Origin of the sequence: Ferdinandcohnia salidurans (assembly GCF_042680725.1) — a bacterium.
GTDB classification, from domain to species: domain Bacteria; phylum Bacillota; class Bacilli; order Bacillales; family Bacillaceae_L; genus Ferdinandcohnia; species Ferdinandcohnia salidurans.
This window is the reverse complement of record NZ_JBHUEK010000017.1, coordinates 56,195-112,369: the sequence shown is the minus strand read 5'-3', so window position 1 is coordinate 112,369 and position 56,175 is coordinate 56,195. Positions and strand designations below refer to the sequence as shown.

At 34.9% G+C, this 56,175-nt stretch carries 70 protein-coding genes, 2 pseudogenes and 1 other annotated feature (2 of these 73 only partly in view); of the genes and pseudogenes, 54 read left to right on the top strand and 18 right to left on the bottom strand.

Translation table 11 applies throughout. The features are described 5' to 3' along the window. Positions 1-857, bottom strand: the 5' portion of a protein-coding gene (locus ACFSFW_RS11080; protein WP_304216956.1) for a DUF3231 family protein. The gene continues 133 nt to the left of window position 1, outside the view; 857 of the gene's 990 nt are visible here — the first part of the coding sequence; it begins with the start codon at positions 855-857; its stop codon lies beyond the left edge, outside the window. 205 nt (positions 858-1,062) lie between these two features. Next, a complete protein-coding gene (locus ACFSFW_RS11075; RefSeq protein WP_142354043.1) occupies positions 1,063-1,236 on the bottom strand; it encodes an aspartyl-phosphate phosphatase Spo0E family protein in 174 nt (57 codons plus the stop codon). 350 nt (positions 1,237-1,586) lie between these two features. On the opposite strand from ACFSFW_RS11075, the gene ACFSFW_RS11070 reads away from it, so the two are divergent. The 4 genes and pseudogenes from ACFSFW_RS11070 to ACFSFW_RS11055 all read left to right on the top strand — a co-directional run bounded on the left by ACFSFW_RS11070 (position 1,587) and on the right by ACFSFW_RS11055 (position 3,879). Beyond that, entirely contained in the window at positions 1,587-2,402 is an 816-nt protein-coding gene (locus tag ACFSFW_RS11070) for an undecaprenyl-diphosphate phosphatase (RefSeq protein WP_388038120.1), read from the top strand. Between the two features lie 203 nt (positions 2,403-2,605). Further along, positions 2,606-2,860: pseudogene (locus ACFSFW_RS11065) on the top strand (MerR family transcriptional regulator); the annotation flags it as partial. Then, positions 2,858-3,331: a TipAS antibiotic-recognition domain-containing protein gene (locus tag ACFSFW_RS11060; protein ID WP_388038186.1), complete on the top strand. Its 474-nt coding sequence runs from the start codon at positions 2,858-2,860 to the stop codon at positions 3,329-3,331. The pseudogene ACFSFW_RS11065 and the gene ACFSFW_RS11060, both read left to right, overlap by 3 nt. Positions 3,332-3,504: 173 nt before the next feature. Beyond that, positions 3,505-3,879 (top strand): hypothetical protein, encoded by a 375-nt coding sequence (locus ACFSFW_RS11055; protein ID WP_304216962.1) that lies wholly within the window; start codon positions 3,505-3,507, stop codon positions 3,877-3,879. 22 nt (positions 3,880-3,901) lie between these two features. Here ACFSFW_RS11055 and ACFSFW_RS11050 read toward each other — a convergent pair whose 3' ends face one another. Further along, entirely contained in the window at positions 3,902-4,906 is a 1,005-nt protein-coding gene (locus ACFSFW_RS11050; protein ID WP_388038117.1) for a DUF3231 family protein, read from the bottom strand. 73 nt (positions 4,907-4,979) lie between these two features. Then, a complete protein-coding gene (locus ACFSFW_RS11045; RefSeq protein WP_304216965.1) occupies positions 4,980-5,396 on the bottom strand; it encodes a hypothetical protein in 417 nt (138 codons plus the stop codon). Positions 5,397-5,563: 167 nt separating this feature from the next. On the opposite strand from ACFSFW_RS11045, the gene ACFSFW_RS11040 reads away from it, so the two are divergent. From ACFSFW_RS11040 to csaA, 11 genes are all read left to right on the top strand, one after another. After that, positions 5,564-6,133, top strand: coding sequence for a dihydrofolate reductase family protein (locus ACFSFW_RS11040; protein WP_304216966.1), 570 nt, complete (start codon positions 5,564-5,566; stop codon positions 6,131-6,133). Between the two features lie 607 nt (positions 6,134-6,740). Further along, positions 6,741-7,259, top strand: a complete 519-nt coding sequence (paiA, locus tag ACFSFW_RS11035) for a spermidine/spermine N(1)-acetyltransferase (protein ID WP_388038114.1) — start codon at positions 6,741-6,743, stop codon at positions 7,257-7,259. 58 nt (positions 7,260-7,317) lie between these two features. Beyond that, complete coding sequence (locus tag ACFSFW_RS11030) at positions 7,318-7,923, top strand: FMN-binding negative transcriptional regulator (protein ID WP_388038112.1); 606 nt, start codon at positions 7,318-7,320, stop codon at positions 7,921-7,923. Positions 7,924-7,973: 50 nt separating this feature from the next. Continuing rightward, a complete protein-coding gene (locus tag ACFSFW_RS11025; RefSeq protein ID WP_388038109.1) occupies positions 7,974-8,591 on the top strand; it encodes an alpha/beta fold hydrolase in 618 nt (205 codons plus the stop codon). Between the two features lie 28 nt (positions 8,592-8,619). Further along, positions 8,620-8,775, top strand: coding sequence for a hypothetical protein (locus tag ACFSFW_RS11020; RefSeq protein ID WP_388038106.1), 156 nt, complete (start codon positions 8,620-8,622; stop codon positions 8,773-8,775). Further along, the gene (locus ACFSFW_RS11015; RefSeq protein ID WP_388038104.1) at positions 8,772-10,382 is read left to right on the top strand and encodes a M3 family oligoendopeptidase; all 1,611 of its coding nucleotides are present in this window, start codon (positions 8,772-8,774) and stop codon (positions 10,380-10,382) included. The genes ACFSFW_RS11020 and ACFSFW_RS11015 overlap by 4 nt, the downstream gene beginning before the upstream one ends. 161 nt (positions 10,383-10,543) lie before the next feature. Continuing rightward, positions 10,544-11,164: an NAD(P)-dependent oxidoreductase gene (locus ACFSFW_RS11010; protein ID WP_388038102.1), complete on the top strand. Its 621-nt coding sequence runs from the start codon at positions 10,544-10,546 to the stop codon at positions 11,162-11,164. Positions 11,165-11,370: 206 nt separating this feature from the next. Next, positions 11,371-11,769: a VOC family protein gene (locus ACFSFW_RS11005; protein WP_388038099.1), complete on the top strand. Its 399-nt coding sequence runs from the start codon at positions 11,371-11,373 to the stop codon at positions 11,767-11,769. 174 nt (positions 11,770-11,943) lie between these two features. After that, positions 11,944-12,354 (top strand): GNAT family N-acetyltransferase, encoded by a 411-nt coding sequence (locus ACFSFW_RS11000; protein WP_388038097.1) that lies wholly within the window; start codon positions 11,944-11,946, stop codon positions 12,352-12,354. 645 nt (positions 12,355-12,999) lie between these two features. Then, complete coding sequence (locus ACFSFW_RS10995; protein ID WP_304216978.1) at positions 13,000-13,281, top strand: toxin-antitoxin system YwqK family antitoxin; 282 nt, start codon at positions 13,000-13,002, stop codon at positions 13,279-13,281. 24 nt (positions 13,282-13,305) lie between these two features. Beyond that, entirely contained in the window at positions 13,306-13,635 is a 330-nt protein-coding gene (gene csaA, locus ACFSFW_RS10990) for a chaperone CsaA (protein WP_388038094.1), read from the top strand. Between the two features lie 177 nt (positions 13,636-13,812). Here csaA and ACFSFW_RS10985 read toward each other — a convergent pair whose 3' ends face one another. From ACFSFW_RS10985 to ACFSFW_RS10965, 5 genes are all read right to left on the bottom strand, one after another. Further along, positions 13,813-14,766, bottom strand: coding sequence for a hypothetical protein (locus ACFSFW_RS10985; protein ID WP_388038091.1), 954 nt, complete (start codon positions 14,764-14,766; stop codon positions 13,813-13,815). A gap of 252 nt (positions 14,767-15,018) precedes the next feature. Then, positions 15,019-16,755, bottom strand: coding sequence for a multicopper oxidase family protein (locus tag ACFSFW_RS10980; protein WP_388038089.1), 1,737 nt, complete (start codon positions 16,753-16,755; stop codon positions 15,019-15,021). Between the two features lie 373 nt (positions 16,756-17,128). Continuing rightward, positions 17,129-17,614, bottom strand: a complete 486-nt coding sequence (locus tag ACFSFW_RS10975; RefSeq protein WP_388038086.1) for a hypothetical protein — start codon at positions 17,612-17,614, stop codon at positions 17,129-17,131. Positions 17,615-17,682: 68 nt separating this feature from the next. Further along, positions 17,683-18,438 (bottom strand): YybI family spore inner coat protein, encoded by a 756-nt coding sequence (locus ACFSFW_RS10970; protein WP_388038183.1) that lies wholly within the window; start codon positions 18,436-18,438, stop codon positions 17,683-17,685. Positions 18,439-18,663: 225 nt separating this feature from the next. Further along, complete coding sequence (locus tag ACFSFW_RS10965) at positions 18,664-18,948, bottom strand: transporter (RefSeq protein ID WP_388038084.1); 285 nt, start codon at positions 18,946-18,948, stop codon at positions 18,664-18,666. A 435-nt stretch (positions 18,949-19,383) separates the two neighbouring features. On the opposite strand from ACFSFW_RS10965, the gene ACFSFW_RS10960 reads away from it, so the two are divergent. The 3 genes from ACFSFW_RS10960 (at position 19,384) to ACFSFW_RS10950 (ending at position 21,708) form a co-directional block, all read left to right on the top strand. Beyond that, positions 19,384-19,797, top strand: a complete 414-nt coding sequence (locus tag ACFSFW_RS10960) for an HIT family protein (protein WP_388038081.1) — start codon at positions 19,384-19,386, stop codon at positions 19,795-19,797. A 71-nt stretch (positions 19,798-19,868) separates the two neighbouring features. Continuing rightward, entirely contained in the window at positions 19,869-20,396 is a 528-nt protein-coding gene (locus ACFSFW_RS10955) for a GNAT family N-acetyltransferase (RefSeq protein WP_388038078.1), read from the top strand. A gap of 199 nt (positions 20,397-20,595) precedes the next feature. Continuing rightward, positions 20,596-21,708 carry a diguanylate cyclase domain-containing protein gene (locus ACFSFW_RS10950; protein ID WP_388038076.1) on the top strand — a complete coding sequence of 371 codons (1,113 nt, stop codon included), beginning with the start codon at positions 20,596-20,598 and terminating at the stop codon, positions 21,706-21,708. Positions 21,709-21,781: 73 nt separating this feature from the next. Here the strand turns inward: ACFSFW_RS10950 and ACFSFW_RS10945 are convergent, their stop codons facing one another. From ACFSFW_RS10945 to ACFSFW_RS10935, 3 genes are all read right to left on the bottom strand, one after another. Continuing rightward, positions 21,782-22,297 (bottom strand): DUF3189 family protein, encoded by a 516-nt coding sequence (locus ACFSFW_RS10945; RefSeq protein ID WP_388038073.1) that lies wholly within the window; start codon positions 22,295-22,297, stop codon positions 21,782-21,784. A gap of 10 nt (positions 22,298-22,307) precedes the next feature. Beyond that, positions 22,308-22,589 (bottom strand): hypothetical protein, encoded by a 282-nt coding sequence (locus ACFSFW_RS10940; RefSeq protein WP_388038070.1) that lies wholly within the window; start codon positions 22,587-22,589, stop codon positions 22,308-22,310. 81 nt (positions 22,590-22,670) lie between these two features. Beyond that, the gene (locus ACFSFW_RS10935) at positions 22,671-22,856 is read right to left on the bottom strand and encodes a hypothetical protein (protein ID WP_304216995.1); all 186 of its coding nucleotides are present in this window, start codon (positions 22,854-22,856) and stop codon (positions 22,671-22,673) included. Between the two features lie 598 nt (positions 22,857-23,454). Here ACFSFW_RS10935 and ACFSFW_RS10930 point away from each other — a divergent pair. Both ACFSFW_RS10930 and ACFSFW_RS10925 read left to right on the top strand, forming a co-directional pair. Further along, entirely contained in the window at positions 23,455-25,140 is a 1,686-nt protein-coding gene (locus ACFSFW_RS10930; RefSeq protein WP_388038068.1) for a hypothetical protein, read from the top strand. A 149-nt stretch (positions 25,141-25,289) separates the two neighbouring features. Then, a complete protein-coding gene (locus tag ACFSFW_RS10925; RefSeq protein WP_388038065.1) occupies positions 25,290-25,910 on the top strand; it encodes a hypothetical protein in 621 nt (206 codons plus the stop codon). A gap of 154 nt (positions 25,911-26,064) precedes the next feature. On the opposite strand, the gene ACFSFW_RS10920 is transcribed toward ACFSFW_RS10925, so the two are convergent. Further along, positions 26,065-26,616: a helix-turn-helix domain-containing protein gene (locus ACFSFW_RS10920; RefSeq protein ID WP_304217001.1), complete on the bottom strand. Its 552-nt coding sequence runs from the start codon at positions 26,614-26,616 to the stop codon at positions 26,065-26,067. A gap of 98 nt (positions 26,617-26,714) precedes the next feature. Between ACFSFW_RS10920 and ACFSFW_RS10915 the strand changes: the two genes are divergently transcribed. From ACFSFW_RS10915 to ACFSFW_RS10825, 19 genes and pseudogenes are all read left to right on the top strand, one after another. Beyond that, positions 26,715-27,440, top strand: coding sequence for an AzlC family ABC transporter permease (locus tag ACFSFW_RS10915; RefSeq protein ID WP_304217003.1), 726 nt, complete (start codon positions 26,715-26,717; stop codon positions 27,438-27,440). Beyond that, entirely contained in the window at positions 27,437-27,760 is a 324-nt protein-coding gene (locus ACFSFW_RS10910; RefSeq protein ID WP_388038061.1) for an AzlD domain-containing protein, read from the top strand. The genes ACFSFW_RS10915 and ACFSFW_RS10910 overlap by 4 nt, the downstream gene beginning before the upstream one ends. 110 nt (positions 27,761-27,870) lie before the next feature. Then, positions 27,871-28,053 (top strand): DUF2187 family protein, encoded by a 183-nt coding sequence (locus ACFSFW_RS10905; protein WP_304217007.1) that lies wholly within the window; start codon positions 27,871-27,873, stop codon positions 28,051-28,053. 165 nt (positions 28,054-28,218) lie between these two features. Beyond that, complete coding sequence (locus ACFSFW_RS10900) at positions 28,219-29,001, top strand: alpha/beta fold hydrolase (protein ID WP_388038057.1); 783 nt, start codon at positions 28,219-28,221, stop codon at positions 28,999-29,001. A 137-nt stretch (positions 29,002-29,138) separates the two neighbouring features. Then, entirely contained in the window at positions 29,139-29,480 is a 342-nt protein-coding gene (locus ACFSFW_RS10895; protein ID WP_388038054.1) for an ASCH domain-containing protein, read from the top strand. Positions 29,481-29,622: 142 nt separating this feature from the next. Then, positions 29,623-30,249 carry an NUDIX hydrolase gene (locus ACFSFW_RS10890; protein ID WP_388038052.1) on the top strand — a complete coding sequence of 209 codons (627 nt, stop codon included), beginning with the start codon at positions 29,623-29,625 and terminating at the stop codon, positions 30,247-30,249. A 97-nt stretch (positions 30,250-30,346) separates the two neighbouring features. Beyond that, positions 30,347-30,621, top strand: a binding site (T-box leader). 60 nt (positions 30,622-30,681) lie between these two features. Further along, positions 30,682-30,966 (top strand): annotated as a pseudogene (locus ACFSFW_RS10885) (class I tRNA ligase family protein); the annotation flags it as partial. 88 nt (positions 30,967-31,054) lie between these two features. Further along, positions 31,055-31,765: a class I SAM-dependent methyltransferase gene (locus ACFSFW_RS10880; RefSeq protein ID WP_388038049.1), complete on the top strand. Its 711-nt coding sequence runs from the start codon at positions 31,055-31,057 to the stop codon at positions 31,763-31,765. A gap of 12 nt (positions 31,766-31,777) precedes the next feature. Further along, entirely contained in the window at positions 31,778-32,233 is a 456-nt protein-coding gene (locus tag ACFSFW_RS10875; protein WP_388038046.1) for a GNAT family N-acetyltransferase, read from the top strand. A 142-nt stretch (positions 32,234-32,375) separates the two neighbouring features. Next, the gene (locus ACFSFW_RS10870; RefSeq protein ID WP_388038043.1) at positions 32,376-32,738 is read left to right on the top strand and encodes a VOC family protein; all 363 of its coding nucleotides are present in this window, start codon (positions 32,376-32,378) and stop codon (positions 32,736-32,738) included. A 64-nt stretch (positions 32,739-32,802) separates the two neighbouring features. Further along, entirely contained in the window at positions 32,803-33,159 is a 357-nt protein-coding gene (locus ACFSFW_RS10865; protein WP_388038040.1) for a cupin domain-containing protein, read from the top strand. A 274-nt stretch (positions 33,160-33,433) separates the two neighbouring features. Beyond that, positions 33,434-33,910 (top strand): CarD family transcriptional regulator, encoded by a 477-nt coding sequence (locus tag ACFSFW_RS10860; RefSeq protein ID WP_388038037.1) that lies wholly within the window; start codon positions 33,434-33,436, stop codon positions 33,908-33,910. A gap of 642 nt (positions 33,911-34,552) precedes the next feature. Continuing rightward, positions 34,553-34,978 carry an RND transporter gene (locus ACFSFW_RS10855; RefSeq protein ID WP_388038034.1) on the top strand — a complete coding sequence of 142 codons (426 nt, stop codon included), beginning with the start codon at positions 34,553-34,555 and terminating at the stop codon, positions 34,976-34,978. A 147-nt stretch (positions 34,979-35,125) separates the two neighbouring features. After that, entirely contained in the window at positions 35,126-35,170 is a 45-nt protein-coding gene (locus ACFSFW_RS10850; RefSeq protein ID WP_388038180.1) for an erythromycin resistance leader peptide, read from the top strand. A 346-nt stretch (positions 35,171-35,516) separates the two neighbouring features. Further along, positions 35,517-36,425, top strand: coding sequence for a putative RNA methyltransferase (locus ACFSFW_RS10845; RefSeq protein WP_388038032.1), 909 nt, complete (start codon positions 35,517-35,519; stop codon positions 36,423-36,425). Positions 36,426-36,566: 141 nt separating this feature from the next. Continuing rightward, positions 36,567-37,178 (top strand): class I SAM-dependent methyltransferase, encoded by a 612-nt coding sequence (locus ACFSFW_RS10840; protein WP_388038030.1) that lies wholly within the window; start codon positions 36,567-36,569, stop codon positions 37,176-37,178. A 32-nt stretch (positions 37,179-37,210) separates the two neighbouring features. Then, positions 37,211-38,599: an aminotransferase-like domain-containing protein gene (locus ACFSFW_RS10835; RefSeq protein WP_388038027.1), complete on the top strand. Its 1,389-nt coding sequence runs from the start codon at positions 37,211-37,213 to the stop codon at positions 38,597-38,599. 117 nt (positions 38,600-38,716) lie between these two features. Beyond that, positions 38,717-40,042 carry an MFS transporter gene (locus tag ACFSFW_RS10830; protein WP_388038024.1) on the top strand — a complete coding sequence of 442 codons (1,326 nt, stop codon included), beginning with the start codon at positions 38,717-38,719 and terminating at the stop codon, positions 40,040-40,042. A 260-nt stretch (positions 40,043-40,302) separates the two neighbouring features. After that, positions 40,303-40,902 (top strand): CBO0543 family protein, encoded by a 600-nt coding sequence (locus ACFSFW_RS10825; protein ID WP_388038022.1) that lies wholly within the window; start codon positions 40,303-40,305, stop codon positions 40,900-40,902. A gap of 55 nt (positions 40,903-40,957) precedes the next feature. Here the strand turns inward: ACFSFW_RS10825 and ACFSFW_RS10820 are convergent, their stop codons facing one another. After that, on the bottom strand, positions 40,958-41,737 hold the full coding sequence (locus ACFSFW_RS10820; RefSeq protein ID WP_388038019.1) for an SDR family NAD(P)-dependent oxidoreductase: 780 nt from the start codon (positions 41,735-41,737) through the stop codon (positions 40,958-40,960). Between the two features lie 176 nt (positions 41,738-41,913). On the opposite strand from ACFSFW_RS10820, the gene ACFSFW_RS10815 reads away from it, so the two are divergent. Both ACFSFW_RS10815 and ACFSFW_RS10810 read left to right on the top strand, forming a co-directional pair. Continuing rightward, a complete protein-coding gene (locus ACFSFW_RS10815; RefSeq protein WP_388038016.1) occupies positions 41,914-42,399 on the top strand; it encodes a GNAT family N-acetyltransferase in 486 nt (161 codons plus the stop codon). Positions 42,400-42,555: 156 nt separating this feature from the next. Continuing rightward, on the top strand, positions 42,556-43,530 hold the full coding sequence (locus ACFSFW_RS10810) for an NAD(P)H-dependent flavin oxidoreductase (protein ID WP_388038013.1): 975 nt from the start codon (positions 42,556-42,558) through the stop codon (positions 43,528-43,530). A 183-nt stretch (positions 43,531-43,713) separates the two neighbouring features. On the opposite strand, the gene ACFSFW_RS10805 is transcribed toward ACFSFW_RS10810, so the two are convergent. Next, the gene (locus ACFSFW_RS10805; protein WP_388038010.1) at positions 43,714-44,016 is read right to left on the bottom strand and encodes an EthD family reductase; all 303 of its coding nucleotides are present in this window, start codon (positions 44,014-44,016) and stop codon (positions 43,714-43,716) included. 206 nt (positions 44,017-44,222) lie between these two features. Here ACFSFW_RS10805 and ACFSFW_RS10800 point away from each other — a divergent pair, with 206 nt between their 5' ends. Continuing rightward, a complete protein-coding gene (locus ACFSFW_RS10800) occupies positions 44,223-44,687 on the top strand; it encodes a hypothetical protein (protein ID WP_388038007.1) in 465 nt (154 codons plus the stop codon). 133 nt (positions 44,688-44,820) lie between these two features. On the opposite strand, the gene ACFSFW_RS10795 is transcribed toward ACFSFW_RS10800, so the two are convergent. Further along, positions 44,821-45,348, bottom strand: coding sequence for a hypothetical protein (locus ACFSFW_RS10795; RefSeq protein WP_388038005.1), 528 nt, complete (start codon positions 45,346-45,348; stop codon positions 44,821-44,823). After that, the gene (locus ACFSFW_RS10790; protein WP_388038002.1) at positions 45,345-45,818 is read right to left on the bottom strand and encodes a hypothetical protein; all 474 of its coding nucleotides are present in this window, start codon (positions 45,816-45,818) and stop codon (positions 45,345-45,347) included. Before ACFSFW_RS10790 ends, ACFSFW_RS10795 begins: the two co-directional genes overlap by 4 nt. Before the next feature lie 275 nt (positions 45,819-46,093). Here ACFSFW_RS10790 and ACFSFW_RS10785 point away from each other — a divergent pair, with 275 nt between their 5' ends. The 10 genes from ACFSFW_RS10785 to ACFSFW_RS10740 all read left to right on the top strand — a co-directional run bounded on the left by ACFSFW_RS10785 (position 46,094) and on the right by ACFSFW_RS10740 (position 52,993). Further along, on the top strand, positions 46,094-46,636 hold the full coding sequence (locus ACFSFW_RS10785) for a CBO0543 family protein (RefSeq protein WP_388037999.1): 543 nt from the start codon (positions 46,094-46,096) through the stop codon (positions 46,634-46,636). Between the two features lie 102 nt (positions 46,637-46,738). Further along, a complete protein-coding gene (locus ACFSFW_RS10780) occupies positions 46,739-47,761 on the top strand; it encodes a DUF3231 family protein (protein ID WP_388037996.1) in 1,023 nt (340 codons plus the stop codon). A 102-nt stretch (positions 47,762-47,863) separates the two neighbouring features. Beyond that, on the top strand, positions 47,864-48,247 hold the full coding sequence (locus tag ACFSFW_RS10775) for a DUF302 domain-containing protein (protein WP_388037993.1): 384 nt from the start codon (positions 47,864-47,866) through the stop codon (positions 48,245-48,247). Between the two features lie 225 nt (positions 48,248-48,472). Beyond that, complete coding sequence (locus ACFSFW_RS10770) at positions 48,473-48,700, top strand: sulfurtransferase TusA family protein (protein WP_388037990.1); 228 nt, start codon at positions 48,473-48,475, stop codon at positions 48,698-48,700. Positions 48,701-48,730: 30 nt separating this feature from the next. Further along, positions 48,731-49,210, top strand: coding sequence for a DsrE/DsrF/DrsH-like family protein (locus ACFSFW_RS10765; RefSeq protein WP_388037987.1), 480 nt, complete (start codon positions 48,731-48,733; stop codon positions 49,208-49,210). 193 nt (positions 49,211-49,403) lie between these two features. Beyond that, entirely contained in the window at positions 49,404-49,979 is a 576-nt protein-coding gene (locus tag ACFSFW_RS10760) for a sulfurtransferase TusA family protein (protein WP_388037985.1), read from the top strand. A 51-nt stretch (positions 49,980-50,030) separates the two neighbouring features. Further along, on the top strand, positions 50,031-51,158 hold the full coding sequence (locus ACFSFW_RS10755) for an MBL fold metallo-hydrolase (RefSeq protein ID WP_388037982.1): 1,128 nt from the start codon (positions 50,031-50,033) through the stop codon (positions 51,156-51,158). A gap of 61 nt (positions 51,159-51,219) precedes the next feature. Next, the gene (locus tag ACFSFW_RS10750; RefSeq protein WP_388037979.1) at positions 51,220-51,996 is read left to right on the top strand and encodes a sulfite exporter TauE/SafE family protein; all 777 of its coding nucleotides are present in this window, start codon (positions 51,220-51,222) and stop codon (positions 51,994-51,996) included. Between the two features lie 339 nt (positions 51,997-52,335). Continuing rightward, the gene (locus tag ACFSFW_RS10745) at positions 52,336-52,689 is read left to right on the top strand and encodes a rhodanese-like domain-containing protein (RefSeq protein ID WP_388037976.1); all 354 of its coding nucleotides are present in this window, start codon (positions 52,336-52,338) and stop codon (positions 52,687-52,689) included. 43 nt (positions 52,690-52,732) lie between these two features. Further along, complete coding sequence (locus tag ACFSFW_RS10740; protein ID WP_388037974.1) at positions 52,733-52,993, top strand: metal-sensitive transcriptional regulator; 261 nt, start codon at positions 52,733-52,735, stop codon at positions 52,991-52,993. A gap of 121 nt (positions 52,994-53,114) precedes the next feature. Here ACFSFW_RS10740 and ACFSFW_RS10735 read toward each other — a convergent pair whose 3' ends face one another. After that, a complete protein-coding gene (locus tag ACFSFW_RS10735) occupies positions 53,115-54,023 on the bottom strand; it encodes an AraC family transcriptional regulator (RefSeq protein WP_388037971.1) in 909 nt (302 codons plus the stop codon). 299 nt (positions 54,024-54,322) lie between these two features. Between ACFSFW_RS10735 and ACFSFW_RS10730 the strand changes: the two genes are divergently transcribed. Both ACFSFW_RS10730 and ACFSFW_RS10725 read left to right on the top strand, forming a co-directional pair. Then, on the top strand, positions 54,323-55,921 hold the full coding sequence (locus ACFSFW_RS10730) for a glucose PTS transporter subunit IIA (RefSeq protein WP_388037968.1): 1,599 nt from the start codon (positions 54,323-54,325) through the stop codon (positions 55,919-55,921). Positions 55,922-55,969: 48 nt separating this feature from the next. Further along, positions 55,970-56,175 carry the beginning of a glycoside hydrolase family 3 protein gene (locus tag ACFSFW_RS10725; protein ID WP_388037965.1) on the top strand. The gene runs 1,909 nt beyond the window's last position, so the window shows 206 of its 2,115 coding nt (coding positions 1-206); its start codon is at positions 55,970-55,972; its stop codon lies beyond the right edge, outside the window.

Here is a 56,175-nt window from a genome sequence, read left to right as displayed (position 1 = left end):
AATGATGCACCATAATACGACAGGCCAGCATCTACTAAAAAACCTGCATGAAACATGATTAATTTGTCAGAGAATGGACTAACTGTAGAATTGGTGATCTCTGCATCCCATTTCTCCGGTATCGCCAAATGATCTTGTTTTAATATCGCATCAAAGCTATCAGCATCTTTCCCCGCTAATTGAACGTTTTTTAACATAAATTCCCGAACATCTTCCCGTACCGCTACCTGGCTAAAAGCCAAACTTAATGACCGTATAAAGCCAGTTTTCGTCGAATTAAAGAAAAGGGTGCTAATTTCTGAACTAAATAATGGTCTTTTGTCTCCGATTAAATTAGATATGAATCCTGGTGTTTTTATAAAATCCGTTCCAACAGGTGAAGGAATGGATGGGACACTTTTAAATTTTGGCTGGTTTTTAGCGAGTTTCACAATTTGTTGAAACAAATCTTTAGCTGAGCTACTACAATCGAAAAAATAATCTTGGATGTCTTGTCGTTCAGTATTTGTAACGGCTAAGGTATATGCAGTCATCCCATGTATCGTCATAATATAGGAGTAAAAAAGTAAAAATTCGTCAGAAAATAGACGAGGGGCATTCACATTTACGTCGCTCTCTGTAAATCCAATTGGGATTTGGAAATCGGCACTATTCAAAAATTCAGTGATTTTACTAATATGTGTCTCAGATAACTGTAATGAGGTTACTAAAATCGATTCAATCTCTTTATCTTCAACAATGTTAAGAAAATACTTATACACACAAATAGCCATACTATCACCTAAATACTGAAGCCAAAGGGCAGAAACTTCAGCAGCTGTTAAGGGTTTTTTCTTGCCTTTCTTAAAAAAATCCAAAGGAGATACCTCCAATTTTCAATAATTGCGCATGAATTTATTTTATGGCATTAGCATGGAAGTATACTATTTCCTTTATTTTATTTCGAAATGGAAGTTTTTGATGAAGTAAAATAAGATCCTTGGTTATATTCTAGTTGAGGAAAAGAAGTGGTGTCACAATTGAATGACATTTGTTAGCAGAAGTAGGACACCTTCGTGGATATTAATTTTTATAATTATTAAAAGCATTTAATAGTTTATCGAGTTCTTGACTACATTTAATTGTCTCTCTATTTAACAGGCCATTCGAGCTAGCAAGACGAATCATTTCATCCCTTTTTCGAACGATTGATATAATAATAGATTCCCGATTAAACTGTGTATTTTCCTGTAACAATTTTTACACCTCTTTATTCATTTAACGCTTCAAAAAACAAATACAAACACTATTATGCAAATTTTTTTACATAAAGAAAAGACCTTCGACAAAATAAGTCAAAAGAAGATAAAAAAGTATGTGACAAAAATGTGAAAAATATAACTATCACTTTACATAAAGAAATATATTCAATTAGTTGATAGAGAAATGGAGGGGGCTAATTTCAATTCAATAACTAACGTGACAAAAATGTTAGATTAGTCCGCCAAATTGTAAGATTAGTCGATGGTTTTTCTCATTTAAGTATACTATATTTAAGGATAGGTCCAATTGCGTTGACCTATTAATCGTTTTATAAGGAGGTAACAATGGGGGAACTGGATATTATATTAATAATCAAAATGATTATTGTTGGGCTCGTTCAAGGTTTTACAGAACCAATTCCGGTGTCATCTAGTGGGCACGTCATGATTGCTAGTGAAATCTTGGGGCTTGGTGAACAAGGATTTACTTTTGCTATCTTAACAAATACAGCGTCACTGTTTGCAATTCTTTTTATTTATCGAAAAGATATTGCAAGACTTGCAGTACATTCATTTCGTTATTTGAAGACGAAGGAACTTCGTTATAAGAGTGACTTTCGTTTTGTTTTCTTTATCGTCATAGGCACAATTCCAGCAGGTGTTCTTGGGATATTATTAAGTGACTTTATTGCAGAAAATGTGAGCATGACAACGATTGCGTTGATGCTTTTCGTCACAGGAATTGCCTTGTGGTTAATTCGCAATATGAAAGGTAATAAAGGCGAAAGTGATCTTACAATCAAGGATGCTTTCATTGTGGGATTGGGGCAGGCTGTCGCATTAACACCAGGTATCAGTCGTTCAGGTGCAACCATTATTTCAGCAGTTGCTGTTGGAATGAAACCAGATACGGCACTTCGATTTTCATTTATGTTGTATATTCCCGTGAGCCTCGGCGGAGTGATTCTAGGTCTTTCTGATTTTCTAAGCGAACCCAATAAAGCAGACTTAGCCATACCGTATTTAGCTGCATTTATAGCAACACTTTTCATGACCTATATTGCCTTGAAGTGGTTTATGGGAATAATGAAAAGTGGGAAGCTATCTTATTTTACATATTATTGTTTCACAGTGGGAGCATTACTTCTCATTTTCTTCTAATGTAAGTACTTTTTAAACGAACGGTGCGATAATCCATCAAGGGTTATCGCTTTTTTTGTTGAAGATATCTATTTAAGCTGTTCCTAGGATGAAAAGTACAAGTAATAAAAAAATTTTAAAAAAGGTCTTGAACCTGACGTAATGTTAGGTTCTATACTTAACTTGTCGACAATAATAGTTCGTACGAATTGGAGGGGATGAGGATGGACAAAAGCACTTGGAAAATAGGTGAGTTAGCAAAACTAACTGGACTTACAGTTCGAACATTACACCATTATGACCAAATTGGATTATTGCCTGTATCAAAAGTTTCAGATTCTGGACACAGAATCTATTCCGAAAGTGATATACAGAAATTACAACAAATTATTTCATTAAAACAATTGGGATTTTCTTTAGAAGAAATCAAAGAAATTATGGAAAAACAAAGCTTAAATCGTGTTCAAGTTATTGGTATGCAATTACAAAAAGTGAAGAAACAAATAGAAATACATGAGGAACTTTACGCAAGATTAGAAAACATTTATACGTTAATGAACTCCCAACAAGATGTAAGCGCAAACCAACTAATTAAATTTATTGAGGTGAACAATATGGTAGAAAACTATTTCTCCAAAGATCAACTAGATAAAATGAGAAGTCAAACGGATAAAATTAGTGGCGAAGATATGGAACTAATTGAAAATCAATGGTCTAAACTAATCGCAGATATAAGGGGAGAATTAGAAAATAATACTCCACCTGAAAACCCAAGAGTCGTGGAATTAGTTGAAAAATGGAAGTCGTTAATTGACAAGTTTACTGCTGGTGACCAAGGAATTGTAGAGTCGGCGGAACGCTTCCACTCTGAGAACCCAAATAATCCTTTGCAATATGGGATGGATAGGGACCTATACAAGTATATTCAAGAAGCAATGTCTAAGATTTAAATAAATATTTTTACCAAGGAAACTGTTTGTAATAATGCAGACAGTTTTCTTTTTCATCTATAATTAAATAAAGGGAAATTCGTAAAAAAGTAGAAGCTGTAAATCAAAATCATTGAGGACTAATAGGGAAATTTCCAAGTTGCAATACAAGAGAAATGGGGGTTTCACATAACATGGATTATACAAGTTTAATTATGATGGCTATTGTATGGGGAGGTTTGTTGTTTTACTTTTTAACTCCTATAAAGAGAAATCCGGAAACTGTAGCTCATGGAAAAATAAATTTTCTTGATGCGTTAAAGTACAGTTTTGTTAACGTAACCTTTCATAAAAAAGCAATTTTAGCATTAACTTTAATAGTGGTTACCATATTTGTAACATCGTGGTCTCAACAGCAAACTGAATTATATAACGAAATGCATGGAATTAATTCGCAAACACAACCCATAAATTATACGCTCGGGATAGTTATGTATTCAATACTGATCTATTTGTTACATATTATTGGAAAATCCTTAAAGTTCTTAGCAATGATAGATAAAAGATAAGATGTCCCAGCACAGGGACATCTTACTTATTTTTTGCAATATCTTTTCTATTTGGAGCAAGTGGCGGTTGTTCTAACCATTTATTTTTAGACATTATATTAAACCATTCTTTGGTTATCATTAGATTTTTTAATATGATTTTCTCATAAGTTGCTACGAGGTCAAATCTCATGGCAGAAGCTAGACCTGCACCGTGATAAGATTGTGCGGATTGTAGTAAGAAACCAATATGAAACATAATCAATTTATCGGAGAAAGGCGAATCTTGAGAGTTAGTTACCTCTGTTTCCCACGACATGGGAACAGGCAAATTATCCGCTTTAAGTAATTTACTCAGTGCTTGAATTTGTTGATCTGATGCTCTTTCTGCTTTCTCTAAAAATTTTCTAACTTCATGTGATTGAGTTACTTGGCTAAATCCTATAGAAAGTGACTTTTCTAATATTTTCTTTTTTATATTAAGTGATAATGCGATAATTTCTGTTGCAGCTAACGGCCGTTGATCTCCAAAAAAATCACCTAAAAATTGTTGGCCTGATACATATTCAGGACCTTTTGCCGGATAAAAGTAGGGATCTCTTTGAAAATGTCCCTTTTCCAATAGTAATTCAATTGTTCTATTGTACATATTCATTCCGTCATTACAACATGATTGATAAAAGTGTCTTAGGTCTTTTCTTACGGAAGAACTAAGGGCTGTAGAATGTCCTAATATACCATGAAGGGTCATGATATGTAGATAGTGCAAACAGAAGATGTCAGTGAACAACCTTTTTGTCGTCTTATTCAGATCAGACTCGCTAAATCCGGTTGGAATTGGGAATTCCTGACTTTCAATGAATGTTTTTACCTGCTTTTTTTGAGAAGCAAAAATTGTAATGGCATCTTCGAATAGCTTTTTAATTTTCTCATCTTCTATAATGGACAACATATATCTATTTACAGTATCTACAGCAGTTCCGTTTACATATTCTCCCCATAGCGTTCCTATTTCAGCTGATGTGAGTTTTACTTCTTCTTTATCCATCCCAATCACCTCTTGCTAATCTTTCCCTGAGTAAGTTGTTTTTATAATTTACAAGATTAAAGCGGAACTACTGTTATGGTTTAAAGTCCAATAAATCCAAGAGTTTTTCTGTGTTACCTTCGAAGGTTAGGAAAAATGGTTTGTTTTCGTCGTCAAACAGCATTAGATATGGATCCTCTTGACTAGGCAGAATAATGGTTACTTCATCTACAAGGTCATCAAACCATTTATTTCTTATCATAATATTAGGTTCTAATGGAATTCTTACCATAAATCCTTTAGTGGGAATAGGATTGTATTTTGCATATACGCCTGTTATTCCCTTAAGAATATTCTCTACTTCTTGTTGCACATCCGCGTTTGATTGTACATATTTTATAACTTTGTCTTGATCTATATCGAATATTTGTATTTGCTGATTCGTTTGAGCAATACCACTTGTCGATAGTAATAGAAAAATAAATAGAAATACGAATACCTTTTTTTCCATTTGGACCACCTCAAGTGTATTGTTCCCCAGAAAAGAAGGTAGTTATTAGATTTTGCATTTGGCTGGGGAGTCGTTCTATTTTGGTGTTAAGATGCATGTATGGTAAAACTTACGATATGTAGATAATTAGGGAAAATGTCTATTTGAAAATGAAAGGACCGTGAGTAATGACAAATCACATTAAACAGAGAAGAATCATTTTAGATTTAGCAGTTACATTAGATGGATTTATTGAAGGGAAAAACGGAGAAGTGGATTGGTGCATTATGGACCCTGATATGAATTTCACAGATTTCTTAAACCAAATTGATGCTATTTTATATGGTAGAAAAAGCTACGATTTATGGGGGCAATATACTCCGAAAAATGAAGATTCAGATTCTGAAAAGGAAATCTGGAAATTGGTACATAGTAAAGAAAAATATGTATTTTCCCGAACAAAGAAGACGGATCATCAAGCGATTTTTATAAATGAAAAGATTATTGAAGAAATAAATAAATTAAAGAAAAAGCCTGGTAAAGACATCTGGCTATATGGTGGAGCAAGTCTCATTACAACTTTTATAAATTTAGGGCTTGTTGATGAATTTAGATTATCTATTCACCCTGTTGTTTTGGGAGAAGGAAAACCTTTGTTTTCTGATATAAAACAGAGGATAAATTTAAAAATGGTTCAAACAAGAACGTTCTCGTCTGGAGTTGTGCAGATTATTTATCATTGGAATGGAAATTCATAATATCAATCATTGGAGGATGATTAGAAACTAAAAATAAATATTAATACGAAAGTAATTTGATTTATGATAGTATCTTGCCGACCCGCAAAAACGATAACTGCTATACCGCAAATGGCGTAACGGTATATCACAAGAACGAGAAACGATAAATGCTATACCGCAAAGAGCCTAAACGGTATATCACCAGATCGAAAAACGATAAACGCTATCCGTCAAAGAGCCTAAACGGTATATCACAAGAACGAGAAACGATAAATGATATACCGCAAAGAGCCTAATCGGTATATCACAAAATTGAGAAACGATAAATGCTATACTGCAAACGGCCTAAACGGTATATCAGAAGCCCGAGAAACGATAAAAGCTATCCCGCAAAGAGCCTAAACGGTATATCAGAAGATCGAGAAACGATAAATGGTATCCCTCAAAACAGCATAAATGTAGTAACACAAACCCTTGTGTAAAAAGAATCAATTAAATAGTGAAATAAGTAAGCAAGACGATCAATCCGGTCGTCTTTTCAAGTGATAATTTTCGGGTAGTATTGTTGGAATATTATGTTAGTATGGAAGAGTGATTGAGATTATTTAAGGGGCGAAATATTGTAATGACAATAAATTTTAAACAATGCAACCTAGAGGATTTACACATACTTCAAGAAATTAGTTTTGAAACCTTTAATGAGACGTTTAAGGAGCAAAATTCACCCGAAAATATGAGTGCTTATTTGGAAAAGGCATTTAACTTAAAACAATTGGAACAAGAATTATCCAACATTTCATCGCAATTCTTTTTTGTTTATTTCCAAAATGAACTCGCTGGATATTTGAAGGTCAATACCAATGGTGCTCAGACGGAAGAAATGGGGAATGACTCACTTGAAATCGAGAGGATTTATATAAAGAACAAATTTCAAAAGCATGGGCTAGGTAAATATCTATTTAATAAAGCGATTGAAATAGCGCAGGAATTGAATAAAAAGAAAATCTGGCTAGGCGTATGGGAAAAGAATGATAATGCCATTGCTTTTTATAAGAAATTGGGGTTTGTTCAAACCGGTGCTCACTCTTTTTATATGGGTGATGAGGAACAAACGGACTATATTATGATGAAAACATTTATATAGTAGATAGTGTTCCTTGGCTTAAATTAATGGGTGGGACATATTTGAAAGGTGGATTTTCATGTATATACCTAAGTATTTTAGGATTGATGATGAAGAAGTGATCTATGATTTTATTGAGGAATATAGCTTTGCAACCTTAGTTTCCCAACATAATGGGGAGCCCTATGCTACCCATCTTCCATTGATGTTTTATAAATCTGAACATGCTTTATATGGTCATTTTGCACGTCCGAACGAACAATGGATGGATGTTGAGAATCAACAAGTACTTGCGATTTTCCAAGGTCCTCATTGCTATATATCACCTTCTTGTTACGAAACAACGAAGGCAGTGCCTACCTGGAACTATGTATCTATCCACGTATATGGAAAGCTTGAGATTATTGAGGATAAGAAATTAATAATCGACTCGTTAAATGACTTGGTCAATAAATATGAAAGCCCTGACAGTACATACAATCTAAGTGGTGTAGATCCCAGTTATATAGAAGGAATGAGTAAAGGAATTGTAGCGTTCAGGATTAACATTGCAAGTATTGAAGGAAAAGCGAAATTGAGTCAAAATCATCCTACAGAACGACAAGAGTTAGTAATAAAGCATTTAGAAAACAGTTCACAGCACGATCAAATACAAATAGCATCTCTTATGAAGAAAAATCTCTAAAACTAATATTGTAAGAATAGATAATGAAAACCTTAGGGAGTGTGACAACGGTGACTGCTAATAAAATGGTTGATTCTAAAAATATTCCTTATAGATTAATAGAACAAAATGATGAAACAAATAGTTTAGTAATTATCTTACCAGGGGCTGGTTACACAACACAAGCTCCATTATTGCACTTTACAACAGGGGTATTTTATTCGAAAGGTTTTGACGTATTACATATTAACTATAAGTTTAGTAGAGAAGAAATGTCAGCTCTAAATGAAAGGGATTTTGCAAGAGATGTACAACTAGCGATTGACAACGCTACTAAGAACAAGAAATACAGTAATTATTATCTATTGGCGAAATCAGTAGGAACCATCGCTTTGAGTTATTTGCTTGATCATTCAATGCCCAAAGACGCAAAGGCGGTATGGTTGACTCCTTTACTACAAAGGGATGACGTATTTAATGCAATGGTTAACAGTGAAAATAAAGGACTTTGTATGATTGGTGATAAAGATAGTTGTTTCATTGAGGAACGCTTTGAAAAATTGAAAAATAATCAAAATCTTAGACTTAAAGTAGTTGAGGGTGGTAATCACGCTTTAGAACTTGATAAAGAACCAATTCAATCGATTGAAATTTTAAAAAGTGTTATTTCTGCTATTAATGAGTTCTAGTGACTAGCTTAAATCTTGGGGGTAAATAATGCCGAAAACAAGGTATTCAAAAGTATGGAATCTAGATAAATTGTTCCTAGATGGTAGTAATTCTTCACAACTACATAATCATATAAAACAACTAGAGTTTAAGGTCAAAACCTATCCGATGTTAGTGAATCGCCGAGAGTCGAATCTGTTATGAAACGGATCACTGATATTCGGATACACCTGTCTGAAGCGAATTCTTTTATAACATGTCTTCTTGCACAAAACCCAAAAGATCAAATTGCTATGACACTAAGAGGGCAGACATCATTTATAAATGCTGACTTTGAATCAACAATCAAAAAATTTCAATATACCATTTTAAACACAAGCGAACTTGTATGGGAGGACTTACTAGAAACGAAGGATCTACATAAATATAAGTTTGTACTTACCGAGCTGCGTGAAAAAGCAGCAATGTTTCTTTCTGAGGAGGAAGAAAAGTTAGTTTCAGACCTGATGGTTGATGGTTACCACGCTTGGGGTCAGTTTTATCAATCACTAATAGGAAGTATAAAGGTTAAGTTGCAAATCGAAGAAGTACCCAAAGAACTGTCTGTGGGACAAACCATTAATTTACGTTCTCACCCAGACGAACACATTCGTAAAATGGCTCATTTTGCATTAGAAGATATTTGGAAAGATAAAGAAGAACAATTCGCACAAATAATAAATCATATTGCTGGTTTTCGATTACAGGTTTATAAAAACAGAGGCATAGATAATGTTTTAGTTGAACCGCTAATGGAGAATCGTTTGAAACAGGAAACCCTAAACGCATTGTGGTCAGCGGTAAGTAAATATAAAAAAACTTTCATTACTTATTTAAAAGAAAAAGCAAAAATGAACGGCGATAATAAAATGCAGTCTTATAACTTTTGGGCACCTATTGGAAAGGGAAATCGAAAGATAGATTACGAAGAAGCCGTAGATTTTATATTGGAGCATTTTAGTCATTTTGGAAATGAAATGGTGAATTTTACTCAACAAGCATTTGAAAACGGTTGGATAGAGGCTGAAGACCGACCTAATAAGTCAGCTGTTGCATTTTGTGCAGGATTTCCTCTTTCTGGGGAATCAAGAATTTTTATGACATTTGGAGAGAGAATGACAAATGTATTAACATTAGCACATGAATTAGGTCATGCTTTTCACAATGTGGCAATGAAACATGTTGATGGGGTGAATAGACAATATCCATTAAGTATCGCTGAAACGGCTTCTACATTTTCTGAACAAATTATACTAGATGCGGCATTAAATAAAGCGGGTTCTACTGAAGAAAAATTGTTTTTACTGGATGAAAAATTAAAGCGAAGCGTCATGAATTTCATGAACATGCATTCTAGGTTCCTGTTTGAAAAGAATTTTTATGAAGAACGTAAAATGGGAATTGTTTCATCAAAACGTTTAAATGAACTTATGCAAGAAGCTTTTGATGTCGCTTATGAGGGTTCGCTTGATCATGTTTCTTTATACTCATGGGTCTGGACCCCACACTATTATCTTACAAAATCACCATTCTATAATTTTCAATATACGTTTGGTTACTTATTTTCTCTTAGTCTTTATGCAAAATTCAAAACTAAAGGAAAAGGGTTTGAAAAGGAGTACATCGAATTACTACGTGATTCAGGAAGTATGTCAACGGAAGATTTAGTGATGAAGCATTTGAAAGAGGATATCACTTCGGTTGATTTTTGGGAAAATGGAATGAAATTATGTGTTAAAGATGTTGATGATTTTATTAATTTGTTAGTTTAATAAAATAAAGCGTGAAGTGCGTTGATCCAAAAAGGATAAACGCATTTTTTGTTAAAGTTACTTAGCTAACGAAAGTCATCCTGCCTAAGTTAACAAAGAAGAAATAATCGCATTTATAGTGTAGTGTACTATTTGTATTCGTAAAAAGGAGGATTCTACTTTTGAATATTTTAATTTTAGGTGCAACTGGACGAGTTGGAAGTCAAATAGTTAATTTTGCTCTTCATGACAGACATCATGTTACTGCATTAGTTCGTACTCCAGAGAAGATTCAAATAAATAATGAAAGATTAACTATTATTCGAGGTAATGTTTTAAATAACGAGGATATTGTACGTGCAATGCACGGGATTGATGTAGTTATTAGTGCGCTAAATACTGATGGGGCAACAACTTTGTCTGAAAGTATACTGCACATTATCGATGCAATGGAAAACGAAGGTATACAACGGATTATTACTATAGGAACTGCAGGTATCCTACAAAGTAGAACCACCCCAGATTTATTACGCTATCAATCAAGTGAATCAAAGCGTAAATCAACCCGTGCAGCAGAAGAACATCATAAAGTTTACGATATGCTTAAACAATCAACACTCGAATGGACTATTGTTTGTCCTACGTATTTACCGGTTGGAGAAAGTTTAGGTGAATATCGTTTAGAACGTGATTTTTTGCCGCTAGGTGGAGTTAAAATATACGTATCGGATACAGCAGAATTTACATATAAGCAGATTGAAAGTAACAATTATATAAAATCACGTGTAGGTATCGCATACTAATAATATTCACTTATAATTAAGCTTGCTGACAGAAGGTAATACATATTGTTTATAAATACTTACACTTAAAGGGTGCATTAACCAAGAAGGATTGATGCCCTACTTTTATAACTTATTACTAGGTTTAGTAGAAGAAAGAGGTAATTCCAATAACGAATAAGATTTGTTTGATTCATGAAGCAGTCCAGCATAAAGGGGGTTTTTCCATGTCAAAGGGGTTGCTCCATCATATTGAAATATATGTATCAGATCTAATTAGGACAGTAGATTTCTGGGGTTGGTTTCTTGAGGAATTGGGATATGAAACCTATCAAAAGTGGGAAAAAGGACGAAGCTGGAAAATGGATGAGACATATATTGTTTTTGTCCAAGCTGAGGACAGGTTTTTAGATATTCCGTATCATCGTTGCCGAGTAGGTCTTAATCATCTAGCATTTCATGCAAGTTCACGTCAACACGTAGACGAAATGACAAACAAATTAAAAGAAAAAGGGGTAAGTATCCTTTATCCTGAAAAGCATCCTTTTGCTGGCGGAGAGAATTATTATGCTGTATATTTTGAAGACCCTGATCGAATAAAAGTAGAACTTGTGGCGCCAAAATAGGAACTGGATCGGTCTTCAATTACAGTTTCAACGTAAATCGTAAGCAGGATTATGGTGGGTAATGTCGAAATAGTATTATAACAACATACGGAATATTACCATAGGGAGGCATAAGACAGTGGATAAATTATGGATCAACTCTTCAAAATAAATTATTTTGAGGAGGAAAAATGAATGGCGATAAAATTTAATAGTAGTAAAAATATAAATCGAGAACAATTAGAAAGGTTATATAATGATGTAGAATGGTATGCTTATACACAAGATTTAGAAGTTCTTCAACAGGCAATTGAACAATCATTAGAGGTTATATCTGCTTGGGAAGGCGAAGAATTAGTTGGGTTAATTCGTATAATTGGGGATGGATTAACAATTATTTACATTCAAGATATTCTTGTGTTAAATGCTTATCAAAATCAAGGAATTGCTACTCAATTGATGCAGCAGGTTCTGAAGAAATATAAAAATGTTCGTCAAAAAGTTTTATTAACAGAGGAAGCCCCTGATGTCAGACATTTTTATGAAAAGAATGGTTTCCAATCATGTGATAATGGATCGTTGGTTGCATTTGCTAAGTTTAATTAGGGAATTATTCGAGGGTTAGTATAGCAATAAAATACAATTAAGCGTTGCATCATAATATGGTGCAACGTTTTTTCCTTAAGCAGGGGCGCTTGTGTAGTAATCAGGCCACACAGGTTTATTTTTTCAATTGAATTTCAAGTGCTTACGAAGAGTTACTTATACAGGAGGTGCTTTTATCATACATAAAGCTATTAATCTTGTTTTATTCCTTGGTGACATTATAGCTATTTTACTATTATTATTTTATATCTTACTTTTCCATCTGTTATCGTTAGGTAGTCTCATATTCGAAGGTATTCCAGACGAAACCATTGTATTAAAACCTTCTGAATGGTTTCTGCCAGTCCTTATTGTAGGCATACTCACTTTTATTTATATCAAGTTTTTATGGGGGAAAGATAACTATAAAAGAATGAAAATCTACATCCTTTTGTTAGGATTTGGTATGTCAGTTCTATTCAATATGTTATGGGTAATACTTAGTTTTGATATGATAGAGTTGAATGTCTTTTTTACGCAATTATTTGTAATAGGGGTTATGTCCTTCCTATTGTTTTATATCAACAACAAACGAAAAAGGCTGCTAATTAAATGATTTTACAAATCTTATTTGAAAAAAGCCTTTTATATGATCGGAGGTAAGTCATGAAAAATGAAGATTGTGATTTGAAACACCCAAAGGGTGTCAAGGAAAAGAAACTGGAAGTAATTGATGGATACACAATAAAGTACCATGCAAACGGAAAAACAATATGGTCAAAGGGGAAAATAATTGAAGATATGCCTGAAGGCTATTGGGAATGGTACCGTTCCGATGGAACAATAAAGCGTTCAGGGTATTTTGAGAAAGGTGAACCAGTTGGTGAATGGGTCACCTACGATAGCAAAGGTGAAAAATACAAAACCACCAATCGTAATAAAAAATAAAAGAGTAAAATTAGGGGTGTGTTCATGGCGACGATAGAGGATTTTTTTAAATTGGATATCCGAATTGGAACTGTTATTAAAGCAGAACCTTTTCCAGAGGCTAGAAAACCTGCAATAAAATTAGAAATTGATTTTGGAGAAATTGGATTGAAACAAACTTCAGCCCAAATTACTCGAAGATATGAACCAGAACAGCTTATAGGTACTCAAGTCGTTGCAGTCGTAAATTTTCCTCCGAGACGAATCGCAGGTTTTAAGTCAGAGGTACTGGTAATTGGAGGAATCCCTGAAGAAGGTGACGTGGTTCTTTTAAGGCCGGATGAACATGTGGAAAATGGAACACCAATCGCATAGAAAAATTCAAACAAGGGGCATTTTCGAGTAGGTGGATTGCTTTTGCTTGTCGCAGATTAAAACCTACGAAGGATTTTAATGGACTAACAAGAGTAGAATGGGTGCCAGGGTAGCAATTGAATCGATGTTCCATTGCTGCTGGCACCTCACTTTTGTCTTATAAAATATTATTAAACTCTACCATAATCTTTTTAAGCGAATTTTCTTTTGATGGTACTCAATTTCCAATGAGTCATTAGTAACTGAAAGAACCTTTATATCGATTTTAACTGGATGGTCTACCGGCTGCCATGATAGATTTTCTGCATCATCCACTTCCATTGTAATGATCATTTCTTGTTCATCATACTTCCAGCTGCCAGTATAAAAAATTCCTTCATCGCCCTCAATCTCTCCGAGGTTCGCTAAACCAGTTTCAGAGAGTAATACCGAAATATATTCGTCATCATTCGTATTTTCCCACGATCCGATTGCTGGATGGTCTTTTATTGATGGATCTGTTGGTGTGACCGATAAATCTGATTGAATTTTCCGTTCCTCGACTATTTCGAAATCACTAATGATTTTTGTATGTGGCAAATAGTGTATTTTTACTTTATCGCCTATATAAAACGTTTCAGGGTGGGTTAAAACATAGTCCTCATTTTCTATTTCTACTGTCGTGTAAGAAAGTGATTTTCTGCCTGAAACCTCTTCATAATAAGATACATAGCCGGTCGCCGTTTCCGTTTTTCCAAAGAGATAGGATGGGAAGTCAAGCAAAAAGTTCCCTCCAATGGCCAATGCGCCTGCTGGAATACCTAAAAATATACAAGGGATCAAAATCCATGAAAAAACGGTGAAAAGTATTTCCTTCGTTGTTGTCTTCCATTTTTGAAATGGAGTAAGTTTCCGTAGACGTTTTGCTTTCTCATTTCGTTTCTTTTCTTTGTAAAAGGCCATATTCTTTCGATAGGCAGGATCTTTTCGTAATCGGTATTGATTATGCAAGCCTACCCAGACAATTTTCCAAAAAAAGATCGTTAGTATCCCTACTGAGCAATCGGAAATGGTTAAAAAATAGAACAGATAATATGAAAAAAATGCGGTTAATAACCATATCGCCATGAATGCAAATAATATGTATAACATCTAACTCTCCTTTCCTTGCTTTTATTATAAAAGATTCGGATACATTTATTAAAGATATTATTGAACTCACAGTCTTCGATGAAAGGGTACTTTATAAGGTGTAACGGTTGCGTCCGAGGTGCAATCGTCGAAAATACAAAAAGAATAATATCATTAAAAAAACCTTGAGAACATTTATCCTCAAGGTTTACATTATTTTTGTGTTTTTTTATAAATGCCACATTAGATGTTCAAATGGTCCATAGGTCTAAGTTAATCATCATCGTCATCGTAGTCATCATCATCATCATCATCCCAATCAGGCTTACCACGATTATCGGAGAAAGAAGTACTGTTACAGTCAAAGCATTGAGCGAATGAATCATCGGGGCATTCTCCTGGAATGGGCGTTAAAGGATTAAAATTAGGATTATCAAGAACTTCGTATGGTCTCATCATTTCATGGTCTTCATGTTCAAGGATATGGCAATGCCATGGATAAATTCCAGTAAATGGTCCAAAACGGGCAATGATACGAGTCACCTCATCTGGATTCGCACGCACTGTATCTTTCCAGCCCATTTCATTTGGATCTGGATCCCGTCGGTCGCCAACCTTCGTTATATTACCATTTGCATCAACAATAATGGATTGACGATCAAGGATTTGAAATTGCACAAGATGTAAATGAATCGAATGAGTATCAGGGGTTAGATTGTATAATTCCCAAACTTCTACCGTTCCATTATATGGCGTTTCCGTTATAGGTAACTCGTTCCAATCCATGTCATTTAGTAAAAGTTTCAAACGGTCGAATTCATCCTCGCTTTCAACTAAACGGTTCTCTCGAACAGTTACAGCATCGTCTTCATCAAGTCTCTCCAAGCAACTTAGCCTTTCTGGAATTTCACTTTTATCAGGTTTATAAGCTTTTTGCTTTACACGAAATTGCATGATTTGTGTTAAGTCTGGAGAAGGTGCGTCACCGAAAGGGAACGGAGAAGGTGCATCATTTGTTAGGATTAAATTTTGTCCCTTAAATGCTGAAAAATCAATAATAACATCTGCACGTTCTGCTGGTGCAAGAATCAACTCAGAAATAGGTACTCGATGCTCCAGAAATCCTCCATCTGTACCAATCTGATAAAAACTATGGTTTTGACCTGAAATTAACCGCATTCGATAAAAACGTGAATTAGATCCGTTTAGGATACGAAATCTGTATTTCCGAGGTTCGACTTCAAGATATGGCCATACTTTTCCATTTACAAGAATGGTGTTGCCAAAAAACTCAGGAACTACAGATGGATTAGGCAGCTCTGGATCGATTGGTTCTGAAGGTAGAGGTGGTGGCTCTTGGCCAGGTTGAGACGGATAGAATAATTCACCGAAGCGTTCATGGTTTTTATCAAGATAGAATGAACGATCTTGAATGACTAATGGAATTTCATATTTTCCACGGGGAAGATTCAATTTCTTCTCTTCATGATCTCGAATAAGATAAAAACCTGCTAGACCTGCATATACGTTTAAGCGAGTAATTCCTATGGCATGGTCATGATACCATAGGGTGGTTGGACGTTGGCAATTCGGATAGTAATAGACTTCATGTAAGAACTTTCTCCCAAAATTTTTAAAGTCTTTTGTAAACCATGCTTCTGGATATCCATCATTTTCAGGTCGTACTCGTCCACCATGTAAATGGACAACCGTTCTTACAGATGGTTCATCAGGCTCTGCCCCATGGAGCGTTCGGTCGACGGGCAATAGATGTTCAAAAGGCAATTTATTTTCCCACTTGACTAAAATTGGCTCATTCCTACGAACTTCGAATGTAGGTCCAGGAAACATACCATTGTAACCCCATACTGTGGTAGGAGGTAAGTCTCGATGCAATTGTTGTTGAAACTGTTTCATCTCTACTTCATAGTAGGGTATGCCATTACGTTTCCCTTTTTCTTTAAGAATACTAGGGATCGGGAGAGCATCAACAAATTTTTCTAAAGACAATATACTTTCACTCCTTTATAAGATTTTAATTTTATAAACCTTTATTAATTATGATATGAAAGTCTATTAAAAAAGGGTGGGTAGATAGATGAGGCTAATAGTGGATTTTAAGAATAGTGAACAAAATGATTAGAATTTTGAAATTATGTAACATTGAGGTAGGTTAGTTTTAACTTTTTCTGTAGGAGATTCTGATCTTAGGACAGAAGAATTAAAAACAACTTAACGAACACGAGTTATGTACACTTCATAGAAAAGAGAGGCATCGACTTATGCCCCTCAAATAGATTAGATTAATTTGTAACTAACCAAAGATACCCTTAAATTATCTAAAGGTAAACAAAACAACAATTAGCACAAAGCTTGATCAACCCTAACACAAAACAATTATTCTATAGGGTGTGGTTTGGGCAGGGATACTTTGTGTGGTGGGTCCATAGACCACAATTAGATCCCGGTTCGCTGGATTCATTGTAAAGGGCTGTCCATTTGTTAATACGATTCTAGTATATGGTGAAATATTTAAGCGTAATTGTCCATCGCTACTCACCAACTGGCTATTAAAATAATCTACTTTTACATTCTGATTTGGGCTTACTTTCACCATAACAAGTGCTTGATATTGTGGAGGGTAAATAAGAAGGGCAGGAGCATCTCCATCATAATATCCAGTCACTTGATCTCCAACAGTCACCATAACATGGTCTACAAAGTAAGTGGCAGGTGACACCACGAAGTTTACTATTTCTCCCAATCCGTTCTCTACAGTAAATAATTTAAAACAGCCTTCACCATTTTGACCTGTAAAAAAATCACTAATCATTGTAACAGTTCCCTGAAACGAATAAAAATTTGTCATACAGTACCTCCATTACCTTTATACAGAAAGTATATTAAACTTTAAAACGAGATTTTTTTCTTTCGAAATTAGTAGGAGCTCATGACCTTTGTACCAAGTATCGCTATTGTTAATCTCATGGATGTAAACTGAGTGCCATTCCATGTTAGTAGGTCTTCGATGTAACCTAGAGTATCTGAATTTGAAATGCCAATGATCCTGCTTGAAACAAGTAAATCATAACTCGTAAACGTTGGGTTCATAACAATTGGATTTAAAGCCCCAGCAGCAAGAACCTCGCCTTTGACTGGTTGTTTTAATTTGCCATTTTCATCGTAAAGTTGTGATAAATAATCATATCCTTTGTAGCTAATGTCAAGAGTGAAAAGCAGTCCTAATGGTGGACTTGCAACACTTACTTTATAAAGATCTTCATAATTGACTTCGAAAGTATAGCTATTATTATATTTTTCAATATCAAACAATTGTCTTGGAATATTGTTTTTGAAGGAGTAAATGTAGAAATAACCGTACCCGCCACTTCCTCCAGACTCGATACTTACCAAGATATCAACTATGTTATCTTTAGAAAAATCCCCAAGGAAGAGTTTAGCATTGTATCCAGCATTATTTTGAAGATTAATTGTTTGTGCTTGGTTAGAACGCCCATCTTGAAGGACAAGTGTAATATGATCAGCGAAGATATCTGTTTCAACGTTTTTTTTACCAAATAAATATACGTAATCGACTATTCCGTCTCCTGTAACATCACCTTGCTTCATATCAAGCAACACTACGTTTCCGGAATAAATATAGGGTGCATTTGTTTGTTCTCGAAATTGCATGTACAAATAAACTCCCTCCTATAAACATTTGACAATTGCTTAGTGTACCTTATGCAGGTTAATACCTATATGACATAAGGTTAAGAAAATATTTCGTTTAGTAATGTTAAAGGATTCTAATCTAAAGTGTGAAATTGTGCATTGTTAATGATTTATGTAAGAGCGGGAAGTCTTAACTAAAAAACAAAAAAGCCTTGTGGTTATTTCCACAAGGTGATTTTGTTTTTAATATAAAGTAGGGATTGGGTAACAGGCAACCGTTTCAATTAATCTTTCATCAAAACCATAGAATGTCCAGAATGTACCAGTCCACCTATATCCAGCAACCTCACCATATTGGAGGTACGTCGGATAAAACCAGAATTCCTCTCCATTTACTAACCAAACATATGTGTAGTTAGATAAACAGTCAACTAAATAGTGTGAAGGAAACGGTTTAGGTGGAGCGTATGGAGGGGGTGGGGATTGTGGTTGTTGTCTCATTGAGCCATGAGTTGGATAAAAAGGCATATATATTCACTTCCTTAATAGATAATCACCCAACATAATATGCTGATAGTTTTAAGAGAGTTAATAATTTCCTACTTTTAAACGACTGTATCTTTCATTTTCAACATAAGCCTAGGAAACTGAATAGGTAATAAGACCTGAAAAAAATTATAGGTAAGCAGGTTTTATTTAGTGTACACAAAAACCAATCAATCCAACTTAAATTAGTACGAATGGCAAGAAAATAAGGAATTCCTAAAATTATCGGAAAAATTATTTTTTATCACGGATTCAGGTAAACTTTTAAAAAATCTGCATTGGATTCGCTAAGTCTAGTTCTAGGACTTCCAAAGAATAACCGGAAAAGTTATCTTTGAAGGATTATTGCTTATTTTTGTTGAAGTTATTGTATTAATAGGCGGGTTTGGTGAAATTCGATGAATGGGAGGCAAAAAAATGTCTTATGAAGAGAGTTGTCCATTTTGTAATCCAGAAAGAGATAAGGAACAGAATATCATATTTGAAAATGAAACGTGTTACTTTCTACAGCATAATCATCATCAAGATGTGTTAGAGGGAAGTGGGGTAATCGTTCCTAAAAAACATCACGCGGATGCCTTTGAATTAACAGAAGAAGAATGGAAAGATACATATGAGTTACTACAAAAAGCTAAAACATATTTAGATAAAAGGTTTTCCCCCAATGGTTATACACTTGGTTGGAACGTTGGTGAAGTTTCTAATCAGTCTATCTTCCATAGTCATTTTCACGTAATCCCGAGATACAACGATGAACCGTTAGCTGGTAAAGGAGTTCGGTATTGGTTAAAACAACCTGAAAATAAGAGAGAAAAACGAAAGAAGATCTAGATGGAAGTCGTATAGAGTTTTGGGAGAAGTAGTAGGATGATATAAGTTGTTAAATATAAGGGATGATGGCATTGAAAATAATTGAAACGAAGAGATTGTATTTAAGAGAACTGGCCTTAAAGGATATTGAAGAGTTATCAAAAGTTCTTTCTGACCCAGAATCTATGCAATACTATCCAGAGCCATTTAGCAAAGAGAAGGTGGAAAAGTGGATTCGGTGGAATATTAATAATTATAAAAAATATAACCATGGATTATGGGCGGTCATTTTAAAAGATGGAGAAAAGTTCATTGGAGATTGTGGGATTACCATGCAAATAATTGAAAAAGAAACAGTACCAGAGATTGGATTTCATATTATAAAAGACTATTGGAATAAAGGCTATGCAACAGAAGCCGCACTTGCTTGTAAGGATTATGCGTTTCGGGTATTGAATTATCCCAAGGTATTTTCGTATACGACAGTTAAAAATATTCCCTCGCAAAAGGTTGCAGAGAAAATAGGGATGCAAGTATATAAGTTATTTGAAAAAAATGGAGAGGTGCAAATTGTTCAAGTTGCCTTTAATACGGATGATTCGGCAAATGTGTCCAAATAAGTAGGAAGGTATTCCTAGTTTAAATATGAAATTAGGAATAAATATAGGAATCATTGGTAGTCGACTGGTTTTTTTATTGAGGTTATAATGTTAATACTTCATACAAGACTTCAATACCTTATAGAAACGATGCTGATCCCTAAGTCGCTAATTTAAGGTGTTTTTTATCTGATGGCTGGACGATCGAAGGGAGAAAAAAATGAATTTGTTTGCTAAAAGGATAGTTATAATCTCAATACTAATCATGTTATTATCAATATTAGATTTCTTGGATAATACAATCATACGTATATTTAATATTGAAGATGAGGGATCATTTGAATTAATGGTGGATTTTATGAGCCCTATTTTTGAAGTTTCTTTAATGTTTTGGGCTTTATTAACAGGTAAGAAAATTATTAGTAAAGTTAAAGAGGAAGAAGAGCAATATAAACGCTTAGTCCAATTATCTCCGGAAGCTATCATTATTCATAATAGAGGTGAAATCCTCTATATTAACGAGAGTGGAGCAAATTTACTTGGTTCAAGTTCACCAAGTGAACTACTTAATCGAGACATCAGTGAATTTGTGCATCCTGATTCTAAGGAACTTATTGATAAGTTAAAAGAGCGCTTAGATCAATTTCCCAAGAGTGTATTTAACGAACAAGTAAAAATTAAAAGAGTGGATGGGGCAATCATTTACTTAGAATTTAAATCAACTAAGATTGATTTCAAAGGACAATCGGCTCGAGAACTAATAGCAAGAGATATCACGATACAAAAATCGGAAATTGAAAATGTAACACGATTAGCTTATCAAGATGCATTAACTGGTCTACCTAATCGAAGAGCCTTCATGGAACAACTCACTCAATTGTTAAAGTCATCAGAAAAAGAAAAGATAAGATTTGGGTTAATGTTTATTGACTTGGATGGCTTTAAGCAAGTGAATGATACACTTGGTCATGATGGAGGAGATATCCTTCTAAAACAGGTTAGTTATTATTTTAAGAAATGTGTGGCAGATAAAGGTATTGTGGCAAGGTTAGCTGGAGATGAATTTATTGTCTTGCTAGATAACGCAAGTCAAGAAGAGAGTATAAGGGTTGCGGATAGTATTATTGAGAGTCTAAATTCTCCAATTATTATTTTTGGAAAAAAAGTTAGAGTTACACCAAGCATAGGAATAGCCTTATATCCACAACACGGTCTTGAGGCTACAGAGTTAATGAATCATGCTGATATGGCTATGTATCAAGCAAAACAGCAAGGGAAAAATAATTTTCAATTGTATAATCCCTATAGTTTAAAAGAGATAATAAAAAAATGATGAGAAAACAAAACCATACGCTCCATTAGCGTATGGTTTTATCATGTATATTCCCGTTGAAAAAGAGGTGTTTTTAAGCCTGAAACTTTTTGTTGTCAATTGAAATAATCGTTTGTCCATTAGTATTTTTTGCGATTTCTTTTGTCTCTTCAACTAGTTGTGAAATATGAAGACAACATTGCTGTGCCCCTTTGACAAGTAGTGGAACGCCAATCGCATTAATTCCAAGTCCTCTTGAGAAAAAACCACCCATTGTCATCGCAAACGGGACAACAGGTGAGGTATTAGAAAAAAATATTTTTTCATCAATGTTATAGCGATTTACGATGATCTCACTGAAATGATAGAGAGAAGGGAGGACGAGTTTTGATGAACGTCTTCCGAGTGTATACACATGATTTCCCTCATCATCTTCACCATGGAAAATGAATTTTCCTGCATCCTTTTTCTTAAGTTTGTTGAAATAAGGGACTGCTAAAATTTCATCTTTCTCTAAAATCTTTGAAGGGTCATCCAAGATTTTAAGATGATAAGCAGCTGCTAGTGAGGTGGAATGGGTTCCACCGAAATCATGATAAATAAAAATCATATAGATCACCCTATTTTTCTGATTGTCTGTAAGCTTTTATTTGGGTTTTTAAAGAAGCGTAAAGCCCTACAGCTGCATTACCGTAGAAAAGACCCATAAATATTCCCTCAAGAAGGTGATGCCGATGAGCAAAAAATATCGAAATAATTAAGCCAATAACATTTGCTACAGTAGGAATAAAAGCTTTACGAATAGGCAGAAACCATTTACATATTTGAGTCAAGATAATGACTAAAGGGACTGATATTACAGCATCCCAAACGTTGGTATGTATGGTAGGGAAATTCTCCAAATTTGATACACCTCTTTTACAATGAGCTTTCCTAAAACTTGTGATTACGTTGAAATTGAGGATAATAGCCTGGTCAGCCTATTATTTATCCTTTTCTTTCACATCCTCTTCTTCACTGCCAACTTTTAATTTGATATTCTGACCGTTGTTTTTGTCATTTTGAGTGTGAACCTTTGATTTATTGTCTGATTCTTCTTTTGGTGGAGCGCATCCGATAAGCATAAGAACGGTAATTACATTAATAAAAAATATTAATTTCTTTTTCATAATAATTCCCCCGTAGGATGTTAAATAGGTTTAATCAAATCAAATCTTATTAAATACAGTATCCAAAAGATGAATAATTAACCTTCAGTAAAGAAAAAAATCAGGTGTGTAGGAAGGATTCAGTCCTCTTTTATTAACATGATTATGGGTAGGTCAGTTAATAAACCATAATATTGGAAACGCCGAATATTTTTACTTTTTTTGGATTTTGCGTATGTTTTTTACTTTCAATCTATGAAAAAGCATACGAATTTCTTTTTTACGTATGCTTTTATTGGCTTTTTAATTAATAAATCATACAAAAATGGATAATTTTTACATTTATTCCCTTCTTTAAAGACATTTTTACCTCTTTTTGGATTTTGCGCATGATTTATTCTATAAATCTATGAGAAAGCATACGCATTTCTTTTATACGAATGCTTTTATCGGCTTTTTATAAAAATATCATACGGAAATGGATAGTTTTTACAATTGAGTTTCTTTTGAACCTTTTTTTGGATTGAAAGCATACGTAATCTTTTGTTACGCGTATGAAAAAAGAAACTTTTTAGTAAGTTATCCGTATAGATAGTAATGAATGTTGAAAGGAGTCTATATGGAATCTATATTATTATTTTCAGTTATTATTGGGTTGGCTTCTACTCTCATCCTCTTTCCGTTTATACGAAATACGAACAAGAAGGAAAAGGAAAAGAAAGCTAAACCTCAAACAGGTCTCCTCCTATTAAGTGCGGTTCTATTTACTGCTCTCGTATTTATTTTTTTCTATCTGACGAATCTTGATCGTAATTTTTCATCAGTTTGGCTTTTAGCACTAATTGTTACAGCTGCTGGTGCATTCTTTGCAACCGGGATTGAAAGAATGGTCAAAGGTGCATTATTTGTAGGAAGTCTTCTTTTTTGCATTTATTTAGGAACGGCTTTCCTTTTTAATGCGGATGAAAAATATGAAATTGCCAGCATGGCGCAAGAAACGGAGATTGAAGTGTTTGATGAAACCAAAACACCAGCTAGTGTGCCTCCACAGTTTGCGCGTAATAAAATGAAAAAGGCTTTTGGTCAAGTTCCTGATACGAGTTATTATGAGCTAGGAAACTTGCAAATTCAAAAGGTAAACAACGAGTACGTGTATATAGCGCCAATCGAATTTTCTGGTTTTTTCAAATGGTGGAATGGGAAAACGACACCAGGATACTTCACGATTAGTGCTACGGATTCAACGGATAATCCAAAGTTTGTGAAGACAGAAATGTCGTATACGCCATCCTCTTATTTTCATAAGGATTTAGAACGGCATATCCGCATGAAATATCCAAATATGATCTTTTACGGTGATCCTCAATTGGAAATCAACGAGGAAGGAAAGCCTTTTTATATTCGCTCATATGGGGAATTTATTTCAGCACGTAATGGTTTTGAAGTAGCCGGAATCGTCCTCGTGGACCCAGCTTCAGGGAAAACAGAGATGTACGCTTTAGCTGATGTTCCTTCCTTTATTGATGGAGCTGTATCCCCAGAAGTGGTTAGCTTGCAAAATAGCTACTATGGGAATTATGTGAATGGTTTCTGGAACAGTAAGTTTGGAAAATCTGACGTAAAACTTCCATCGGATGAAGGAACGGAAGCAAATGTGAGTCCGATTTTTGATGAAAATGGAGATATGTATTATTTCACTGATTTTACTAGTCCAAAAGAAGGCGTTGACTCGATGCTCGGCTATTCACTCACAAATTCAAGAACGGGGGAGGCTACTTATTTTACGGGTAACTTACAAGAATCCTATATGGATTCACAAGGTGCACTTCAAATTATTGAAAAGAAATTCATTGAAAAGAAATGGGATGGCGAAATGCCAATTCTCTATAACTTTTATGGAGAGGCAAGCTGGTTAACGCCAGTATTGGATGCGAATGGATTTTTGCAGAACTATTTTATCGTTTCAGCTGCTAATCCGGAAATTTCTGTGTACGGAAATACGCCAAATGAAGCGTTAAAGCTATACAAAACGGCTTTGCAACGTGGTGGAGGAACGGTTGACGGAACGTCGGAAGCAGCAGAAAAACAAGTGAGCGGGAAAGTCATCCGTGTTTATAAAGAAAAGGGAGAAAATGCTACAATTGTTTACTTTTTATTAGATAATAACAAAAGTTACATGATCTCATCTGAGAATAGCACAAAAGCGATATATTTACAGGCAGATGATACAGTGAATGTGACGTACCTTGATACAGGTGAAGAATTTTTACCAGCCAAAGCTCTTGTGATACAAGGATTAAATTAGTATTTTGGAGAAGATAGTGTCGGTCGTGGTGACCGGCACTTTTTTAAAAATTAAGGAGTTGCCAGATCCATTAAATTAGTAAATAACAAATAAAATGTAAATTTTTAGGAGATACTCTTACTTAGATTATTCATTGAGTGAGGGATCAAATGCGAAAGAAACGAAAAAATACAGGTATGCACGTCATTTTGGTGTTCAGCATAATATTGTTAACGATCTTTAGTAAATCTTGGCGTGATATTCCAAAGTACTATAAAAATATGGTATATGTTAGTTCAATTAATGCATTTTATTATATCCTATGTAAAAGACACCTTGTTTGGGAGTTCATTCCTAATGGAATAAACTGGTTCTTAATAAGAATAGTACATATACTTATTGTAACTCCGTTAGTCGTACTTGTATTCTTGAGCAAGATGCCTAATGGGCGGTTTGATCAATTAACTTACTATTTACGCTGGATAACACTAAGCTTTGTTGTTGAATACGTTATTCATAAAAAACACTTAATTCTATATGGGCACGGCTGGAATATTTTTTGGTCAGGCATCTTATACGTTAAAATGTATTTGTACAGTCATTTATTTACGACACGACCTATATTATCGGTGATCCTATCATTGTTTTCAACGGTTTTTTTTATGATTAAATTTAAAGTGCCATTAAAAATGAAACACCTTTCAAGTTTCTGTGAACCATTAGTTGATTTATTCTACCATACAACTTTAAAAGGGTTATTGACAAAGAAAAAACTTCTTAAATTTCTTTAGTAACAGCCTATATATAACGACAGGGTACGATCCTTCAAGAAGGAGAAGTGCCCTTTTTTGTTGAAGTTAGTAAACTATCGAAGTGCTAGTTGAAAAAGAGTTGCGTAGACGATACGCAACTTTTATCAATGTTAACCTAAAAATTACATTAAAATCAGTCGGGATAATAAATAATCGTGTAGAATCGAACCAGTTCGTTTGAAGAGTTGATATATATGTGTTCAGTATTTGCATTAAATTTAATCGTTTCGTCAGGATTCAATTCAAACTTCTCCCCATGAATTTCGAGGGTAAGTGTTCCACGTTGTAGAAGTACATATTCCTCACCTGTATGCTTTTCAGCTACATGTTTAAAGCCTGGTTTTAAGTCTACTGTGAATATTTCAAACTTTTTTTCTGGATGAAAAGGGAAGAGCGGATACACAAAATAATTTCCATCATCATCAATTATTGGATTAAGTTCATTCATTTTTATTTTTTCAATTTGTGGCTTTTCATTTTCCTTTAAAAATCCTGAGAAAGAGACTTGCAAGCCGTTTGCAATTTTCCAAAGAGTGGTGACAGTTGGATTTGATTTTCCATTTTCGATTTGGGCTAACATTGCTTTGCTAACCCCAGTTAGTTCTGACACGTTATCTAAGCTCAATCCTCGCTTTTTTCTCAAAGTGGCAAGATTATTCGCTATAACCTCTTGAATGAATTCCATTAAAAAACTCCTTGACTCTTTTTTCTATTCATAATAACATACATTTAAACATCATAACAGACGCGTGTTTAATATAGCATACAAAAGGTGGTGTAACGTTGAACCAATTAGCAAGCGAAATAACGATCGAAAAAAATCTCCCTACCTTTTCTCAAGGAGTAAAAGACTGCGTTCCAACTTTAATTGGCTACATCAGTATTGGAATAGCCATGGGGATAGTTGGAGCAGCGTCCAATCTAAGTATATTAGAAGTTGCTCTATTATCGGTCTTAGTTTACGCTGGTGCAGCTCAATTTATCATTTGTGCCTTACTAGTATCAGGAAGTCCTTTTTCAGTCATTGTATTTACAACTTTTATTGTGAATTTACGTCATTTTTTATTATGTATGACATTAGCCCCTAGTTTTAAAAATTATTCTCTATTAAAAAATATTGGGATTGGGACTCTAGTAACAGATGAATCATTCGGAGTAGCCGCTAATAAGATTGCAAAAAGGGAAATGATTAATGCAAGTTGGATGAATGGGTTGAATCTAACAGCTTATATTTTCTGGATTTTGTCTTGTACATTAGGTGCCATCTTTGGCAAGTGGATTTCAAATCCGGAAGTTTTAGGCTTGGATTTTTCGTTAACGGCAATGTTTCTTGCATTACTTGTTTTGCAAGTAGAAAGTATGGAACGTGGTAAATTGAAGTTTTACCTATCCCTTATTGCTTATGTCATCCTATCGATGTTGGTTCTCTGTATGTTTGTTCCTTCATATATTGCGATTCTCTTATCAACCATCATTGTTGCTACGATTGGGGTGGTGAAAGACAAATGAGTTTGAATGTATCTATATTATTAATCATAGTAGGGAGTGCTATTGTAACTTTTATTCCGAGAGTTATTCCATTTATTGTGATAAGAAAAATAGGGCTTCCGAAAATTGTAATCAAATGGCTTTCATTTATCCCTATTTGTATTTTTACCGCACTGATCGTTGATAGCTTTATCATACAAGATGAATCATTACTATCGATTGATTGGAGAGTCCTTGCTACAATTATACCAACTCTTATTGTCGCAATATGGACAAAGAGTTTATCTGTTACAGTTATCGTAGGAATTGTCTGTATGGCTACGATTAGATTTGTGTTTTAATGAAGCTAAGAATTGTGAATCAGGGTATTGCTGTAATAAATACATCTTATTCTTAATCGTTGCTGCATTTTTTTATCCTTACTGAAAATAATAAGTTCGGAGGTGTTAAAATGGCAACTGCTAAAGTAGGGGACAATATTTCATTTAAGCGTGATGGGGAAAGCTATAAAGGAACGGTTACGGTTGTAAGAGAAAATTCTGTGATTGTTGAGTATGGTTACAATAAAGAAAAAGACGAACCTATTTCAACTATAGTCAATCATAAAAATTATAAAATTACGAAAGCAACGTAGGTAACAATAGTACTTAAGTAGCGATAGTCCAAGAGAAGGATTATCGCTTTTTTATGTTCCTATTCGTACTCTCCATTATCTCTGAAAGTGAAGTAGTAATAGGTATTCACCTATGTTTACTTAGATGAATATCTTAATCGTAAAGCTTTTTTAGGGGGAATCGGTGTGGGTTACTACGTTACTGTGGAATCAGGTGTAAAATTATATGTAGAAGATATTAATCCCGATGGCAGCAAGACAATCGTGTTTCTACATGGTTGGCCATTAAGCCATAAACAGTTTGAGTATCAATTCGATGTTCTACCCTTTCTGGGTTACCGCTGTATCGGGATTGACTGGAGAGGATTCGGAAAGTCGGATAAGCCAATAAGTGGATACAATTTTGACCGATTGGCGGATGACATACGTACAGTGATTGATGTCCTTCAATTAGACAATTTCACTCTTGTGGGTCACTCTACAGGAGGAGCAATCGCGATTCGGTATATGTCCCGGCATAATGGTAACGGAGTATCCAAGCTTGTCCTTGTTGATGCTGCAGCTCCTGTAGGTTTTACCACAGAAACTGCGACTAGATTCCTTACTCAAGCGTTAAATGACCGTCCTAAGATGATGAGAGAAGTGACAGAAAACTTTTTCTTTCAATATATAACAAGCCCGTTCTCTGAGTGGTTTTTTCAAATGGGATTAGAAGCAGCAGGCTGGTCAACAGCAGCGATCATCATTACATTAAGAGATGAGAAGCTTTATGCAGATTTGCAAAAAATACTTGTCCCTACCTTAATCGTTCATGGTGTTCACGACAAAGTAATTCCATTTGCACAAGCTCAGGAATTAAACCAAAAAATAAAAAACGCACAGCTTGTTCCTTTTTATTACAGCGGTCATGGTGCTTTTTGGGAAGAGCGTGAAAAGTTTAATGAGGTATTAAGGCAATTTATTGGTTGATTGTCCTCTTAACTAACCGGAACAAATTATGAAGATCGAGCTGCCATTTGGCGGCTTTTTTTATTGAATAACTAGGTAGGTTAGTACAGAATGGAAATATAATATACAGTGTGGAAATACATAAGAGGTGAAGAAAAATGGTACACAAAATGGGTTTATACGGAGAATATTTCAAAGCAATTAAAGAAGGAAAAAAGAAGGTAGAGGTTCGTTTAAACGATGAAAAGCGAAGAACTATCAAAGTTAGCGATGCCATTGAATTTATAAAGGTTCCAGAACAAGACGAAATATTAAAAGTTGAAGTAACAAAACTTAGAAAATATGATACGTTTCAATCGATGTATGAGGATATTCCCTTTGAAGATTTTGATTGCAAAGGTTGGACAATGAAAGAAATGATAGATGGCACTTACGAAATCTACACATCAGAACAAGAAAAAAAGTGGGGAGTGTTGGCAATTTCAATTAAAATAGTTTAGTACATAAAGTTGAAAATCACACGTATCCAATCAAAATGGTTTATATAAGTTGGGGAGTTCAAATAATTGTACTTATTAAAACCTTCTTACCTCTAATTCTGGATATGAGATTGGGTGCTTTTCATAAATCGGAGGGGTTTTTATGAGAGAACAAGAGAAGTTAAAGATTTTTGATAGTAATAGAAACCAAATGGGAGTAGCTTCTCGAAGTGATGTACATAGGCATGGATATTGGCATGAAACCTTTCATTGTTGGTTTATTAGCAATGACCAAGGAATAGATTATATCTATTTACAACTTCGCAGTAAAAATAAAAAAGACTATCCAGAACTATTAGATATTACATCTGCTGGACATCTATTAGCAGATGAAACAGTTAAGGATGGAGTAAGGGAAATAAAAGAAGAAATAGGAATAGATGTAGAGTTTGAAGAACTAGTGGGACTAGGTGTGAATGATTATCGTGGTGTGAAAGAAAATTTTATTGATAATGAATATGCAAACGTTTTTCTATATAAGAGTGATCATTCCTTTGATGATTTTACACTTCAAGCAGAGGAAGTATCAGGCATAGTTAGAGCGAAGTTTAAAGATTTTGCTGATCTTTGGTTGGGGACTAAAGATGAAATTGAAATAAGTGGTTTTGAAATTAATAATAGTGGAAAAAAAGTCTTACTTAAAAAGAAGGTAAATAGAGATAAATTCGTACCACATCAAGTTTCTTTTTATAAAGAAGTTATTCATAAGATCTATAAGAAGATTAGATAGTACTTTGTCAGTTTAGTTAAAGTTACAAAATTAAGGTAAACATTATTTCATTCTTGACTTCTGGAAAAATATTGAATAAACTATTGTTAATTATCAGATAAAGGCAATGAAGAGAAAAAGTAAAATGACCTTGTTTTTCATCAGAGAGCTTCGGTAGCTGAAAAGAAGCAAAAACAGTCATTTGAACAATGGTCTCTGAGCTTCGTACTGAACGTACTTTTGTATGAGTAGGTTACGACGAGTTTTGGCACTCGTTATCAATGTCACAGTATAAGAGTTGTAGTAATTACTCCGTACTTGATAAGGCAAATAGTGTGAACTATTTGCAAATTAAAAGTGGTACCGCGTGGAAAATCAAACCTCGTCCTTAACTATTAAAGTTAGGGCGAGGTTTTTTGTTTTAAAAATTTAATTGATGGAAGGCTTTTTTCTATGAGTATTTTCATTGGTGGGGCTTGGGCTTATGCGAACGGCTCATTACATTTAGGGCATATTTCAAGTTTGTTACCTGGTGACATTCTAGCTAGATATTACCGTTTAAAAGGTGAAAAGGTGTTGTATGTATCAGGAAGCGATTGTAATGGAACACCGATTACAGTCAGAGCAAAACAAGAAGGTGTTTCTCCAAACGTGATTGTGGACCGTTATCACAAAGAATTTGAGGAGTGTTTTTCAAAATTAGGATTCACATATGATACTTATACAAGGACTGATACGTAAAAAAACTAACTGGAGCAGATTGTAGAAGGTATTAAGTAATTAGAAGAGAATAGTAAAATATATAAAACTTTGCGGGGATAAATGATTGGGTAGACTTGATTTCATTCGTAACGAAGAAAAAAAGTATCACGATTACTGTTATGAGAACTACAAATTATTTGAAGAAGGTTCATGGTTATACAAACCTGTTAAAACAGTAATGGAATTATTTCCATTATTTAATGAAAAAGAAAATATACGAGTATTGGATTTAGGTTCGGGTGTAGGAAGAAATAGTATTCCAATTGCCCAAAAGATAAAAGAGAAAAATGGAATAGTTAATTGTGTAGATTTATTAGATTCAGCATTAAATAAACTAAAACGATATAGCGAAGTGTATGAAGTGAAAGAAGTAATTCAAACACAAAAAGCAGATATCGGACATTATAAGATTAAAAGAGACGAATATGACTTGATTGTAGCTGTGTCAACTTTAGAACATGTTGAATCAGAAGAAGTCCTTGAAAAAGTACTAAGACGAATGGCATTAGGAACAAAAAAGAATGGGATAAATTGTATTATTGTGAATTCAGAAGTAGAAGAAATTGATCTAGAATCAAATCAAAAATTAGAAGTTATGATGGAGATTAATAATAAGACAGAAGACATGATTCATAGATTAGATAGAATTTACGCGGGTTGGGACGTGTTAAACAAGCTTGTTAAGCCGTTGGAATATAAAATTGTACGTGATGAAAAAGAGGTATTATTAAAAACAAACGCTATCACATATGTTGTTAGAAATATTGAAATTTAGGGGGGAGTCAATATGTACCATTATTTCAATGGCTTAATTATAAGAGAAGGAACAGATGGCGTTCCTGCTGAATATGTTGAAGCTTTATTTGAAGATGCTGGGTGGGCGAGGAATACTCCTGATTGGCAAAAAGAAAAGTTTACGCTTATATTCAAAAATTCAACATGGGCTTTTACTGTTTGGGATAATAACAAAATGATTGGAATGGTGAGGGTTATCTCCGACCAAATAATGGCTGCTAATATAATGGATTTAGTCGTTTTATCAGTATATCGCGGAAAAGGTATCGGGAAAAAGCTAGTGCAACTTTGCGTTCAAAAACTTCCCCATGGTGATTGGTTTGCACATACATCAGCTAACAATTTCAGTTTCTATAAAAAATGTGGTTTTGAAGTAAAGGACCTTACCCAAAATGGTACTTGTGCGTATTACGGGTATATAAAAGCACGGAAAGATGGGCATAGGTAAAGATTTGTATGCTAACTCTGTCTTCTTGAACTAACCGGTGAGAGTTTTAAGAAGAAATATACGAGAGTTAGCAGGTGGTTTATGGTATTAAGTGGAATTATTGTTATGAATAAACAATTCGATAATAAATGGAGGAGTAATGATGAGTCAAGTTTGTGTTATTGGAATTTATGTACCAAATATTCAGGAAGCAATTGACTTTTACACCACAGTTTTAGGGTTCGAAGTTAATAAAAAATATGGTCCAAAAATTGTATCGCTCGTTCACGGAGATCTACCTATCGTATTTGAAGAATCGGAAAAGGCTTCATACATTGAAAATACAAAAACAACTTCAGGAGTAGTCTTAGGATTAAAAACGGAAGACATTTATAGTACAGTTGATAAGTTAAAAGAACATAATGTTGATTTCATTATTGATGAACCAACAAAATGTCCTCCTGGAAAATATATTAGCTTTAGAGACCCATTTGGTAATGTTTTAGAGTATCTGCAATTTGATTAATTGATTTAATGTTAGAACATTCTTGACTGCGAAATATATAACATAAAGTCCTTGGAGGTGCAAAATGGAATTTTATAAGTTTAGTAAAGATAGCGGTAAACAGATCACTAAATTCAATTCGGATTTTGTGATGTCCCGTATTATTCAAACTGACAAGGAAACTCATATAGGTTGCATGTACTTAGAAGAAAACGGAATTATAGGCTTTCATCAAGCAGTTGTACCTCAACTGCTATTAATCTTAAATGGGGAAGGTTATGTTCGAGGTGATGAAGAAGAATATATCAAAGTTCAAGCGGGAGATGCTGTTTTTTGGGAGAAAGATGAATGGCACGAAACCAAAACAGATAAAGGATTAACTGCTATTGTTATTGAAAGTGAAGAATTAAATCCTTCATCATTTATGCCTTATAAAAAATAGATGTTGTTATACTAACGGTTGCGATTGCTGAATAAGGCAATCGCTTTTTCTGTTACTTGCGCAAAGATTTTATATTGATTAAGAAAAGTAAGGTTAGGAGAGATTTCAGAATATAGGCTAGAAAATAAACCTTCCTCTTTTTGGTTATCCGACACGATTCCTATTGTTTTTGATTTTTAAAGGAAAATCAGTTGACAAGTAAAATAAAATTATGATATTATTAAAAATTTGATAAAGAATAACACGTGTGTTATGGTTAAGAAGGTTACCATATATGGAGGTGGGTTATTTGTTTCAAATTGGCGATAACATTGTTTATCCAATGCACGGAGTAGGTATAATTAAAGCCATAGAAGAAAAGGAAATCTCAGGGGAAAAACAACAGTATTATGTCATAAAAATGTTAATCGGTAATATGCAAGTCATGATTCCTACAGGTAAAATATTGAATTTAAATATACGCCCTGTTACTGACATAATTGCATTAAAAGACATCATACACATTTTTCAGCATGGAGAATCAGATAGATTTCTGCTGTGGAAACAAAGGTATAAAGTGAACACGGACAAAATAAAAACGGGTAAATTACAAGAATGTGCCGAAGTTGTACGTGATTTAATGCGTATGAAGAACGAAAAAGAACTTAATACAAGCGAAAAAAAAATGTTAGTAAACGCACATGGATTTTTGATGAGTGAGCTGGAATTAATTAAAGGAATTACTGAAAATCAAATAAAAAGTTTCTGTTAATGATCATTTAAACTCATCTATTACATCTCCCGAAAATATCCTCTTTTTTTGGGAATATGTTTCTTTTTAAAAGTAAATCTTGTAAAGACATTCAACTTCTCCAACTCACCTTTAGAGCATTACCTCATTTGTTATTTCTACAATTTAATCCATTCTTATTATTTGAATTTCTTTTACGAACTTTGGAGTTTCAACAAATAACTCGATAATACAGTCACTTGATTTTTTGCAATCCTGATTCATACTGGCACGGACAAGGAGCCGTAAGGATGAAAGAGAGGTAGGGCTTTCATTGTTTTAGGTATGTGAATAGTAATCGTTTATCTTTTTTTCGTAAAAGAGAAAAACGAATTGGTAACACCGTATGGTCAACTACAAAAATGGTTTCCAGACTAGGAAACCATTTTTAAATTTTATTTACATCACAATAGGAATAATGTATTTTATCACCAAATACATTATGAAGTTTTTCAATTATACGAAGGGAGTTTTAACCTTTGAAGGATTACGGGCTTTTTTGTAGAAGTTATTAAATGAGCAGCACGGTATTTCAGACAACGATTAGAGCATTCATCCTTCATTAATACATAGACCACTAATATTTTTTCCTGCAATGTCGAATAAAAAATGAGGAGGGATTAAATGAGCAGCAAAGATTATCTCAAGGCAATAAACTGGACAATTTTCATACTTGTTGTTTTTACAGCAATTATTACGGCAACTATCACAATGTATAATCTTCTAAATATACCTGCCTTTGGTGAGGATGCGCAGTCTCGAGCAGAGTTCCGATGGGGATCGATTCAAATGTTCACTGCAATTGCTTTACTAATCTGTTCCGTTTTATTAGCAAAAGGGTGGAAGCGTTTGTTTCCATTTAACGTTCCTATTGCAATCATCCTAGTTGGTTTTTGTTACGTATTATTTTTTCTGACATTTACAACTGGTTGGGTTGGTTTTCAAGGCATGTTTGGTTTCTTTATTGCTATCCTAATAGGGGTGATTTTAAGTATTTCGTATTCGATTTTTAATCGGATTGAACGACGAAAGATGATAAATAAAAATTAAAGGGTTTGTTTTCCGGTAGCGGTGCGATAGTTCAGGAAGGATAAGCGCTAATTTTTTGAAATTATTAAACTATCATATCTTTGACTTTAATAAACGAATTCCCTATAATTATTATTGCAATTAATAGTGTAGGAGGATTATTAAAAAATGATACATTATATGAGACTTCGATTCCCATCTTTGAACCAGTAATTTAATATGTTCAAAGGCTCTGTTTGTGTAAACAGAGTAAACGGGATAAGTCTGTCCTTTTTTAATAATCTTCATTTCATATGGAAATACACGTTATTTAGCTAGTGCTACATGTATTTTCCTTTACTATCGTCTTATAGGGATGAATAGATATTATGTAATGTGAGAAAGGCGGATTGTTCTGCCTTTCTTTATTTATGTCTAATTTTCCTTCTCCTTTCTACAACGAAGGCCTATTTAGTGAGGCCTCTTTTAGAACCAAGTCTAATAAGGATGGGTTTCTTCCCTTTACTCTGAATCACAGGTGGATTGCCTGTGATTTTTTATTTTTGAAAGGAAGAGAAACATGAATAACAAAACAAAAAGTGCAAAAGGTTTTAGTGAATCTAGTGAAGCGTTTAGATGTCCCCATTGTAAAGGTTCTTTGAAGGTTGTTGATTTTAAAAGGCTAATTTGTATTAATAAACATAATTTCGATTTTGCTAAACAAGGATATGTTAACTTAATGACGCGTTCTTCAAATAGTCATTACGATAAGAGTTTATTTGACGCAAGGCAGAAAATAATTATGGATAGTGAGTTGTACGCACCTTTGCATCAAGTAATTTCAAACGTGATAAAAACACAAATGAATCCTTCAAATTTCCCATTTTTTATACTTGATGCTGGCTGTGGGGAAGGATCACATTTGCACAAGATTTTAAATGAATGTAAGACTCCGACTTTAAAAGGGGTTGGTTTGGATATTTCAAAAGACGGTATTATATCGGCAGCTAAGAAATACAATGAACCAATTTGGATTGTAGGTGATTTAGCAAATTCACCTTTAGCGGATCAGTCGTTTCATGTCGTTCTTAATATCTTATCGCCTTCAAATTACAAGGAGTTTAAGAGAATTATAGTTCCAGATGGTCTTGTCATTAAAGTGGTTCCTCGTACAAATTATCTAAAAGAACTAAGAACAGCACTTTACGGAGACACAAATAGGAAGACATATAAAAATGATGAAACAGTAGGGCTTTTTAAAAAGCATTTTGATTTAAAAGAAGTGATTAACGTATGTTATCAAAGACATATGGATCATCATGAGTTGGAACATTTAGTGCAAATGACGCCTCTTTCTTGGAGTTCGAATAAAGCAGATGTTGAGTCATTTATAAATCGCGTTTCAAAGATTACAGTCGATTTAGATATACTCGTTGGAATTAATAAAAGATTGCTTGATTTGGAGAAGTTGAACAACAAAAATAAGTAGTCAGGAAAAGCTAAGAGGTCCCTATTTATTTAGGGACTTCTTTGTATGCTCCGATAAGAGGGTAGTATCGTGCCTTAAGGTATTGGTTTTGCTATAATGAGCACTATGTGGTTTGCATTTTTATGAATAGAGGAGTCACAAATGGAAAATAACGTTTTCGAAGAAATGGCAAAGAGATATGATACAGAGGAAAGAAAAGCATTAGCGAAAGTAATTGTGCAGGAAGTAAAAACCGAACTGCAAAATAGCCAAGGAAAATCGTTAGTCGACTATGGAAGTGGCACGGGGCTAGTTAGTTTAGAACTATCAGACTTAGTAGATTCGATTTTGTTGGTAGATTCATCAAAACACATGTTGGATGTGGCTGAAGCTAAAATTTCTCAACATGGAATATCCAATGCAAAAGTACAATATGCTGATTTAACTCAAGAAACACCTGAATTGAAGGCAGACATCGTGTTAATGTCACTAGTACTTCTTCATATTCCTGATACGAAAAAAATCTTACAAGAATTGTTCACTATTTTAAACAAGGGTGGCAAGCTCATTATTATAGATTTTGACAAAAACGATCAAATCTCTCACCCGAAAGTACATAACGGTTTTTCCCATGAAGTACTGAAAAAAGTATTATCCGAGGTTGGTTTTACTTCAATTGAAACGAAGACATTCTATCACGGTAAGGGTATTTTTATGAAACAAGATGCCTCCATGTTTATTTCTAGTAGTTATAAAAATGATGTAGAGGCTTGATTAGATAATGATGTAGAAAAAGGGTGTGGATCATGCCGGTTAATTCTTTTGAAGACTTTCCGATGAGTTGGAAGCCATCCATCGATAAAACGAAAAAGCCAATTTATCAAGTACTGGCAGATCAGTTAAAGCAAGATATTTTAAACGGTGTTTTATTGCCAGGCACAAAACTTCCTCCACAACGTGAATTGGCTGATTATTTAGATTTGAACTTGAGTACCATTTCAAAAGCGTTTAAATTATGTACGTTAAATGGCTTGTTAAGTGCATCTGTTGGTAGTGGTACCTTTGTTTCATATGATGCTTTATCGAATGCGTATTTACTTGAAGACTCGAAGCCGAAGCATTTAATTGAAATGGGAGCAACACTACCTGATAACGATTCTTATGAGCCACTACTACTCCAGTTGAAAAGCATGTTACAAGAGTCGGATTATGAAAAATGGTTTGGATATGGTCGAGCAGGTGAAAGTCTTTGGCAAAAGGATGCTGCGATTAAGCTAATCCGAAGAGGTGGGTTTGAAACAACAGTTGATCACATATTATTTGCAAATGGGGGTCAAAATGCGATGGCAGCCACACTAGCAAGTCTTTGTCGGCCAGGTGATCGCATTGGTGTTGATCATCATACATACCCAGGCTTAAAAACAGTGGCTGCAATGCTTAGCTTGCAAATTGTACCAATTAAATCCGATCATGATTCAATGAGCCCGGCTGCCTTTGAATATGCGTGTAAACATGAGAATATTAAAGGCATTTACCTTATCCCAGATTATCATAATCCGACAACTTCTTGCATGCCTGTTGTGAATCGAAAAGCAATTGGAGAAATCGCCAAAAAGTATAATCAATTTATTATAGAAGATGCGACGTATCATCTCCACAACGAAAAGCCACTTCCTGCTATCGCATCTTTCGCACCAGACCAGGTTATTCATATTGCGAGTTTATCAAAATCAATAGCACCAGGTTTACGATTAGCCTATGTAGCAGTGCCGATTCGATTTAAGGAGCTTATTTCAAGAGCGCTTTATAATTTAAATATATCCGTTTCCCCGTTATTAGCAGAATTGTCAGCACGACTTATTGTATCTGATCAGTTTGAGGTCTTAATTCAGGGTCATCGGGAGCAAGCGATAAGTAGAAACCAGGTGGTAAATCAATATTTAGCTGACTATCCGTGTTTAGGTGCTGAAACCGGCATCTTTCGTTGGCTGCTATTACCAAATAAGATTACAGGTGCAGAATTTGAAACTCTAGCCGCTGAGCAGGGAGTACAAGTATATGCAGCCGAACGTTTTGTGGTTGGAAATAGTTGTCCAGAGCGGGCTGTAAGGGTTGCTGTCTGTGCTCCAAAAACAATTGAAGAACTAGAAAAAGGGTTGATTATCCTTAAGCGTTTACTAACCCAACTTTCCTAAAAGTGTGTGCCATACAATTATTATATTGTATGGCATTTTTAGACATGTTAAGATGTTTAAAATCCAGTTAAATGATGGAATAATCAAAAATTAGTTTAATAGAAAGATGGTGTAAATGTGGTAGAGGGTAACGGGAAAAAGGGTGACGTTAAAGCAGCTTGGTTACAAATATACATTCGTTCTTCAGAAAAACAAAAACAACTCTATAAAAGAACTTTACTGGTTGTTGTCTTATCTCAAATTTTTGGTGGAGCAGGACTTGCAGCAGGAATCACAGTGGGAGCACTTTTAGCACAAGATATGTTAGGTACAGATAGTGTAACGGGAATTCCTACAGCGTTATTTACTCTAGGCTCAGCAGGAGCCGCACTACTTGTGGGAAGACTTTCACAAATGTATGGAAGACGTTTTGGACTTGCGACAGGATTTTTGGGTGGCGGTCTGGGTGCTATTGGTGTTGTTATTTCAGCAATAACAAATAGCATTCTACTCTTGTTTGTTTCATTGCTTATCTACGGAGCTGGCTCAGCGACAAACTTACAAGCACGTTACGCAGGAACGGACTTGGCAAGCTCTACACAAAGGGCGAAGGCGATTAGTATAGCCTTGGTTTCTACCACATTTGGGGCTGTTGCAGGTCCAAACATGGTGGATGTAATGGGTGAGTTTGCAATTTCCATAGGAATTCCTGCTTTAGCGGGTCCATTTTTATTAGCTGCAGCAGCATATATACTCGCTGGTTTCGTTCTATTGTTTTTTCTTAGACCTGACCCCTTTATTGTTGCCAAAGCAATATCAGATGCTAAAAGTTCAAAAGATCATCTACTAGCAGAGGAAAGCTCTAATTTATCATTTATCAGCAGGCGAGGCATTTTTGCAGGAGCTTCCGTAATGGTGTTAACTCAATTTGTGATGACCGCAATTATGACGATGACGCCGATACATATGGGACACTATGGACATGGTTTGAATGATGTAGGACTTGTCATAGGTTTTCATATAGGGGCTATGTTTTTACCTTCATTAGTTACGGGATTTCTTGTTGATAAAATCGGACGTGCAACCATGGCCATTGCTTCTGCCATTACACTACTTGCTTCTGGCATTCTAGCTGCCATGGGACCCGCTGATTCGATGGTAGTACTTATTACAGCACTTGCATTACTTGGACTTGGTTGGAATTTTGGTTTAATCAGTGGTACAGCAATCCTTGTTGATGCAACTTCACCATCTAATAGGGCTAAGACTCAAGGGTCTGTAGATGTTGGAATTGCTTTGTCCGGGGCATTAGGAGGGGGCATATCTGGTTTGATAGTAGCACATTCTAGTTATGCAGTACTTTCAATTGCTGCTGGTATGTTTACATTACTCCTTATTCCAATCGTCTTATGGGCAGGTATCGATAAACAGAGAAAGTCTAATAAAATACAAATCACTGGGTGAACAAGTAGAAAAGAGGAAGGAAAATGAAGTATCAGGTAGTTATTGTAGGGGCAGGTATAAGTGGCCTAAGGGCTGCTTCTCTACTTATAGCACAGGGCATCTTCTATGACATGTTCTTCTGAAATACCAACAACATAAGGGATTTTGCCCCCAACTTACTAATGCATAAAGTACTAGGGGGCAGTTAACAAATAGTAGACTGAGGTGGAATAAACGTATATAAAAAGAAAAATACTATCAAGAAAACAGGAGGCTTCTTTGTGAACAAAGACCAATTGGAATTGATAGAGAAAATAAGAAAAGCAGAAGTTCAACAAAGTGAGAGGTGGATCAGTTATTGGAACGATTACTCTCATTTCCATACATGGCAGTTTTGGGTTGTTTTGGCAATGTTAATTATTCCACTCATAGCTTTATTTCTTTTTATAGACCGAAGAAAAATCTTTCATCTAGGATTTTACGGATATGGGGTACATATCTTTTTTGCCTTTTCCGATGTAATTGGAGTATCAAAAGGCTGGTGGATCTATCCATATAAATTATTACCGGGTCTTCCGTCTAACTTAGCGCTTGATTCATCTTTCGTTCCAGTAGCGTATATCCTTCTTTACCAATATTCCCTTAATAAAAATAAAAATTATTATCTTTGGCTACTTTTTCTTTGCCTTGTCTTTGCCTTTTTCATTAAACCCTTATTGCTAGGGATTGGTTTGTTTCGCTTTGGTGGTAAGGAAAATTTTTTCCTATTATTTCTTTTTTACATAACCATTGGACTGATAGCAAAATGGATAACAGATGTATTTTTTTTCTTAAGTAAGACAAATAAATGGAGCCTTTTTCATAAAAAAACAAATATTTAATAGATTGCTGTGAGGTTGAAGGTGTTTATCCTAGCTAAGATTGAGCGCCGGGATATTATAAAATCTTTTTAGCAATCAATTCAGTAGCCTTTTTTGGATTAAGTCGATATAAAATGTCCATGATTTTCGAATCGTTTCCGGCTAAGACGCGGTATTTTTTAGTTTCTATTCCTTCAATAATGATGCTAGCTGCGACGATGGGGCTAAGTAGCTTATAGGTAGAACTTTCAGCACCTTCTTTTTCCACTTTGGCTTTTTCAACGAGGTCTGTTTCGACCGCGCCAGGAATCACAAGGGTCACACCTACATTGGTTTTTCGAAGCTCGGAGTGAAGGGATTCGGTTAACATCTTAACAGCTGCTTTTGAAGCACAGTAGATTGTTTGTTGCGGAATCGGTAGGGATCCACCCATACTCGCTACATTTGCAATATGAGCTTCCGGCCTGATTAACAGATGTGGTAAAAACGATTTACACATATAAAGCGTTCCATAAAAATTGACATCCATTACCCATTGAATTTGTTCATACTCAAGTTCATTTACACTTATAAAAGGTTGAATGATGCCTGCATTATTGATAATTCCGTCTACGCAACCGTGACTGGCAATGACTTCATCAGGAAGCCTTTGCACATCCTCTTTGTTCGCAATATTTGCGGTGTGAATTGAAATTCTGTTGCTATACTCTTCTTTGAATGCCTTCATTTTATCGAGCCCATTTTTGTGAATGATTGCTGCGACATTAGCTCCTTTTTCCAACAGCTGGCGAACCAGCTCACGTCCAATCCCACCCCCTGCACCCGTAACGACAATGACCTTATCGGATACCTTCATTAAATAACCCCCATCGTATAAAAATATGCACTCCATATCTTATGTAGGTTAAGATACTTGATGACATAGTGAAAAAATAATAATTGATATAGTTTTTGAGTGGTTAAGGAAAAATTTGAAGAATATTATACAATAAAAGTAGGAATCTTCAATGGAGGAGAGGGGAATTAGATAAGATGTTTACTATGAGGAATGTTCAGGCAACAGATTTAGAACAGTTGTTACATATTGAAAATGAAGGCTTTACGGTTGAGGAGGCAGCGACAAAAGAAATTTTTATAGAGAGAATTCGGTTGATAGCGGATAGCTTTATTGTGGCTGAAAAGGAAGGGGAGATACTCGGTTATATTAATGGACCTGTTATTAATCAACTGTACATAACCGATGATCTTTTTACGGAAATCAAGCCGAACCCAAATAGAGGAGGATATCAGTGTGTTCTGGGATTAGCAGTATCCAAAAAGAATCGAAAGCAAGGGATTGCAAAGAGTTTACTAGATAAAATGCAAGAACTCGTAATAGAGAATGAAAGAGAAGGAATCACTTTAACTTGTAAACAGGAATTAGTTCCTTTTTATGAAAACCTAGGGTTTGTTAACCATGGGTTGTCCGAATCAAAACATGGTGGAGTGAACTGGTATAACATGGTGAAGTTAAAATAGGGACGCTTCCGACTAGAACTAGGTCTTTTGATAGCAACGATTCTTGAACATTTTGTGAAAACAACAAAATTATGATCTACTTTTAGGATGAGGTATTATATTTGTAACTATTCATTTGATACCCAGTCGTTAAAATAAGCTTGAAGGATAACAATAATGACGAAATGGGGTATTCTTTTGAGCTTTCCACAATTAAAAATAGGTCATATGGCACCAAAGGTTCCAATCATGCAAGGAGGAATGGGAGTAGGTATTTCGTTAAGCGGTCTTGCTTCTGCTGTTGCAAATGCTGGAGGTATCGGAATTATTTCAGGGACAGGAATTAGTTTTGATGAATTGCGATTTCACATAAGGAAGGCGAAAGAATCCATTCAGGATGGTGGCTATATAGGTGTGAATGTTCTTTTTGCGATGAATGATTTTGCTGAAAAAATGAAAGTAGCGATTGAGGAAAAAGTCGATTTCATTATTTCAGGAGCTGGTATATCTAGAGATATGTATAGTTGGGGCCGAGAAGCTGGAATACCGGTGATCTCCATTGTGTCTTCAGCAAGGCTTGCAAAAATATCAGAACGTCTGGGTGCTTCTGCCGTTGTTGTAGAAGGAAATGAGGCTGGTGGGCACCTGGGTACAGAAAGACCTTTGTTCGATATTTTACCTGAAGTGGTGGAAGCTGTTAAGATTCCCGTAATTGCTGCTGGGGGAATTATGACTGGAGAAGATCTCGCTCGTGCCATTCAAATGGGAGCTTCCGGTGTTCAAATGGGAACAAGATTTGTTGCGAGTAACGAATGTGACGCACCATTATCGTTTAAAGAAAAATATGTACAAGCGAAAAAGGAAGATACGGTTATGGTGAAAACAACCGTGGGATTGGAAGGTCGTGCAATAAAGAATCATTTTACTGAACTAATTTCTTATGATAAAAAAGTAAAAATTAAAAAGTGTATTGATTGTTTGAAAGATTGCTCTTATCGCTTTTGTACAATGGATTCATTGATCACATCAATGGAAGGGGATTGCGAGAATGGTCTTGTATTTGCGGGAGCGAGAGTGCATGAAATAAACGAAATTCTTCCCGTCCAAACCATCATTCATAACATTATGGATGAATATAAAGCTTGTATTTAAGGATGTGTTTTTAGGAGTCGATCCATGCTTGATTTGAGTAATGAAAAAACAATCCTTGTTGCGCCCACAGATGGAATTTGATTTCCCACTGTGGGCTATTATTTGCATTAAAAAGAAGAAAATAAGGGATGCCAACTCATCTGTTTAAGTATGGACTGGGACGCGGGACCTGTCCCTTCGTCCCTATTCTACGATAGTGATAATGGGTGGTTTGTGTAGGTAGTGGAAGAAGTTTGCGCCGTCTTGTTCCGCTTGTTTTGCTTCTGGGCTGTTAAAGGCCTCCATTAATTTTTCCATGTTTTCGAATTCTAAAATCGTAATCAGATAGAGGTTTAAGTCACTCCCTTGGGAGTTCATTACACGATGGACGGAATCCTTAATGATATTTGGTATTTTCCTTCCGAGTGGGACATGTACATCAAAATAATGTTTATCAAACTTTTCCTTATCCTTTGGTTCCTCATACATAATGATCATCTTCGCCATAATCTTTCACTCCTCCATTCTAGTAGACTATATTCTTTTTTACATTTTTATATTCCATACCATCTAAAGGGATTAATTGCAGTATCCAACACAATGGTTTGTAGGAATATCATTGGATAATGGGGCAATAGTTGAATAGGAGTCTGTTATGTATAAATAAGTTTGTACAGGATAATCTAATAAAAAATTAAAAAAGGAAAAAATTTATGTTTTTACTTTTAATTTCGATTCTCTTATTTAATTATATTGCCTATAAAAGAAACAAAATTCCGACGCACCGAAATCTTAGTATATGGTCATTTACGATTGCATTTCAGGTAACTTTTGATGTGTTCATTGAATTTAAGTACCATGGGTACTGGTATTTTGATAAAGGTGTAGATTGGATAGGAGTTCTTCCTCATACTCTTTTAATTCCTCCAATAAACGTATTGCTTCTAAGTTGGTTTCCTTTTAACTCCCATTTTTTTAAAAAGGTTATTTATATAACCTGTTGGACAATAGGTGTTCTCATTTACGAAGGACTTACCTTACTTCCGGAACCTTGGGGATATTTCCATCTTGGATGGTGGGAGTTGTGGTATGATTCGATTGTTGTTCCTATTCAAATCCTTATTTTATTGGGTTATTATAAGTTGATTTGTAAATTAGAAAATGAAGCCGTTAAATAGTAGGTTAGATTGGTAAAACTAAATGAATTTAGTGATATAGGATACTACTTATAGCGTAGTTAAATACTTTTGTAAAAAACACTGGACTAATTGTTAAAATCAATTAACCAGTGTTTTTTGATAGGTGGATGTATTAACTTTCTGGGGCTTCAGGTGGTGTATATTTTGGTGGGGCTTTTAGAACTTGAAGTTCCTTTTTAGTAAAGCGAAAAAGAAATATCAACATGAAGGCTGCAATGGGATAAGTTGGGATTGAATAATATAGTTTCCATCCTGTATAGGTCAAAGCATGATTTTTTACACAAACCCATTCAAATAAAACTGCAAAGCCAGTCCAAAACAGAATGTACCAAAATGTTTTAGTTCCATAAAGTTTCCACTTATCATAGACAAATAAAAAGAGTAGGGACGCAATGGGATACATAAATAAATGAAACAATGCACCTGAAAGTTCGTAGGATAAATTATCGCCAAAAATATATAGTTTGAAAGGAGTAGCAAGAAGAAAATAATCAATGGTTGAAACCAATGCAATATTATATACCCAAATAATTGTTACCATTACGGGGGAAAAATACTTTCGAATGGGTAAAAACAAAAGGAAAGCCAAACAAGAAGATAGTATGAAAAACCATTCATTCCAATCAAACGTTACATTCATGCATTCGCTCCTCCTTTTTGTAACATCTTTCTAAATAATGTCATAACTCCAATTAAAACCATAAGAGCTGCTAACCAGAAGGAAGGTGACCACCAAATCTGCCAATTGACATGAATTAGAACACCTACATAATCGGATAGCCACTCCAACCCAGATAATAGGATGATAAAACTTCCGGTTAGTAAGATCCTTTTAAAGGTCGTATTGAAAACTAGATAATAGTGAAGAAAAGTTACCATAAGTAACGGAAAAAGTATAATCCTGTTTACAAAATGAGATAATTCAAAGGTTAGTTTTTCGGGAATAATCAATGTTTTAAAGTTCATATAACAAAGTGCTGAAAAATTTTGATAAAGGTATGTAGCAATCAGCCAATAAACAAGGATTTCAAGAATATGAAGTCTTTTCTTTTTCATTATAAAAAGAAAGAGAACAATTATATTTAATACGATAAAAAAGACCAAAATCATCTAAGTACTCCTTTACTATTTCTTATTTCTTTTCAGTTCATAGTATTTAATGCTAAATGGATGAAAGAAATAGAAATAAATGACTGATGATAACTCCTAGTTGCATTTATCTTTTACTAAAAAAATAACTTTATTAACAAATATAATTTTTAAACCGGCTGACCAGTTGCCAATGAAAAATCCTTATAAAAGGTTTCAGGGGAATAGTTTGTAAGAATATTAACTTTATAAATGGAAAAATTAAATATAGGATTATGAATCGGGGATGAAAGACAATGAAACCATCATATGAAGATGTTAAAAAAGCTAGAGAATCATTAAAAGATGTTGCTTTTAAGCATTGGATCCAGGATGATTTATTCACTTGGAAATGGTGGTTATTACTTGCTGCCACTATTATCCCCTGGATTTTATGGGTAATATTTCACGATAAAAAGAGAACCTTTGAAATTTTAAGCTATGGACTTATATGGTCAGTTTTGGCATCGCTTTTTGATGTTATTGGTGGAGAATTGATTTTATGGGGTTATCCAGACAAATTGTTACCAATGATACCTCCCTTGTTTCCGGCAGATATTACAGTAATTCCTGTTTTATTTATGTTTATTTACCAACTTTCAACAAGATTTTATAGTTATTTTATTATGTCTGTACTAGGTTCGGCACTATTCGCTTATGTTTGTGAACCTCTATTTATTAAAGGGGAGATGTTTATTTTACATAACTGGACACATACAAAGTCATTTTTTGGATTTGTTTTTTTATCCCAGATTGTGTATTTGATAATAGCTAGACTTAAATCAAGTATAAGGAATTAAAAATGTTACTATAGCCGAGAAATTTATGTGTTCCAAGTAATACATACGATTAGTAATTTATGGGGAAGTTAGTTTTTAGTATAACTTTTTTGGAGGTTACTTATGGAGGGTAAGGGAAGTCAGATCAGGCTTACAGCAGGTGAGATTGCTCAACTTTGGATTCAATACTTAAATGATAGCGCAAGCATATGTGTCCTTTCGTATTTTTTAGAAAAAGCTGAAGATGATGAGATTAAGCCCATCATTAAATTTTCTTTAGAGTTATCGCAATCACATATTCAAAAAATCACCGCCATTTTAACAGAGGAAAAAAATGTGGTTCCATGTGGTTTTAGTTTAAAAGAGGATGTGGACGTAACCGCTCCTCGGCTTTATTCAGACAGTTTTGCACTAAATTTTATAAACCAAATGTCTAAGGTTGGACTTACATCATATGCTGGGGGTGTGGCAGCATCTGTTAGAGATGATATTAAAAACTATTACATGGAATGCCTTAGTGAAACCATGCAATTGTATAAAAAATCAACCGATTTATTATTGTCAAAAGGATTGTTTGTCAGGCCCCCAAGTTTGCCTAATTTGGAGAAGGTTGAATTTGTGAAAAAGCAATGGTTTATGTTAGATGTAGTTGGAGAGAAAAGACCATTAACGGCTGCTGAAGTAGCCAATTTATTCTCAAATCTCCAAAGAAACGCTTTGGGAGTAGCGACCCTTACTGGTTTCAGTCAAGTTGCACGAGATAAGGATGTAAAACAATTCTTTTTAAAAGGGTTAGAAGTTGGGAATAAACATATAAAATTATTTAGAGGTAAGTTAGAGGAAAGTAAACTCCCGGCACCAATGGGCTGGGATTCTGAGATAACAAATAGTACAGCACATACATTTTCAGATAAACTTATGATGTTCTTCACATCTGGTTTGATAACTTTGAGTGTTGGGTATTACGGTACTGCTATTAGTCAGAGCCCGAGGGGTGATATAAGTACAATGTACAACAGGCTATCATTAGAAGTACAGTTGTATGCTGAGGATGGAACTAACATCATGATAAAAAATGGGTGGTTAGAACAGCCTCCAATGGCTTCCGATAGAGATGAATTAATAAGGAAAAAGAATCATTTATAAAATACAGGTAGCGTCCTTTTGCAAATCGGCATGAGGACTTTTTTCGATGTAAAAAACAAGGATGACTTTGATGATTGAAATTAATGAATAAAGGAGATCAGGATGTTTGATTATACGGTAACAACGGATAAGAATCTGGAAGAAGCGATAAAAAGCCTAGAGGACAATTTAAAAGAGGAACAATTCGGTGTGTTGTGGAATTTCGATTTGAAGGAAAAACTGCAATCAAAAGGTCTTGATTTTCAAAAAGATTTTAAAGTTCTTGAAGTATGTAATCCCCATGAAGCGTATAGAGTAATTAGTGAAAACTTAATGGCAGGTTATTTCCTGCCATGTAAGATAGTGGTCTATACTGATAATGAAAAGACAAATATCGGAATGCCAAGACCGACCTCACTCATTACCATGATGAACGATGAAAAGATACAGACTATAGCTAAAGATATTGAAGAAAGACTAATACGATGTATTGAAAAAAGCGTGTAATAGCTATAGTTGGGTGTATATGAAAAATGCATCCAACTTTTTTATTTTATTTGTTGACAAGATACCCATTAGGGTATAGTATGGGTAGTGTGATATTTATCACAACAGCAGCATTTGAAGTTTGAATCATAATTAAGTAAATAACAGGGTTGACACCCATTTTTATTTTAGTTAAGATTATACCCATAGGGGTAAAGGTAAAAACGAAATTTGGAGGTTATCTACATGAATATAGATAAAGTGTTAGATGCAAAAGGGTTAGCTTGCCCAATGCCTATTGTAAAAACAAAAAAAGCAATTGATGATCTTGAGTCAGGACAAATCTTAGAGGTTCTTGCAACTGACAAAGGTGCAAAAAATGATTTAACAGCATGGGCAGCATCTACTGGACATGAAGTAGTTGAATCAAAAGAAGAAAATGGTGTTCTTTACTTTTATATTAAAAAAGGCTAATAACTTTGAAGAAAACGGGGAGGAAAAAGAATGACTGAGAGAAAAAAGACAACGATCGTATTATTTAGCGGGGATTATGACAAAGCAATGGCTGCTTATATTATTGCAAATGGTGCAGCAGCGTATGATCATGAAGTAACCATTTTCCATACGTTTTGGGGATTAAATGCCTTACGTAAAGATGAAGTAATTAAATCTGACAAAAGTTTCATTGAAAAAATGTTTGGTAAAATGATGCCTAGAGGTGCAAATAAACTAGGACTTTCAAAAATGAATATGGCAGGTATGGGGCCAAAAATGATTAAAGATGTTATGAAAAAGCACAATGCACTACCATTACCACAGCTTATTGAAATGGCGCAAGAGCAGGATATAAAGCTTGTTGCATGTACAATGACAATGGATTTACTTGGACTTAAACAAGAAGAACTTCTAGAAAATGTTGAATTAGCAGGTGTTGCAGCATATTTAGCAGATGCTGAAGATGGAAATGTGAATCTGTTTATCTAAATGTATTTCTTGAAAAACAATGATTCAAAGTGATCATCATGAAGGGCGGAATGCTCTTTTGGGAAGATAAAGTTGAATTATTTTTTTAGTTATTATAATACCTAAACGGGTATTGGTAATCCAAATAAATATCATGACATATATGCATTCCTTGCATATATGTCTACAGGAAATATAATTGGGAGGAATAATGATGGAGTCATTAAAAACGAATTTTGTATTGGATGCAAAAGGCTTAGCATGCCCAATGCCAATCGTGAAAACGAAAAAAGCAATGAATAATCTAGAGGGCGGTCAGGTCCTAGAGGTCCAAGCAACTGATAAGGGTTCAAAAGCAGATCTTAAAGCATGGGCTGAGAGTACGGGACATCAATACCTTGGTACTCTTGAAGAGGGCGATGTACTTAGACATTATATACGTAAAGCTAGCGGGGATGAAGTTGTAGAAAAGAAACATCCCAATGTAGTATCAAACGAAGTTCTAGAGGCTACTATTTCTTCTGGAAAGGATATTCTTGTTCTTGATGTTCGTGAAGCAGCAGAATTTGCATTTAATCATATTCCGGAAGCAATTTCTATACCATTAGGAGAATTAGAAGATAGATTTGATGAATTAAATAAAGAGAAAGAGATTTATGTGATTTGCCGTACTGGTAGTCGAAGTGACTTAGCGTCACAAAAGTTAACTGAGAATGGATTTGTGAACGTAAAGAATGTCGTTCCTGGAATGAGCAATTGGACAGGTAACACAACAAATATTACAAAATAAAAAATATAAATTTTTTTAAACAAAAATATACCATAGGGGGTAATTTTGATAATGGCTGTTAACGTAATGACTGCAAAAGATGTTACGAAAAAAGTGTTCGATGAAGAAACATTGTTTATCTTAGACGTTCGTAATGAAAGTGATTTTAACGATTGGAAAATTGAAGGTGAAAACTTCGACTATTTAAACATTCCTTACTTTGAATTACTAGACGGAGTTGAGGGAATCCTTCAAAAGCTGCCGAAAGATCAGGATATCTTAGTGGTGTGTGCTAAAGAAGGTTCATCTGTCATGGTAGCCGATATGCTTTCTGAAGCAGGACTTACAGTTTCTTACCTTAAAGGTGGAATGAAGTCGTGGAGTGAGCATTTAGAGCCAGTTAAAGTTGGCGACTTAAAAGATGGTGGCGAAATCTATCAATTCGTTCGTATCGGAAAAGGCTGTCTATCTTACATGGCTGTATCAAATGGTGAAGCAGCGATTATCGATGCCACTCGTATGACTGATATCTTCCTTGATTTTGCCGAAAGCAAGTCTGCAAAAATTACACATGTATTTGATACTCACTTACATGCTGACCATATTTCTGGAGGACGAAAAATCGCAGAAGCCACAAATGCAACTTACTGGTTACCACCAAAAGATGCTACAGAAGTAACGTTTGAATACGCAGCTCTAGAAGGTGGTCAAGACGTGACAATTGGTAATACGACAATCAATATTCATGCCTTGTATCCTCCAGGTCACACAATTGGTTCTACTTCTTTCGTTGTGGATGAGAAGTTCTTACTTTCTGGAGATATTCTATTCATCGATTCAATCGGTCGACCAGACCTTGCTGGTTTAGCGCAAGATTGGGTAGGAGATCTAAGAGAAACGCTTTATAACCGTTACAGAGAATTATCTGATGAACTAGTGGTTTTGCCAGCTCACTTCATGATTATTGACGAATTAAATGAAGATGGAAGTGTATCTGAAAAACTTGGAACACTATTTGCGAAAAACCATGGTCTAAATATTACGGACGAAGCAGAGTTTAGAAGAATCGTAACAGAAAATCTACCACCACAACCAAATGCATATCAAGAGATTCGTGAAACAAACATGGGGAAAATTTCTCCTGATGAAGAAAAACAACGCGAAATGGAAATCGGACCAAACCGTTGTGCGGTACGTTAGTTAATGAATATTACGAGGGAACCATTAGTGGGTTCCCTTTTCTATAGAGAGGGGAAATACGATGGATTTTGCATTTATCATTACAATATTTCTAATTGGTTTTATTGGTTCATATATCTCAGGAATGTTAGGAATCGGTGGATCTATCATTAAATATCCGATGCTATTATATATTCCACCTTTATTTGGTTTAGCAGCTTTTAGTGCCCATGAGGTGTCCGGTATCAGTGCTGTTCAAGTGTTTTTTGCGACCATCGGTGGTGTCTGGGCTTATCGTAAGGGCGGTTATTTAAATAAAACACTTATTCTCTATATGGGGATTAGTATTTTAGTCGGTAGTTTTGTTGGGGGATTTGGATCTAAGTTTATGTCAGAGGGCGGTATTAACGTTGTCTATGGTGTGTTAGCGTTAATTGCTGCGATCATGATGTTCATTCCGAAAAAGAATGTGGACGATGTTCCGTTTGATCAAGTGACGTTTAATAAATGGCTAGCAGCTGCGCTTGCCTTTATCGTAGGGCTTGGAGCTGGAATAGTTGGAGCAGCCGGCGCATTTTTACTTGTACCGATCATGCTTGTTGTCTTAAAGATTCCAACCCGAATGACAATCGCATCTTCACTTGCAATTACATTTATTTCATCAATTGGTTCGACTGTAGGTAAAATCACGACAGGACAAATTGAATATGTACCAGCAGTAATTATGATCGTGGCAAGTTTAATTGCCTCTCCACTTGGTGCAATTGCAGGGAAGAAGATGAATACAAAGGTGTTACAAATTATCCTTGCCATCTTAATTGCTGGAACTGCAGTGAAGATTTGGATGGATATTCTTTAAAATAGTACGGTTCGTATATTTAAAACAAAGATGAAATCGGGTGATAAAATGGATAAACCCACTAAAAATTGTGGTAATGGAACCTGAGGAATTAAAACTAACAAAGTCTCAAAGGTTAAGGGCATTCCGCCCATATGACCTGGAGTACTTGTCTGGCTCCTGGTAGGAGTCATTATATTGCTACAGAAAATATTCTAAACAGAAAGGAGGGGCGGCCCTCCTTTTTTCGTTTTTTGTTTAAGCACAGGGTGAGTCGGTTGATTGACAATATACCCTTATGGGTATATAATAGTTATACAGTGTTTCCTTCATTTTATTCCATTTAGGGGTTGTTATCTATTGCTATTGGTTTTCCTTTTGATACTATTTATATTATGGGAATTATATAAGAGGTATTTCCCAGTAGTGGGTGTACACTGTGAAGAAACATTAAAAGTAAATTTTACGGATGTTGAGGTCATAGATGTAAGAGACTACAATATATCATACAAAGATGTAATCGAGAAATCTATTAATATTCCTGTTGCCTATTTGGAAAGGTATTGTTATGAAATACCAGAAAAAAAGGTTCATATTGTGGCTTCAAATAGACTAGAGAAAAACGTTGCAATTCGTATTTTAAAACGTAAAGGATTCCAAGTGACTGCATACACAGTGAGTGATTCATATAAATTTAACGAAGAATTGGCATAAAAATAGGGGAATCATCAACCCCACGATGAAAGGGGCAATTTACATGGAATATGATGAGAAAATAAAGAACCGCGTAAAACGTATTGAAGGACAATTACGCGGTATTTTACGAATGATGGAAGAAAACAAAGATTGTAAAGACGTTATTACTCAACTCTCCGCCGCTCGTACAGCTATTGATCGAACAATTGGAGTAGCGGTTAGTTCTAATCTGGTTGAATGTGTACGTACGGCTGATGGAAAAGGGGAAAGCACAGAGGAACTTGTAAAAGAAGCAGTTGAATTACTTGTAAGAAGTAGATAAAGGCTTTTGAAGGTCTTTTTATTTTTTCTAATTTACAAAATGTACTGCGACATAAAAATCATATCTCTATACAAAAAACGCTCAGGTTTCTGAGCGTTTTGCTTTTCCCTAAACAAGTGAATTACTTCCTAAACTCCTTTTGTAAGTTTTTTGGAGATACATTATATTCCTTTTTAAAAAGTCGATAAAAGCTAGAGTAGTCTTGAAACCCACATTTGGTGGCAATTTCTTCGATTGAGAGCTCATTTTGTTTGATTAAGGCAACGGCGGTAGCAAGTCGTTTCAATAATACATAACGATAAAAGGGTACTTTCATGTTTTCTTTAAAGTAATGAGAAAAATAATACTTGTTTAAATGAAAATGACTTGAGACGTTGTCTAAATTCATTTCTGAATCCGTCAAATGTTCTTCAATGTATTTGAGAATGGCATGTAGACGTTGATCAGACGCACTGCTTAGACTACTCATGGGCTCACTACTAGCTGGATTTAAGATGATTTCCATCGCTCGAAATAATAAATAATGGGATGCAAATGAATAAGGGTCACTATTCCCTTTTATGCGATTACTGATGTCTTGGAAGAGCGAGAGAATTTCCTTCAAATTTTTGGTGTGAAGATGGACGACGTAAGAACCCTGCGTTTTATGATGGATGATGCTATCACTCATGAAAGGAGAAATCGATAAGAAATCAGCCAATAATGATTTGCTAATGGTCGATACGATTCTTTCATAGTTGTCGAAATCACTTACTTCTGCTTTATGTACAGCATACGGGGGAATGATGACAACGTCCCCTTTGGTTAGTGAATAAATTTGTCCTTCACAAAAAAATTCACAATCTCCACCTAAGAATACGAGAATCTCCATTGCGTCATGACTATGCAAGCGGAATAAAGGCTCGATTTCAGAATAATTTTCTAAAGATTTGTCAGGCTTTCTGCCCCAATCATGGGATTTATATTTATTACTCCAATAATAAACCTCAAAATTTTCATTTAAAACTGGCATAAATGTCGATTCTTTCATAATATGCTCCTTTTACAATAGCAAGATATACAATATTATCAGCAAAAATAACAATTTATTTCATGTAATTCCTTGATATTATATCACTATAATCTAAAAAAAAAGAAGTCTTAGAGGAAATGAAAGCCTTATCTAGGCAGAATTTTTTTGTAAATGAAAGCCCTGTCTTTGGGAGATTTTAATAGAGGTACTAGACACTTTGTATAGTTAGTGTGAACCTACGTCTTTTTATTCCTCTATGATGAATTTGAAATAGAATTTTTACTCAGCAAAGAAATCACAACTAGGAGGACATGACCTTGAAAAACAATGATACTACTGTAGAGAAAAAGGAAACAGTCGTAAATAAACTATTAGGCGCAATTAGTGGAAGTTTTGCACCCATTTTAGGAGTGCTAGCCGGATCAGGCTTAATCACAGCTTTATTGTCCATCTTAAAGTCATTAGGTTGGGTTTCCGCTGAAAGCGGTACCTACGCGATTCTTTCTGCTGCAGGACATGCTGTTTTTTACTTTTTTCCTATCTTCCTCGGTTTTACAATGGCAAACAAACTCGGGGCCAATGGATTTGTGGGAGCAGCAATTGGGGCAGCATTATTAGAACCAAATTATGTGAGTTTAGTCACTTCACAGGCACAGGATGTTTCATTCTTAGGGATTCCGGTTTTATTGGCTAGTTATTCATCGACCGTGTTTCCGATTTTAATCGCTGCATCGATTTATGCATTTTTAGATAAAATCTTGAAAAAAGTGATTTATAAAGACTTACAGATGTTTATCAATCCGATGATTTCTTTACTGATTATCGTACCATTAACGATTCTTATTTTTGGTCCATTTGGGACGTATGTTGGTCAAGGATTAGCATTCATTATTCAGTTTTTAAGTGATCAAAGCGGATTAGTTACAGGAGCTGTATTAGGAGCGGCATGGTCTTTCCTTACAATTTTAGGGCTTCATTGGGCAGTTATTCCAATCGCCATTGCCAATCTTGGTGCAACGGGTCTTGATCCAATTATCGCAATGGCAGCAGCGGCACCATTTGCCCAAATCGGTATGGGGCTTGGCGTATTCTTTAAAACGAGAGATAAAAAATTGAAAACACTTGCTGGGTCAGGGCTTCTCCCAAGTGCTTTAGCAGGGACAACCGAAATTATCACATATGGTATTCTCGTCCGTTACAAACGAACTATGTTATACGTTGGGATAGCTGGAGCTATAGGTGGGGCAATCAACGGAGCACTAGGAGTATCAGCAACCGCATTTGCACTCCCAAGTTTCTTATCAATTCCTGTATTTTCACCAATCGGAATTTTCGCAATAGGTGTGTTCGCTTCCTTACTAATCGCCATGATGCTAACGATGGTATTTGGATATGAAGGCAAGCATGACCTAGCAGTTGTTGAAAAGACAAATAAAGTATTTGGGTTAAGAAATGTAAAAAAAGAAATCATTGCAAGTCCATTAACGGGTAAAATCGTTCCATTAAATCAATTAGCAGATCCACTTTTTTCAACAGAAGTTGTAGGGAAGGGGATTGCCATTGAACCAACAAAAGGGGCTATCATTTCTCCAGTGGATGGAGTCGTAACCACATTATTCGCTAGTAAGCATGCGATTGGAATTACATCAAATGGTGGGGCTGAGATTTTAATCTATATTGGTGAAAATACGGTTCAGTTGAAAGGCAAATATTTCACTTCCCATGTAAAACAGTGGGATGAAGTGAAAAAAGGCGACATCCTTATTGAATTTGACATCGAAAAGATTAAAGCAGCAGGATATGATCTGAAAACACCAATCGTGATTACCAATACAGAAGAGTATGTAGAAGTGAAACCAATGAAATCGGGTAATGTTGAGGCAAATGATGATGAAGTTATGAGACTTGATGCATAGCAAAAACCGATGGTTGAAACTTAATGAACCCTATGAGGAGGAAGTTACATGCAAAAGCAACCAGAATTACAAGTAAGAACGAAGAAACTGATTGAACATGAAGGTTTGAAATTTAAAGATTTAAATAACAACGGCAAGTTGGATCCTTATGAAGATTGGCGTTTAAGCCCGAAAGAACGTGCAGAGAATCTTGTTTCTTTGATGAATATCGATGAAAAAATTGGTATGATGCTGATCAATTCTAGGAAAATGGG

Excerpts from the sequence above, each read along its gene's own strand:
- ACFSFW_RS11070 (WP_388038120.1), top strand. The coding sequence starts at position 1,587 with ATGGGGGAACTGGATATTATATTAATAATCAAAATGATTATTGTTGGG.
- ACFSFW_RS11060 (WP_388038186.1), top strand. The coding sequence starts at position 2,858 with ATGCAATTACAAAAAGTGAAGAAACAAATAGAAATACATGAGGAACTT.
- ACFSFW_RS11055 (WP_304216962.1), top strand. The coding sequence starts at position 3,505 with ATGGATTATACAAGTTTAATTATGATGGCTATTGTATGGGGAGGTTTG.
- ACFSFW_RS11050 (WP_388038117.1), bottom strand. The coding sequence starts at position 4,906 with ATGGATAAAGAAGAAGTAAAACTCACATCAGCTGAAATAGGAACGCTA.
- ACFSFW_RS11045 (WP_304216965.1), bottom strand. The coding sequence starts at position 5,396 with ATGGAAAAAAAGGTATTCGTATTTCTATTTATTTTTCTATTACTATCG.
- ACFSFW_RS11040 (WP_304216966.1), top strand. The coding sequence starts at position 5,564 with ATGACAAATCACATTAAACAGAGAAGAATCATTTTAGATTTAGCAGTT.
- paiA (WP_388038114.1), top strand. The coding sequence starts at position 6,741 with ATGACAATAAATTTTAAACAATGCAACCTAGAGGATTTACACATACTT.
- ACFSFW_RS11030 (WP_388038112.1), top strand. The coding sequence starts at position 7,318 with ATGTATATACCTAAGTATTTTAGGATTGATGATGAAGAAGTGATCTAT.
- ACFSFW_RS11020 (WP_388038106.1), top strand. The coding sequence starts at position 8,620 with ATGCCGAAAACAAGGTATTCAAAAGTATGGAATCTAGATAAATTGTTC.
- ACFSFW_RS11015 (WP_388038104.1), top strand. The coding sequence starts at position 8,772 with ATGAAACGGATCACTGATATTCGGATACACCTGTCTGAAGCGAATTCT.
- ACFSFW_RS11005 (WP_388038099.1), top strand. The coding sequence starts at position 11,371 with ATGTCAAAGGGGTTGCTCCATCATATTGAAATATATGTATCAGATCTA.
- ACFSFW_RS11000 (WP_388038097.1), top strand. The coding sequence starts at position 11,944 with ATGGCGATAAAATTTAATAGTAGTAAAAATATAAATCGAGAACAATTA.
- ACFSFW_RS10995 (WP_304216978.1), top strand. The coding sequence starts at position 13,000 with ATGAAAAATGAAGATTGTGATTTGAAACACCCAAAGGGTGTCAAGGAA.
- csaA (WP_388038094.1), top strand. The coding sequence starts at position 13,306 with ATGGCGACGATAGAGGATTTTTTTAAATTGGATATCCGAATTGGAACT.
- ACFSFW_RS10985 (WP_388038091.1), bottom strand. The coding sequence starts at position 14,766 with ATGTTATACATATTATTTGCATTCATGGCGATATGGTTATTAACCGCA.
- ACFSFW_RS10975 (WP_388038086.1), bottom strand. The coding sequence starts at position 17,614 with ATGACAAATTTTTATTCGTTTCAGGGAACTGTTACAATGATTAGTGAT.
- ACFSFW_RS10970 (WP_388038183.1), bottom strand. The coding sequence starts at position 18,438 with ATGCAATTTCGAGAACAAACAAATGCACCCTATATTTATTCCGGAAAC.
- ACFSFW_RS10965 (WP_388038084.1), bottom strand. The coding sequence starts at position 18,948 with ATGCCTTTTTATCCAACTCATGGCTCAATGAGACAACAACCACAATCC.
- ACFSFW_RS10960 (WP_388038081.1), top strand. The coding sequence starts at position 19,384 with ATGTCTTATGAAGAGAGTTGTCCATTTTGTAATCCAGAAAGAGATAAG.
- ACFSFW_RS10950 (WP_388038076.1), top strand. The coding sequence starts at position 20,596 with ATGAATTTGTTTGCTAAAAGGATAGTTATAATCTCAATACTAATCATG.
- ACFSFW_RS10945 (WP_388038073.1), bottom strand. The coding sequence starts at position 22,297 with ATGATTTTTATTTATCATGATTTCGGTGGAACCCATTCCACCTCACTA.
- ACFSFW_RS10935 (WP_304216995.1), bottom strand. The coding sequence starts at position 22,856 with ATGAAAAAGAAATTAATATTTTTTATTAATGTAATTACCGTTCTTATG.
- ACFSFW_RS10930 (WP_388038068.1), top strand. The coding sequence starts at position 23,455 with ATGGAATCTATATTATTATTTTCAGTTATTATTGGGTTGGCTTCTACT.
- ACFSFW_RS10925 (WP_388038065.1), top strand. The coding sequence starts at position 25,290 with ATGCGAAAGAAACGAAAAAATACAGGTATGCACGTCATTTTGGTGTTC.
- ACFSFW_RS10920 (WP_304217001.1), bottom strand. The coding sequence starts at position 26,616 with ATGGAATTCATTCAAGAGGTTATAGCGAATAATCTTGCCACTTTGAGA.
- ACFSFW_RS10910 (WP_388038061.1), top strand. The coding sequence starts at position 27,437 with ATGAGTTTGAATGTATCTATATTATTAATCATAGTAGGGAGTGCTATT.
- ACFSFW_RS10905 (WP_304217007.1), top strand. The coding sequence starts at position 27,871 with ATGGCAACTGCTAAAGTAGGGGACAATATTTCATTTAAGCGTGATGGG.
- ACFSFW_RS10895 (WP_388038054.1), top strand. The coding sequence starts at position 29,139 with ATGGTACACAAAATGGGTTTATACGGAGAATATTTCAAAGCAATTAAA.
- ACFSFW_RS10890 (WP_388038052.1), top strand. The coding sequence starts at position 29,623 with ATGAGAGAACAAGAGAAGTTAAAGATTTTTGATAGTAATAGAAACCAA.
- ACFSFW_RS10875 (WP_388038046.1), top strand. The coding sequence starts at position 31,778 with ATGTACCATTATTTCAATGGCTTAATTATAAGAGAAGGAACAGATGGC.
- ACFSFW_RS10870 (WP_388038043.1), top strand. The coding sequence starts at position 32,376 with ATGAGTCAAGTTTGTGTTATTGGAATTTATGTACCAAATATTCAGGAA.
- ACFSFW_RS10865 (WP_388038040.1), top strand. The coding sequence starts at position 32,803 with ATGGAATTTTATAAGTTTAGTAAAGATAGCGGTAAACAGATCACTAAA.
- ACFSFW_RS10860 (WP_388038037.1), top strand. The coding sequence starts at position 33,434 with ATGGAGGTGGGTTATTTGTTTCAAATTGGCGATAACATTGTTTATCCA.
- ACFSFW_RS10855 (WP_388038034.1), top strand. The coding sequence starts at position 34,553 with ATGAGCAGCAAAGATTATCTCAAGGCAATAAACTGGACAATTTTCATA.
- ACFSFW_RS10845 (WP_388038032.1), top strand. The coding sequence starts at position 35,517 with ATGAATAACAAAACAAAAAGTGCAAAAGGTTTTAGTGAATCTAGTGAA.
- ACFSFW_RS10840 (WP_388038030.1), top strand. The coding sequence starts at position 36,567 with ATGGAAAATAACGTTTTCGAAGAAATGGCAAAGAGATATGATACAGAG.
- ACFSFW_RS10835 (WP_388038027.1), top strand. The coding sequence starts at position 37,211 with ATGCCGGTTAATTCTTTTGAAGACTTTCCGATGAGTTGGAAGCCATCC.
- ACFSFW_RS10820 (WP_388038019.1), bottom strand. The coding sequence starts at position 41,737 with ATGAAGGTATCCGATAAGGTCATTGTCGTTACGGGTGCAGGGGGTGGG.
- ACFSFW_RS10815 (WP_388038016.1), top strand. The coding sequence starts at position 41,914 with ATGTTTACTATGAGGAATGTTCAGGCAACAGATTTAGAACAGTTGTTA.
- ACFSFW_RS10810 (WP_388038013.1), top strand. The coding sequence starts at position 42,556 with ATGACGAAATGGGGTATTCTTTTGAGCTTTCCACAATTAAAAATAGGT.
- ACFSFW_RS10805 (WP_388038010.1), bottom strand. The coding sequence starts at position 44,016 with ATGGCGAAGATGATCATTATGTATGAGGAACCAAAGGATAAGGAAAAG.
- ACFSFW_RS10800 (WP_388038007.1), top strand. The coding sequence starts at position 44,223 with ATGTTTTTACTTTTAATTTCGATTCTCTTATTTAATTATATTGCCTAT.
- ACFSFW_RS10795 (WP_388038005.1), bottom strand. The coding sequence starts at position 45,348 with ATGAATGTAACGTTTGATTGGAATGAATGGTTTTTCATACTATCTTCT.
- ACFSFW_RS10790 (WP_388038002.1), bottom strand. The coding sequence starts at position 45,818 with ATGATTTTGGTCTTTTTTATCGTATTAAATATAATTGTTCTCTTTCTT.
- ACFSFW_RS10785 (WP_388037999.1), top strand. The coding sequence starts at position 46,094 with ATGAAACCATCATATGAAGATGTTAAAAAAGCTAGAGAATCATTAAAA.
- ACFSFW_RS10780 (WP_388037996.1), top strand. The coding sequence starts at position 46,739 with ATGGAGGGTAAGGGAAGTCAGATCAGGCTTACAGCAGGTGAGATTGCT.
- ACFSFW_RS10775 (WP_388037993.1), top strand. The coding sequence starts at position 47,864 with ATGTTTGATTATACGGTAACAACGGATAAGAATCTGGAAGAAGCGATA.
- ACFSFW_RS10770 (WP_388037990.1), top strand. The coding sequence starts at position 48,473 with ATGAATATAGATAAAGTGTTAGATGCAAAAGGGTTAGCTTGCCCAATG.
- ACFSFW_RS10765 (WP_388037987.1), top strand. The coding sequence starts at position 48,731 with ATGACTGAGAGAAAAAAGACAACGATCGTATTATTTAGCGGGGATTAT.
- ACFSFW_RS10760 (WP_388037985.1), top strand. The coding sequence starts at position 49,404 with ATGGAGTCATTAAAAACGAATTTTGTATTGGATGCAAAAGGCTTAGCA.
- ACFSFW_RS10755 (WP_388037982.1), top strand. The coding sequence starts at position 50,031 with ATGGCTGTTAACGTAATGACTGCAAAAGATGTTACGAAAAAAGTGTTC.
- ACFSFW_RS10750 (WP_388037979.1), top strand. The coding sequence starts at position 51,220 with ATGGATTTTGCATTTATCATTACAATATTTCTAATTGGTTTTATTGGT.
- ACFSFW_RS10740 (WP_388037974.1), top strand. The coding sequence starts at position 52,733 with ATGGAATATGATGAGAAAATAAAGAACCGCGTAAAACGTATTGAAGGA.
- ACFSFW_RS10735 (WP_388037971.1), bottom strand. The coding sequence starts at position 54,023 with ATGAAAGAATCGACATTTATGCCAGTTTTAAATGAAAATTTTGAGGTT.